Source organism: Nocardioides sp. NBC_00850, from assembly GCF_045207335.1.
Classification (GTDB): Bacteria; Actinomycetota; Actinomycetes; order Propionibacteriales; family Nocardioidaceae; genus Nocardioides.
The window spans coordinates 2760307-2816611 of the sequence record NZ_CP108845.1; the positions used below are offsets into that span (position 1 = coordinate 2760307).

The following is a 56305-nucleotide window of genomic DNA, read 5'->3' on the forward strand; positions in this document are numbered from 1 at the left end:
TGCCGATCGCTTCTGCGATCTGGCCGTCGTTGATCGGCGCCCCCGGGCGGATGTCGAGCATGACCAGGCGCTCGCGGATGTATCGGTAGGCCTGATCGGCGAGCGAGGTGGCGGGGGGCTGCTCCGTTGCTGCCAGAATCTCGTCAACTGTCATTGAGCTCGAGCCCCACTCGTTTGTTCCGATATGTTCGCTTTTTACCATCCTAGTCTGATACATCAGTCACAGGCCAATGGCCGTGCCGAACACCCGCAGCAGTCTCTCGGCCTTCCAGCCCGTCTCGGCGTACTCATCCTGCGCGGTCGATCGGACTGTGATCCCGCCTCCGGTGCCGAGCTCCCAGGTGCCGTTGCCAGGGGTCGTGAGGCTTCTGATCACGACGCCGAGATCCGCCCGGCCGTCAGGTGCGATCCATCCGAAGGCACCGGAGTACACGCCGCGCGGGGTGGTCTCCACGCGTCGGATGATCTCCATGGTCCGCAGCTTCGGGGCACCCGTCATCGAGCCGGCCGGAAAGAGGGCGCGCAGCGCCTCGATGCCGGTGACGTCGTCACGCAGCCGGCCGCGCACGGTCGTCACGAGCTGGTGCACCGAGGCGTAGGACTCGACCGCCATCAACGACGGAACCGTCACCGAGCCGGGGTTGCACACCATCGCCAGGTCGTTGCGGAGGAGGTCGACGATCATGAGGTTCTCGGCGCGGAACCTGGGGTTCGACGCCAGGTCCCGGCGCAGCTCCTCGTCCTCGTCGGCGCACGTTCCGCGCGGGGTGGTTCCCTTGATCGGCCGGGTCTCGATCCACCGGTTCCGGTCGATCGTGGCGTAGCGCTCGGGTGATGAGCTGAGCAGCCGGAACCCGTGATGCTGGATGAAGCCGGCGTACGGAGCCGGGTTGAGCTCGCGAAGCCGCAGGTACGCAACGGCCGGGTCGATGGCGTCCTGCACCTCGATCCGGTGCGTCAGATTCACCTCGTACGTGTTGCCGGCCCGCAGCTCCCGCTGCACCTCGTCGAAGGCCCGCGTGTAGGCGGTCGGGGCGATGCTCACGGACTGGGCCGGGAGGGCTCGTGCGGTGGGGCAGGCCGGGTGTGCGGGCGGCTGGTCGAGGATCATCGTGTTGCGGGTGCGCATCCAGATCGCGTCAGCCATCGCGGGCTCGCCCGCGCGCCGCGTCCTGGCCGGCAGGTCCGGACGACATGCATAGCCGAAGTAGCCGACCCAGATCTCGTCCCGGGGCGTGCGGGCGAGCTCGTCCCCGAGGACGGTGAAGATGTCCGAGCCGACCAGGCTGACATCTCCGCCGCGGTGTCGAAGCACCTCACCTCGCCCGGCGTCGTAGGTGAGGGAGATGTCGTCGTCGCGCAAGGCCCCCATGATCGACCGGGAGGCCTGCCCGGGCCCTGCGTCCAGCCAGAAGCAACGGGGCCGCGTGTTCGCCATCTCGGCGAACCGCTCCTCGGCGGTCATCTCGTGGCCGAGAGGAAGTTCGCGATCAGCGCGGCTCCGTGCTCGCTCAGGATCGACTCGGGATGGAACTGCACACCGAAGTGCGGAAGTGACCGGTGGCGTACGGCCATCACCACCGGGTCAACTCCATCGACTTGCGTCTCGGCGATGACCCGGAGCTCCGGCGGGATGCTCGTCGCAGCGAGGGAGTGATAGCGCACGGCGGCGAATGAGGAGGGAACGCCGGTGAATAGCTGGTCGCCCCGGTGCCGGACCCGCGCCACGCCGCCGTGTGCGGGTGGAAGCCGGTCGACCCGCCCTCCGTAGGTGGTCACGACGCCCTGCATGCCGAGGCACACACCTAGCACGGGAACCGTGCCTGCGCGGAGCACTTCGCCGCCGACGGCGAAGTCACCGGGATTCGCCGGGTGCCCCGGGCCGGGGGAGAGGACGGCGTAGTCGAACCCGAGCACGTAGTCGGCAGTGGTCGTGTCGTGCTGGACCACTGCCGGGAGTGCTCCCGTGACACCGGCGATCAGGTGGACGAGATTCCAGGTGTAGGAGTCGTAGTGGTCGACGACGACGACCCGCGGGGCAATGTCGTGCATGTGCGCCAGCTCTCTAAAATTCACACTAACGACAACTAGTATATCAGTGATAGTGTCAGAGTATGACGGATCGTTCGGGCCGGGTGCTGCGGCTGCTGAGCCCTCGTGGGTCCAGTGCGGCTGCGTCGGGGCAGGACGTGGTGCTGGCCGCGCTCGGCCTGTCCGTTCGTGAGGTCGCGCCCGTCGTGGCTCCCGTTCCCGCGGTGCGCGCGGGAACGCTCGTCTTCACATCGGGGCAGCTGCCGATCCGGGAGGGCGAGCTGCTCGCCACGGGCAGGGTCGGTGACGCTCTCGGCGTCGCCGACGGCCAGACCTGTGCGCAATGGTGCGTGCTCAACGCGCTCGCCGCGATCAAGTCGGAGATCGGTGATCTCGGGCAGGTGAAGCGAATCGTCAAGGTCGTCGTGTACGTCGCCTCCGGCACCCTCTTCGCGGAGCAGGCCGTGGTCGCCAACGGTGCCTCGGAGCTTCTCGGCAGGGTGTTCGGCGATTCGGGGCGCCACGCGCGCTCCGTGATCGGGGTCTCGGCTCTGCCTCTGGATGCCCCGGTGGAGGTCGAGCTCGTCGTCGAGATCGACCCTTGCCTTGTGTGATGCATCACATATAAGGTAACTAGTATATCAGCGTCTGGCCGCGTAGCGCCCCACTGTCGTGCCGCCACCCGGAGCCTCTATGGCACCGACAGATGCTGCTCATCCCAAGAGCTCTTTGATCGGAGTGCGTCATGAGATCCTCGGCACGTAGCGGAGACCTTTCCCCGGTAGCTCCGCGCCACAAATCTGTCGGCCAGAACGGAGGCCCGACCCATCCGGCCCTCGACTGTCCTCCTGAGGAGCCCGCCAAGGATGCCGGCGGTCTTGATCGCGTCGTCTTCGGGGTGACCGCGGTCATCGCGATCGGCTTCCTGGTCTGGGGATTCGTCAGCACGGAGTCGCTGGCGTCGGTCTCAGGGAAGTCGTTGTCCTGGGTGATGGCCAACCTGGGCTGGCTCTTCGTCACCGCGGCATCGACCTTCGTCGGCTTCGTGCTGTGGCTCGCCTTCGGCAAGTTCGGGAACATCCCGCTCGGCAGGGACGGCGAGGAGCCCGAGTTCCGTACGGTCTCGTGGATCACGATGATGTTCAGCGCCGGAATGGGGATCGGCCTGATCTTCTACGGTGTCAGCGAGCCGGTCAGCCACTTCGTCGCACCTCCGCCGGGCGCTGTCGGCGATGGTCAGTCCGAGAAGATCCAGACGGCCATGGCCACGACCCTCTTCCACTGGGGAATCCACCCGTGGGCGATCTACGCCCTGGTGGGGCTGGCGATCGCCTACAGCGTCTTCCGAAAGGGCCGCGGTCTGCTCATCAGTTCTGTGTTCGAGCCCATTCTCGGGCGCCACGCCCATGGCGCCGGTGGCAAGGTCATCGACATGCTCGCGATCTTCGCGACGCTCTTCGGGTCGGCCGCGTCGCTCGGCCTGGGCGCGCTCCAGATCCGCAGCGGTCTCGAGATCGTCGGCGGGCTGGGCAAGACGGGCAACGGGGTCCTGGTCGCCATCATCGCCGTCCTCACGGTCGGGTTCGTCTTCTCCGCAGTCTCAGGCGTCGCGAAGGGGATCCAGTGGCTCTCGAACATCAACATGGTGCTCGCCGTCGGGCTCGCCCTGTTCGTCTTCGTGGCCGGTCCCACCGTGTTCATCCTCAGCCTGGTCCCGACGACTGTCGGAAGCTACTTCCAAGATGTTGCGATGATGTCGGCGCGGACCTCGGCCGAAGGGTCTGCGACCGCCACCTGGCTCTCGGGCTGGACTGTCTTCTACTGGGCCTGGTGGCTCTCTTGGACGCCGTTCGTCGGGATGTTCATCGCCCGGATCTCGCGCGGCCGCACCATTCGTCAGTTCGTGACCGGTGTTCTCCTCGTTCCGTCGCTGGTCAGCCTGGCCTGGTTCGCGATCTTCGGCGGAGCAGCTCTCGACCTCCAGTTGGGTGGCGTGGACATCGCAGGCGCGGGCGGCGTCGAGACCCAGCTGTTCACGACCCTCGAGTCGTTCCCGTTCGCGACGGTGGCAAGCGTCGTGGTCATGATCCTGGTCGCGCTCTTCTTCATCTCGGGGGCCGATGCCGCATCGATCGTCATGGCCACGCTCTCCGAGCGCGGTTCCATCGAACCGGGGCGGCCGACGGTGATCTTCTGGGGAGTCGCCACGGGCGCGGTCGCTGCCGTGATGCTGCTGGTCGGCGGTTCCGACGCGTTGAGCGGCCTGCAGACCATCACCATCGTCGCGGCCGTCCCGTTCGTCGTCGTCATGGTCGGGCTGTGCGTATCGCTGGTGAAGGACCTTCGGGAGGACCCACTCGTGGTGCGCGCCCAGTACGCCTCCAAGGCCGTCGAGCAGGCCGTTGTCTACGGGGTCTCGGAGCACGGTGACGACTTCGTCATCCGGGTCTCCCGTGATCCCGATGCGCCTGCCGACGAATCGGCCGATGAACTGGCTGATGAATTGGCCGATGACGAGGAGGCCGAGCTGCCCAGGTCGGCCAGCTAGCTCGAGTCGCGAAGGGAACGGGTGTGGTGAAGCGAGACGCGGACGGCGCGTACTCCGTGGAAGAGCCGGTGGAGGCACTCAGTGTCACCGAGCCGAAGACCTGGGCCGCCGGCGTGCCGGCGGTGCGGAAGGCGATCGAGTATTCGCTGACGCAGACATCGGTGCGGCGTACGGCATTGACGCTGTTGAACCTCAACCAGGCCGACGGGATGGACTGCCCTGGGTGTGCGTGGCCCGAGCCGGGTCACCGGCACCGGAACGAGTACTGCGAGAACGGTGCGAAGCACATCGCCGACGAGGCGACGTCGCGCCGGGTGACGCGCGAGTTCTTCGCGCGTCACCCGGTCTCGGCGCTGGACGGCAAGTCGGACTACTGGCTCAACCAGCAGGGCCGGCTGACGGAGCCGATGGTCAAGCGGCCAGGTGCGACGCACTATGAGCCGATCACCTGGGAGGACGCGTTCCACACCGTCGCTCAGGAGCTCAACGGCCTGGACTCTCCCGACGAGGCGATGTTCTACGTCTCGGGGCGGCTCAACAACGAGGCCGCGTTCCTGCTCCAGCTCTTCGCCCGCGCGTTCGGCACCAACAACCTGCCTGACTGTTCGAACATGTGTCATGAGTCGAGCGGCTCGGCGCTCAGCGAGACGCTGGGGATCGGCAAAGGCAGTGTCCAGCTCGAGGACATCTACAACGCGGACCTGGTGTTCGTGGTCGGCCAGAACCCGGGCACGAACCATCCGCGGATGCTCTCTGCGCTGGAGGAGACCAAACAGCGGGGCGGCAAGGTGATCGCGGTCAACACCCTTCCCGAGGCGGGACTGATGCGGTTCAAGAACCCGCAGAAGGCCCGTGGAGTGGTGGGCAGGGGCACCCAGATCGCGGATCAGTTCCTGCAGATCCGCCCGGGCGGCGACCTCGCGCTGTTCCAGATGCTCAACCGTCGTCTGCTCGAGACCGACCGGGCCGAGGGTGGCGGCGTGCTGGACTGGGAGTACATCGCGGAGTACACGACCGGGTTCTACGCCTTCGCCGAGCAGGCCCGCACGATCACCTGGGAGGCTGCGCTCGAGGCCACCGGTCTGACCCGCGAGGAGATCGAGGCGGTCCACGAGCAGGTGCTGGCCAGCCGCTCGGTCATCGTCTGCTGGGCGATGGGGCTGACCCAGCACAAGCACGGCGTGCCGACGATCCGCGAGGTGGTCAACTTCCTCATGCTGCGGGGCAACATCGGCAAGCCCGGGGCCGGGGTCTGCCCGGTCCGCGGTCACTCCAACGTGCAGGGCGACCGGACGATGGGCATCTGGGAGAAGATGCCCGACTCCTTCCTGGACGCACTGGGTGCCGAGTTCAGGTTCGACCCACCACGCAGGCACGGGTACGACTCGGTGGACGGTGTCCGGGCGATGCGAGACGGGAAGGCGAAGGTCTTCGTGGGCGTCGCCGGCAACTTCGTCCGGGCGATCTCGGACAGCGACGTCGCCGAGGCCGCGTTGAGGAACTGCCGCTTGACGGTCCAGGTCTCCACCAAGCTGAACCGCTCGCACACGGTGGTCGGGGAGACCGCGCTGATCCTGCCCACGCTGGGCCGCAGCGACATCGATGTCCAGTCCAGTGGTGAGCAGTTCGTCACCGTCGAGGACTCGATGAGCTCCGTGCACGCCACCCGCGGCAGGCTCCAGCCCGCCTCGGAGCATCTCCTCAGCGAGGTCGCGATCATCTCGCGCCTGGCACAGTCCACGATCGGCGGCCGGTACGGCATCCGCTGGGCGGACTTCGAGGCGGACTACGGCCGGATCCGCGATCGGATCGCACGAGTGGTGCCGGGGTTCGAGGACTTCAACGAGCGGATCAAGAATCCGACCGGGTTCGTTCTCCCGAACCCGGTCAACTCCGGTGTCTATCGCACGCCGAGCGGCAAGGCCGTCTTCACGCGCAACGACCTGACGTGGTTGCAGGCCCCGCCGGGTCATCTGATCCTGCAGACGCTGCGCTCGCACGATCAGTGGAACACCATCCCGTACGCGATGGACGACCGTTACCGCGGCATCCACAACGCCCGCCGCATCGTGATGGTCAACCCGGCCGACATCGCCGAGCTGGGTCTGGCCGACGGCGACCGCGTCGACATCGTCGGGATCTGGGAGGACGGTGTCGAGCGGCGCGCCCCTGGGTTCACCCTGGTCGCCTATCCGGCGAGCCGGGGTTCGGCGGCTGCGTACTATCCGGAGGCCAACGTGCTCGTGCCACTCGACAGCGTTGCCGACGGCAGCAACACCCCGACCTCGAAGGGCGTCGTGGTGCGCTTGGAGATCGCCGCATCGGCAGAGGGGGCGAACCGCCTGCGGTAGGAGGTGGGCGTCGTCGCGAAAGCCGTGGCGAAGTTCTGCCGGAACGTCACGGCGCTGCTGAACCCGCACGCCTCGGCGATGCGGGTGATGGGCCAGGTCGTGGTCTCGAGAAGACGGCGCGCTTCGTCGAGGCGGCGAGTCAGGACCCATCGGGCGGGCGTGGTGCCGGTGACCTCGGCGAAGCGGCGGGTGAAGTTGCGCCGGCTCATCCGGGCGTGGGCTGCCAGGTCGTCGACGTGGAGTCGTTCATCGAGGTGGGCGAGGGCCCAGTCGATCGTCGGCCCGAGGTCGCCCACGCCTCCTGACTCGGGCATGGGGCGGTCGACGTACTGGGCCTGGTCGCCTTCGCGGTGGGGTGCGACCACGAGGTGGCGGGCCACGGTGGCTGCCGCGGTGGAGCCGAGGTGGGTGCGTACGATCGACAGGCAGGCGTCGATGGCCGATGCCGTGCCGGCTGAGGTGAGTACGTCGCCGTGGTCGCGGTAGAGCGCAGCCGGAGTGACGGTGACGGCCGGCCGCCGGCGGGCCAGCTCGTCGACCGCGCCCCAGTGGGTGACGGCATCTCGGCCATCGAGGACCCCGCTGTCGACGACGGGGAACGCGCCCAGACACAGGCCTGCGATGCGACTGCCCCGTGCCTGCGCGGCGCGGATCCTGCCGGTCAGCGCGGCGCCGGCCGGCGGGAGGTCGCTCGGCCACGACGGCAGGACCACGAGATCCGCGTCCTCGACGACATCGGGGCCCGCGACGTCGTCGACTCGCAGTCCCTCGGCCGTTCGTACGCCGTGTCCGTCCTCGGTCCACACCACGGGATCCCATCCCTCGGCCAGGCCCAGGCGGCCGATCTCGCCGAAGACCATCAAGGGTGCGGCGAGGTGGAACATGGTGATGCCGTCGAAGGCGTGTACGGCGATGCGCATCCTGGCCCGATCTCATCGTAAGTCGTCATTTGTGCCACTCACGGTAGCGCTTCGCAGCGACCAGAGTGAAGGGGAACGCCAACGCCACCCGAACAGAGGAATCCAGTCATGACCACGCCCCGCCGCGCCCTGATCGTCGTCGACGTCCAGCAGGAGTACTTCGACGGGATCCTGCAGATCCAGTCCCCAGACCGGGAGCAGGCGCTCGCCAACATCGTAGCCGCGCTCGACGTCGCCGATCGCGAGGATCTTCCCGTGGTCGTGGTCCGGCACGAGCTGCCCGAGGACTCTCCGGTCTTCGCTGTCGGAAGCCACAGCTGGACCCTGCACCCCGAGATCGAGCGGCGCGTCAAGCCGTCCTGGAAGCGCGTGACCAAGGACAAGAGCAGCGTCTTCGCGGGCACCGACGTCGCCCCGTGGCTGGCCGAGCAGGGCGTCGACACCATCACCATCGTCGGCTTCATGACCAACAACTGCGACATCGCCACGGCGGTGAGTGCCGAGGAGCTCGGCCTGGCCGCCGAGATCCTCTCCGACGCGAGCGGCGCCATTCACCTGGCCAACGAGGCCGGCAAGGTCTCGGCCGACCAACTCCACCAGACCCTGCTCGTCCTCCTGCACTCCAACTTCGCCGCGGTCGCCACCACCGCGGCCTGGACGGAAGCGGTCACTACCCAGGAGCCGCTCGCCAAGAGCGACCTCGGCACCTCCGCCATGCAGGGCCGCGCGGCCTTCGCCGGCTGAGGACTCGGCGGCGGACGTGCCGTTGTGGGGTCACGGTGTCCTCTCGGCTGACGTGGGTGTGGCCGAGGTCGGCAGGGTGTGCGTGTGTGCCGCTGCCGCAGCGCCCGCGTCGGCCAGGGTGCCCTGGGCGACCCGGTGACGCCCCATGATCACGGCCATCGCGACGCCGGCGAGACTGAACACCGCCATCACCCAGGACGCGGCGGCAAGGCCGGAGGACAGGGCATCGACGTTGGACCGGCCGTCTGCGGTCTGGCTGGCGATGACGTTGCCATAGATCGTCGCAGCCAGGGCAGTGGCCACGGCCGCGCCGACGTAGCGTGCCATGTTGGAGACACCCGAGGCCGCCCCGACCTGAGTTGCCGAGACGCACGCTGTCGAGGCTGACGTCGCGGGTCCGTTGGACAGGCCCATCCCGACCGCCGCCGCGACGAGCGGCAGCACGAACGCGCCGTACGCCCACGAGCCCTGGACGAAGCCGATCCAGCCGAAGCCGATCGCCGTGATCGCAAAGCCGGCTCCGACCACTGGGCGGCCGCCGAACCGCGCCGCTACCCGTGGCACCAGGGGAGCGACCGCGACGAGGCCGACGGTGGCCGGAAGTGTCGCCAGGCCTGCTTGCAGCGAGCTGAGCCCGAGCGTGCTCGGGTCTTGGAAGTAGAGGCTCACCAGGTACATCAGCGCGTTGATGGTGCCGGCGCCGATGAGGATGGCGATCGTGGATGCGACCAGGACCCTGTTGCGAAGCAGGGCCAGGTCGAGCATGGGGACGGCGACCCGCTTCTCCACCGCGACGAAGGCGAATCCCGACACCACGGCCACTGCCAGGCACCCGAGCGTGGCCAACGACGTCCACCCCCAGTCACTGCCCTCACTGAGCGCCAGGATGATCGGGGTGAGGGTGGCGGCGACCAGCACGCTGCCAGCGACGTCGATCGAACGCGGCCGGTCCTCGTCGCGGGACTCGGTCACCATGCGTGCGGTCATCGCCATGCACACTGCCGCGACGCCGGCGTCGAGCCAGAACAGTCCCTGCCAGCTAGTCAGCTCGACCAGGACACCGCCGAGCAGCGGCCCGGCCGCAGCACCCACGCCTGCCGCCGCGCCCCAGAGCGAGACCGCCCGCAGCTTGCCTTCTTCAGGTGTGCCGACCGTCAGCAGGCTGAGGCCACAGGCCAGGATCGTCGCGCCGGATGCGCCCTGGATGCACCGCCCGGCGATGACGGCTGCACCCGAGTTGGAGATGGCGATCAGCACACACGAAGCGATGAACAGCAGCAGACCGAGCTGGAAGATGCGCTTCCTGCCGAACACGTCGCCCAGCGAGCCGGAGGTCACGATGGTCGCGGCGCCCACCAGCGAGTAGCCCGTGACGGCCCACTGCAGCGTGGTGACATCCATGCCGGTATCTGCGCTGATGGCGGGGAGCAGGATGCTCACCGCCGACGTGTTGGCGTTGACCACCAGAGTCGACAGACAGGTGACGAGGAGGACACCACCTGCTCGGTTTGCGACCTCGGTGCTGCTCATCGGAACCCCTCACCTTCGTCAGGACGACTACGGGACGCCATGCGTCAACCACAGGAACCACGGTGGCCGCCTCGGTGGGCCGTGTCCTCCCCCTGTAGGGATGATCCCGACCCGCCCGCTCACAGACCTGACCCGTCGGGCTCATCTCCGGGCGGGATCGACGCGTGCCATGACCAGGCCATCGGGGAGCGGCGTGAGCCCGATCAGCATCCCGATCCCGGCCAGCACCATCGGAGCCGAGATCGCCCACCGGTTGAGGAGGTCGGGAAGCACGATGGCCAGCAGCAGGCTGGCACCGATCACCACGTAGGCAAGGTCGGCAGTCATGGCTACGTCGCCCCGATTCGTCGCATTGCAGGTCCAGCACGGCCAGCCTCCCCGAACCAGGTTACGTACGAACCAACCGACTCGCGGAGCATGCGAGGTGGCGTCGGGGGTTACCGGTCGAGTCATGAGTGAAGAGCAGCTTCAGCCGGAGGACACCCTCGACGACCGCGGTGTCGACGATGTCCTGGACGAGGGCTATTCGCCGCCCGAGCGGCCGCGGGGTGTCACCGCCAAGGGTGTGACGCCGCGAGAGGAGATCGAGGGGGAGACCATCGACGAACGGCGCGCTCAGGAGGAGCCGGAGGTCTGGGAGGAGGCCGAGGCCGAGGCTGACGCGGACATCTTGGACGGCCCGGTGACCGGGGAGGTGGGCGAGGCCCGCGCCGGTCGGCTCACCAGTCCCGACGAGGGCGTGCGTGAAGACGACGAGGGGAAGCTCATCGGGCACGACGAAGGCATCGACGGTGCCGGCGCCTCCGCTGAGGAAGCGGCCGTGCACATCGTCGACGAGCCTCCCGACTGAGGCTGAGTCTGCGCCTTCGGGGGTACCGGTGAGTGGCCGGATCCCTTTCAGCGCAGAGGAGAGTTGCCGTGTCCGAAGATGTGACCGACCTGATCATGCAGGACCACCGCGAGGTGGAGAGCCTGTTCGAGAAGCTTCAGCGAGAACCGGACGTACGAGCCGGGCTGACCCCGATCTTGGTGACACTTCTCGCCGCACACAGCCGCGCCGAGGAGGCCGAGGTCTACCCGGTCGCCCGGGACGAGGCGGGTGAGGCCGAGGACGTCGCGCACAGCCAGGAGGAGCACCTGCTGGCGGACCGCCTCCTCGCCGAGCTCAGCGAGTGTGACCCCTACTCAGCGGAGTACGGCGACAAGCTGGCGGAGGTGGTCGAGGCGGTCTCCCATCACGTCGAGGAGGAGGAGAGCACCGTGCTGCCGGGCATTCGCGACCGTCTCGACGACGCCCGTCGCGCCGAGCTGGGCAAGGCCTTCCTGAAGAGCCGGCAGGAGCACCTCGGCGACATGCCCCAGGACATCACCCGCGACGAGCTGCGCCGCCAGGCCGCCAACGCCGACATCCCCGTCGGGGACAAGGGCAAGGAGGACCTGCGGCGTACGCTCGATCAGCACGCCGACAGCTGACCCGCAACCGCCGAAGCCGTCAGCTCCCCGCCATGATCAGGCACGTCGCGACCGCGTGACCGATGACGCGGCCCGTCTTGTCGGTGATCTCGGCCTCGGCCGTCGCGGCGCGGCGGCCGATGGTCACGACGCGGCCCTCGCACGTGAGGGTGCCGCTGTCGAGGGTGGCTGCGCGGGTGAACTTGATGGTCAGGTCGAGCGATGTGTAGCCGGTGCCCGCCTTCAGCTTGGTGTGGACCGCACACCCGAGAGCCGAGTCGGCGAGGGTCGCCAGGATGCCGCCGTGCACGGTGCCGATCGGGTTGTAGTGCCATTCCTCGGGCGTGAGCTCGAAGACGGCCCGGCCGTCGCTGACCTCGACCAGGGCCATGCCGAGGGTCGCGTTGATCGGTGGCGGCGGGAGGTCGCTGTCTCCCAGCTGCTTGAAGAAGTCGAGCCCGTCGAGCTCCCGGGCGGCGGTGGCGAAGACCTGTGGGTCGGCCCATGAGTAGGTGCGTTCGCGTACCGCTCGGGTCTGCTCGGAGGTCGTGCTCTGGGTCGTGTTCTGGGGCATGGGAGGCTCAGATCCGCTCGATGATCGTGGCGTTCGCCAGACCGCCGGCCTCGCACATGACCTGCAGTCCGTAGCGGCCGCCGGTCTGCTCGAGGTTGTTCAGCAACGTGGTCATCAGCCGGGCGCCGGACCCGCCCAGCGGGTGCCCGATGGCGATGGCGCCGCCGTTGATGTTGACCTTGGCGAGGTCGGCACCGGTCTCCTTCTGCCAGGCGAGTACGACGGAGGCGAATGCCTCGTTGACCTCGAAGGCGTCGATGTCGTCGATGGAGAGTCCGGCGCGGGCCAGCACCTTCTGGGTCGCGGGGATGATGCCGGTGAGCATGAAGATCGGGTCGTCGCCGGCGACCGCGAAGGAGTGGACCCGCGCCCTCGGGGTCAGGCCGAGGCGCGCGGTGGCCTCCTCGGATGCGACCAGGAGTGCGGCGGAGCCGTCGTTGATGGGGGAGCTGTTGCCGGCCGTGACTCGCCAGTCGATGTCGGGGAACCTGGCCACGGAGTCCTCGTCCTTGAAGGCCAGTCGAAGGCCTGCGAGCGAGTCGGCCGTGGATGAGGGGCGGATCGTCTCGTCGACGCGCAGGTCGTTCACGTAGGTGACCTGCGAGTCGAAGTGCCCGTTCTTCCATGCCGCCGCGGCCCGCTGGTGCGACTCCGCCGCGAACTCGTCCAGCTCGGTGCGGGTGAGGTCCCACTTGTTGGCGATCAGCTCGGCCGAGATGCCCTGGAGGACCAGACCACCGTCGTAGCGGGCGTTCACCTTGCTGCCGTAGAAGTCCTTGCCCAGGAACTGCGACCCCATCGGAACGCGGCTCATCGACTCCACGCCGGAGGCGATCGCCACGTCGTACGCGCCCGCGATCACGCCCTGAGCGGCGAAGTGGAGCGCCTGCTGCGAGCTGCCGCACTGCCGGTCGACCGTGACGCCGGGGACCGACTCCGGGAATCCGGCGCCGAGCAGAGCCCAGCGGGCGGTGTTGCCCGACTGCTCGCCGACCTGCCCGACCGCGCCGCTGATCACGTCATCGACGACGGCCGGGTCGATGCCGGTGCGTTCGACGAGTGCGGCGAGCGTGTGCGCATGGAGGTCTACGGCGTGGATCTCGGAGTAGGCGCCGCCGGGCTTGCCCTTGGCTACGGGCGTACGGACGGCGTCGACGATGAAGGCGTTCGGCATGGTGGTCCTCTTTCTCGTTCAAGCGGTGGTTTGCGAGTCGGGTCGGAACAGCGAACGTGCTGGAGCGTGGCTCAGCGGGGCGCGACCATCAGCGGCTGCGCGACCATGGCGAAGGTGCCGTGCTCGTCGGCCATGTCGCCCTGGGCCAGGCCGATACCGTCCGGGCCGATGGTGCTGCGGGCGTCGAGCAGCATCCACTCGGTCGTGGGCGGTCGCTCGATGGTGACGGTCACGGTCGGCGGGATGAAGTACCACGAGGTCATCGGCAGCGAGCCGGAGAGGCCGTTGGTGGAGTCGGCCAGGGTGAGGAGGCGCTGCACCGGCGAGGCCTGCTCGCCGGCGACCAGCGGGACACGCAGGCGCGCCCACACCGTCGCCGGGCCGGGTTCGTAACCCCCGCTGATGAACCGCCAGTCGATGGCACGGCCATAGCCCCAGTCCGGGCTGACCCCGTCGAAGAAGCGCTCGGAGGAGGCCGCCGGGATGGCGGGAACCTTCTCCTCACGCCAGTGCTCGCGGGTCGACCCCGGCGTGGACCGGATCAGCCAGGCGCTCGCCTTGACGGCGAGCCGGTCGCCGGCCCACAGCGAGGCCTCGATGAGCTCGACGCGACGACCCGGCCGGACCACGTTCGCCTCGACGCGCATCGTTCCCTGAGGAATGCCGCCGAGCATGTCGGCCGTGAACCGGGCTATGGACAGGGCCGGGTCGGAGCGTACGGACTCGATCGCCCGGGCCAGCAGGGCAGCGGGAGGTCCGCCATGCTGCAACGAGTGGTCCCAGGGGCTGGCCGTCGCCGGGGTCGACTCGAACGTTCCGTCCTCGCCGGTCGGTAGGTAGAAGGCGTCGAACTCGAGGGTCATCAGCGTCTCCTGTGCGTGGTTCAGCGGGCCAGCTGCGGGTAGAGCGCCTCGATCGGCTGGGCGAGGCCGGCCTTGACGTCGGCGCTGATCTGGTCGGCGAGGATCTCGTACGCGTCGGCCTCGAGGCCGTCGTAGGCACTGCGGACCACGTCGGCCGGGTCGTTCTTCGGCTCGGTGATGCCGACGGTCATCGGGGTGTCGGTGTATCCCAGGTGCAGCGAGGCGACGTGGATGCCGTCGCCCGCCAGCGCGAGGCGCTGGGTGTTGGTCGCCGACCACAGGGCGGCCTTGGTGGCGCTGTAGGCGTCGCCGACGCCGTACCAGCTCAGGACCGAGAGCACGTTGAGGACGACCCCCTTGCTCGCGCGCAGCGACGGCAGGAAGGTGGTCGTGACATCGAGCGCTCCCCAGAAGTTGGTCTCGAAGAGGTCGCGCGCGGCGCGCAGGTCACCGGTCACGCTGGCGCCGTTGGAGCCGCCGGCGTTGTTGATGACGACCGTGACGTCTCCGGCCGCCGCGGCAGCCTCGGCGACCGAGTCGTGGTCGGTTACGTCGAGCCTCAGCGGCACGATGCGCGGGTCGTTCCACTCGCGGGGCTTGCGGGCCGCGGCGTACACCTTGGCGGCGCCGCGCTCGAGCGCTTGGTCGACGAAGTGGGTGCCGAGTCCGCCGTTCGCTCCGGTCACCAGGACGACCGCGTTCGCGAGAGTGGGCATGTGGTTCTCCTGTTCGAGGGCGCGGGCGCCGCTCCGTGATGAGTTGGTTTTTCCAACGTACTCGGGTTGGTTTGGTTTTCCAACTCGATTAGGATCGAAGCATGATGACGCAGGTACGTGAGTGCTCGGTGGCGCGGACGCTCGAGCTCGTCGGCTCCAAATGGACCCTGCTCGTCGTTCGCGAGCTGTTTCTCGGGAGCCGCCGGTTCGAGGAGATCGCCCGGTTCACGGGCGGCCCGCGCGACATCCTCACCGACCGTCTACGCAGGCTCGAGGCCCACGGACTGGTGACCCGGGTCCAGTACGAGCAGCGCCCGCCGAGGTTCGAATACCACCTGACCGACCTCGGGCGGTCGCTCGCGCCGATCATCGCCACGATGCGCGAGTTCGGCGACCGTCACCTGGCAGGCGAGGACGGCCCGCCTGCGAGGTTCGAGCACTCCTGTGGCGCGGAGTTCCACCCCGTGCTGGCCTGCAAGGCGTGCGGTGAGGTCGTACGCAGGGGCGAGGTCGAGATCGCAGACGCCGCGAGCTGACCGGGCCGCGGACCGGGTTGTGCAGGAGCCAGGCGAGCGGGTGATGTTCTACTTCGGCCTCGCTGCAGACGTGCACGCCTGCGAGAGGTACGCATGGAGCAGGGACTTGCGCAGCTGGACCACGTCGAGCGAGATCGCGCTCGGCGCGGGCCCGCCGGCTCCATCGACTCGGTGCACACCACAAGCTGGCGGTGATCAATCGATCCGGTCGGCTCGAGCACTACTGCACAGCGGTCGCGCCGCGAGAGCCCATCACGCTCTCCGGTGTCGAACAGAGTCATTGCGGGGGATCGCCCGCGCCGCCGAGCTTGTGGCGAGCTGAGACGGCGGCGACGTCACGTCGCCGATCACTGTGGACACGGGGAGGAGCCGGTGTGCGGCTCAACCATGCCCGAATATCTGACATCTGGTCGATGCCTCCCAATGTCGGGTCGACACAGAACGTCATGTGACACTTGTCACTCATCATATGTCTTACTACTCTTGCCTCGCACGCATGTTAGCGCTCACAAAGGAGCAGGCATGAACAATCAGAGTGGTGTGAAACGAGCAGTCGGCCGTGGGCGGCTCGCCCTTGCCGTCGGCGTCGCGAGCGTTGTCGCGGCGTCGGCGGCCGCAGGGTCCGGTGCGGCGGCAGTGGATGCGGCCGGCAGCGTTCCGGCCGCCGCTTCTGCGGACCAAAGCGACCGGGGCGGTCGCGCGCTCGATCGCCCGTTCGCCATGCCCGGTTACACCGAGCGGGACGACAACGGCGCACTGTACGTCGGGAAGGGGGAGAGCAGGTTCGCCCTGCGGGTGAACCTGTTGACGTCGGGCAATCGGCTGATCCGGGAGAACCAGGGTCTGCTGGCGCACGTCGCGGATGTCGGTCCCGTGACCACCGACGGCTCGTACTACGAGGTGCGGATCAGCAGCGATGACCGGACGATCACGCCGGAACGGCTCGGCGCGCTGCGGGAGATCCTCGCCGACCCTGATGCCTGGTCGCCGGACCAGGTGCGGGAGGCCCGGGACCTCCTGCCTGGCCTGGAGGCGAAGTACGAGCAGGTCCGCCGGGACGAGCAGACGATCGTCATCAGGTTCGCGCGCACGGCACCCAACACCCTGGTGGGGTCGGTCACCGCGCTCGAGGACGACACGACCGTGTTCCTCGAGACGGCGCCCCCGTGGAGCGAGCCGAGCAGCTACCACGTCGCCGGCGACGGCATCCGCGCCTCGAGCCCGGGCCTCGACGACCCCGATCTGACCGGGCACTTCGCACTGACACCCACGCAGCGTCCCGACGCCGGTGGGGCGTACGCCTCGATGGACGACCTGGTGGCGGCGATGGAGGGCGAGCCGGCGGAGCCGGGCGAGGCTGCCGCGGCACTGCGCTACTCGCTCGACGCGGACGAGACGATCACCTTCACCACATCGGTCTCGGGCGCCCCGCGAGCAACAGCCGCCGCCCCCCGTGGCGAGATCCTCGCGGCGCTCGACCGCGCCGAGGCCCGCGCCGACCGCGGCACGCTCAGCGGCAGCGGGCCTGCCGGCCGGTCCGCGACGGCGATGCGCAGCGGCATCGCGCTCAACGCCAACTACGACGAGACGCACCGCAACAGGTTCCTGGTGTGGGGCTGGGGACGCGGCGGTGCGGAGAACGACAACATCTTCACCGGCTGGGACTCCGCGTGGGACGCGATCATCGCGCTCACCGTCGACCCCGAGCTGGCCCGGCAGCACGAGAAGGACATCTTCGACGCCGGCGGCCCGCGCTACGACCAGCTCCACTCCGGACCGATGCACGCCTACGCCGTCAAGCGGATCTACGCAGCGACCGGTGACCGTGAGCTCGTGGAGCAGGCCTACCCCGAGCTGGCCGACTTCATCGCCAGGCTGCCCGAGTGGGACGTCGACGGCGACGGCCTTCTGGAGGCCCCGTACGACCCGGATCCGAGCAAGGTCGGCAACCACCTGGGCCTGGACGACCTGCCGCTCTACGCCGCCGCCGACCGTGTGCCGAAGGACGGCGGCAGCGGCGACGAGCGGGACAACACCGACCTCACCGACGTGGCGCTGACCTCGTACTACGCCCTCATGGCGCAGTCGATGGCCGAACTGGCCGACGCCCTGGACCGCCACGACGACGCGCGCCGCTACCAATCCTTGTTCGACAAGGTGAGGAAGGCCGCCAACAAGACCCTGTGGAACCAGGAACAGGGCATGTACCTCGACCGGCACCTCGACGGCCGCTGGGGCCAGGTCATCACGCCGACGATCTTCTACCCGCTCTTCGGGGGACTGGCGACCGACGGGCGGGCGGAGCGGACCGTGCGGGAGAATCTGCTCGACCCCGAGAAGTTCTGGGGCGAGTACGCCGTGCCGAGCATCAGCCGGAGCGCACCGGAGTATTGCGCGAACGGACTCGACCGACCGAACGCCTCGACCGGCTACCGCTACTACATCGGCTGGGGCCAGGAGAACTCCTGCGAGCAGTGGCGTGGAGCCGTGTGGCCGCCCATGAACGCCACGGTCTATGACGGCCTCAAGCGGTACGGCCTCGACGAGGCGGCCGGTGAGCTCGCTCAGAAGGGCACCACGATGTGGCTGGACAGCTGGGACGAGGACAGCTGGTTCCCTGAGTACTTCGACCCGGAGCCGGGCCAGGCCATCAGCTCGGCCGCCGTCGACAGCGCCTGGCGCTACTACACCTGGTCGAGCGTGATGCCGCTGATGGCGGTGCACGAGTTGGTGGCCGAGGACGCGTGGGGCCTGCCCGGGGCTGTCACGTTCGGATCGCACGCCCTGGAGGGCCGCAACACGGTCGACGACGTGCGGGTTGCCGGGCATTCGTACGCCGCGATGGTGAGCCCGGCGCGCACCGAGCTGCGGCAGGACGGCCGCAAGGTCTTCCAGGCCGCCGGCGGGCGGGTCGTGGTGCGCGACTTCGTGCCCTCCGCACGGCGCGCCTGCTTCGAGGTGAACGCGGACGCTTCGACAAGCCTGCAGGTGTTCGGGGGCGGCGGCGCCCCGCGCAGAACCACGGTGGGCGCGGGCCGTACCGAGGTGTGCCTCTAGCCAGGTCTCGCCGCGAACGATCCACGACCAGGCCATCGCCTGAAAGCATGAGATGCAAGGAGCAACCACGATGCGAGTCACCCATGCCCCGGAGCCCTCCGGGCCACGAGAACGAAGGCAGAACCGTCGACGCCTACTCCCGATGGCGTCGGTCATGGCCGCGGCGCTCCTGGTCGGGACCGCCCTGGTCGGTGGGACCGCGGCGGCCGCCCCGGTCGCCGCCACGGCGAGCTCGGCCGAGCACGTCACCATCACCGTCGACGGCGGGAGCGCGGGACGTACCTATGACGGCGTCGGGGCGACCTCCGGCGGCGGGGCGACATCCCGCCTGCTGCTCGACTACCCGCGCGAGGAGCGTGCTGAGATCCTCGACTACCTCTTCAAGCCCGGCTACGGCGCCTCGCTGGAGATGCTCAAGGTCGAGATCGGCGGCGACACCAACACGACCGACGGCTCCGAGTCGAGCCATGAGCACGTACGCGGTGAGGTCAGCTGTCACGCCGGCTACTCGTGGTGGCTCATGCGCGAGGCGGTCAAGCGCAACCCGAAGATCAAGCTCGGCGGTCTCGCCTGGGGCGCCCCGGGATGGCTCGGCGACGGCGAGTACTACTCGCAGGACACGATCGACTACTTCATCGACTGGCTCGACTGCGCCCGTGAGCACGACCTGACCATCGACAACGTCGGCGTACGCAACGAGCGCGAGTACGAGGTCCAGTGGATCAAGGACTACCGCGCCGCCCTCGACGCGGCCGGCTACGCGGACGTGCGGATAATCGCCTCCGACGAGGCTGCACGCAAGGGCGAGTGGCCGATCGCCGTCGACATGACCGACGACCCCGAGCTCTTCGACGCGGTCGGCCTGCTCGGCAACCACTACTCGCGCGGTCCCAGCTCGGCGACCGCCCAGGCGTTGGGCAAGCCACTGTGGATCTCCGAGGGTGGACCCTGGTCGGCCGAGTGGGGCGCGGGCGGATCGTCCGCCTCGGTCCCGTCGCTGATCAACCACGCCTACATCGACGGTCGCATCACCGGGGTCAACTTCTGGAACCTGATCACGTCCTACTACGAGGGCCTGAGCATCTCCGACGCCGGCCTGATGCGGGCGAACACCCCGTGGTCGGGCGCCTACCAGGTGCAGTCGGCGATCTGGGCGGTCGCGCAGACGACGAGGTTCGCCGAGCCCGGATGGCAGTATCTCGACACCTCCTCGGGCTACCTCGCGGCAGCCGACACGGCACAGGGCAGCTTCGTCACGCGCAAGGCACCGTCGGGCGGTGACTGGAGCACCGTGATCGAGACCATCGGTGCTGCCGCGCCCCGCACGGTCACGCTCTCGGTCGAGGGCGGACTGAAGGCGCGTGACCTGCACGTCTGGCGGTCGACTGCAGAGGACCGGTTGGTCCGCCAGCCCGACCTGCGCAGGAACCAGGACGGCACGTACGCCGTGACCGTGCCGGCGAACGCGGTCGTCACCGTCACGACCACGACGGCTAAGGGCTTCGGCGCCGCCGAGGGACGGCACGAGTCCGCCTTCCCGTTCCCGTACCGCAACACCCTCGCGGCCGGCGGAACGAGCGGTCAGACGCCCTACTTCTCCCAGATGGAGGGCGCCTACGAGGAGCGGCCTTGCCAGGGCGGGCGCAAGGGAACGTGCCTGACCCAGGTCTCCCCGCAGCCCGCGATCTCCTGGGCCGCCTGGAAGCAGCCGGCCGGGATCCTCGGCGACCTGAACTGGTCCGACTACACGGCCTCGGTCGAGGCGTACGTGCCCGAAGGAGGTACGGCCCAGGTGCTCGGCCGCGTCTCGAACGACGCGATGGCGCCGGTGCCGAACGGCTACGGGCTGAGCCTGGACGCCGACGGGACATGGACACTGGGCCGTGGCGTACCTGGTGGGAAGTCGTGGTTGGAGCTGACCAGCGGATCGACCGGTGCCACCGGCGCGGACTGGCACGACCTCGAGTTGTCGTTCGCCGACGAGGTGATCACCGCGTCGATCGACGGCACCCGGGTCAGCGAGGTCACCGACGACACCTGGACCTCCGGCATGATCGGGCTCTCGGGCAACTACTCGGCGGTGCAGTTCGCCGACCTCGCGGTCGACCCGCTGCAGCCGATCCAGACCATCGATGTCAGCCGTCACCGCGGATCCTTCACGGTCGAGTTCGAGGGAACCCAGGCCACGCTCGCTGGTCTGTCCGGTGCCCGTCCCGGCAGCGCGAGGGTATCGATCGACGAGAACGAGACCGTGGTGCTGCCCTATGGCGGCAACCGTGAGGTCGAGTGGCGGACCCCTGTGTTGGTGGACGGGGCGCACACCCTCCGCTTCGAGGTCCCCTCCGGCTCTCGAAGCGTGGGCGGCGGAGTCTCGGTCGACCGTGTCGAGGTGGTTCGTGGGAACGGAGGACCGAGCTCGGTGGACGACCAGAGCGAGGGCACCGGCCAAGGCCGCTTCGACTATCAGGGCGAGGGCTGGTTGAGCTGCCCCGGCTGCATCAACCGGACCGGCCTCTACCACTCCTCGGTGACCTCGACGACGGCCGCAGGTGACTCGGTCGACTTCAGGTTCACCGGCTCGTCCGTCGAGGTGTACGGGATGCGAGCCTCGAACCAGGGCATCGCCACCGTGCTCGTCGACGGGGTCGAGGTCGGCACCGCCGACTTCTACGGCCGCACCCGCATCGGCAACCAGCTGATCTGGTCCAGCCCCGCCCTCGGAGCCGGTGAACACACGCTGACCCTCGTGGCGACAGGCAAGGGCAACGACTCGGACTCGGGTCGGGGGATCAGCATCGACCGGATGCTCGTACATCCCTAGGTGGGTGGGTCCGGCCCTGTGAACGATTCACACGGCCGGACCCGCTGTCATAGCGGAGTGACGCCTTCGGTCAGCCGACCGGCGGCCCGGCGATGAGGGCGACAACGGTCAGCGCGGCGACGCTCGCGAGGCCGGCGGCCAGGCCGCGCACCGGGTTGCGGAGTAGCCACGCGAGCGGACGCTCGAGGGGGCGGGTGGGGGACTCGTCGATCAGCCGCCAGGTCGGGGCGAGCAGGCCGCGGCGCTCGGCGTAGCGCTCGAACCAGAGGGTGAGGAGCGGCGGGATCGAGGAGGCGAGACCGGCGACGAGGCGGCCGAAGGACCAGCGCTGGTCGACCGCGATCGCGACGGTGGTCACGCAGTAGGTGATGAACACGATCCCGTGCAGCATCCCGAAGATGCTGACTCCCAGTTCGGTCGTCTCGGTGACGTACTTCAGGAACATGCCGCCGAGCAGCCCGGTCCAGGTCACCGCCTCGGCAGTGGCGACGATCCGGAAGACACGAGACGGCGAGCGGAGAAGTGCGGACACGCGGTCGAGTTTATTCGCACCCGCGTACTGGTATGAATCGGGCGGCTACGGGTACCGATCGCGGCATGACTACTGAGACGCTGCACTACATGATCCCGGGGCTGGACGAGGGCGCTGCGCGCAAGACCATCGACCTGCTGCAGTCGCGCCTCCACGCTACGAACGACCTCCAGCTCACCCTCAAGCACGTGCACTGGAACGTGGTCGGACCCCACTTCATCGCGGTCCACCAGATGATCGACCCGCAGGTCGACGCGGTGCGCGCGATGGCCGATGCCCTCGCCGAGCGCATCGCGACCCTGGGCGGTGCCCCGCGAGGCACCCCGGGCGCGCTGGTCGAGGAGCGGGAGTGGAACGACTACAGCATCGGCCGGGCCACCACCCAGGAGCACCTCGCGGCGCTCGACGTGACCTATCAGGGCGTGATCGGCTCCTACCGCGAGGCGATCAAGACCCTCGACGACATCGACCTGGTCACCCAGGACATCCTGATCGGCCAGACCGAGCAGCTCGAGCTCTTCCACTGGTTCGTACGCGCCCACCTGGAGGACCAGGGCGGTCAGCTGCAGACCAGCGGTGAGGCCACGGAGGCGGGAGCGGCACGAGCCGCCCACGACTGAGGGGTTCGCATGCGGTGGTGGTTCACAGCGTTGGCGCTGCTCCTCCCGATGATCCTCACCGGATGCGGCTCAGGGCAGGACGAGGCCGTGCGCGACAGGGCCGCCGCCTTCCAGGACGCGGTCGCCGCCCAGGACTGGGGCGAGGCATGCGCGCTGCTTGCTCCGGAGACGCGATCCGAGCTGGAGTCTGCCGCCGAGAAGCCCTGCGACGGCGCCCTGGCCGAGGAGGATCTCCCCGCTCCGGGCGCCCCCGACGGCGTGGACGTCTTCGGGACGATGGCCGAGGTGCGCTACCGGGGCGAGACCGTGTTCCTGACCCGGTTCGCCGACGGCTGGCTGTTGCACGCGGCCGGTTGCACGCCGCAGCCGCCCAAGCCCTACGACTGCGCCCTGCACGGAGGCTGAGATGCGGGTCATGTACGTCACCTACCTGGCAGTCATCGGCATCGGACTGCTCTACACGTTCGTGCTTGCACTGAGGCACGGGTGAGGAGCCCCGATGCGCCGGTTCCTCAGGGAGAACTCACTGAGCCTCGCTTTCGGGGCACTCTTCCTGGCCAGCCTCGTCGGCCAGGCGTTCGCCGGCTGGCACCAGCTGAACGACGAGCTGTTCGCCGACGGTCTCCACCAGATCACGCTGGGCGGCTATCTCACCTCGGCGAACTTCGCCGTGGACGTGACGGAGAACTGGCAGAGCGAGTATCTCCAGTTCCTGCTCTACGTCGTGTTGACCGTCTGGTTGGTGCAACGGGGCTCCCCGGAGTCCAAGCCACTCAAGGACGCCGGTCAGGAGTCCGACGAGGTGCAGAAGGTCGGAGCGTACGCCCGTCCTGACTCGCCCAAGCTGGCCAGGGCCGGTGGCCTGCGGACGTTGTTCTACTCCCGCTCCCTCGGCATCGTCATGGGAACCATCTTCCTGCTCTCCTGGCTGGTCCAGTCGGTGGCGGGGTGGGCGACGTACAACGAGTCCAGGCTGCGCCAGCTCCGCGACCCAATCCCGTGGGTCTCCTATCTGACGAACTCGGACTTCTGGGCGCGCACCCTCCAGAACTGGCAGTCGGAGTTCCTGGCGGTCGGCTCCATGGCCGTCCTCTCGATCTACCTCAGACAACGCGGATCCCCGGAGAGCAAGCCGGTGGGTGCGTCCCACGAGGCCACCGGGATCGAGGGCTGATGCCTCAGCGGTCGTCCTGCGTCAGCAGGCGCAGGACGGCGCGCTCGGCCGCGGCCTGGCGCGCCTGCGGGTTCGTGCCCACGCCGATGCGTACGCGGATCGTGCGGCCCTGCTCGTGCAGCTCGAGCACGCGGGGGTCGACGTAGGAGCTGCGGGCGATCGCCGGTGTGTTCCCGAGGTACTCCGCGACATCTTTGATCGCGGCGACCTGCTGCTTGCGGCGGGATCTGGCGGTCGGGGTCGAGCGGCCCGCGGCGTGCGGGTCCTCGGCCAGCGCGAGCGCCGCGAGCACGGTCGCGTGCCAGGTCCGGAAGTCCTTCGCCGACACCTCCAGGCCGCTCAGCTCGCGCATGTAGTCGTTGACCATGGCGGGCGTCAGCCGTTGCCACCGCCGCTCCTGACGGTAGGCGAGAAGCTCCTCGAAGCCGGCGCGGCGGCGACGCAGCTGCGCGATCGCCTCCACCGAGAGCGGGTCGTCGATGCGGATGGAGTGGTGGACGCCGGACTTCCCGGTGAAGTCGAAGACGTAGGCCTCGCCCCGCTTGCGTACGTGGCGACGCTCCAGCGTCGTCAGGCCGAAGCCACCGTTCTCGTCGGCGTAGGCGTCGCTGCCGATCCGGAAGCACCCCAGGTCCAGCAGCCGCACCGCGAGTGCTGATGCCCGGGCCGCGCTCATCCCGGTCGTGGTGAGATCCCGCTCCGTCCGCTCGCGTACGCGGGGCAGGACTGCCCCGAGCTCCAGCACCCGCTCGAACTTCTGCTGGTCGCGCTTCGCCCGCCAGTCGGGGTGGTAGAGGTACTGGCGGCGGCCGGCCGCATCGGTCCCGACCGCCTGGAGATGCCCGTTCTCACGGGGGCAGATCCAGACGTCCTCCCAGGCAGGAGGGATGGCCAGGGAGCGGATCCGCTCGATGGCGTCGTCCGGCAACCGGTCACCGGAGTCGTCGATGTACACGAAGCCGCGACCCGCGCGACGGCGGTTCCACCCCGGCTCCTCCGTCGAGACCCGACGAAGTCGAACCATCAGGGGCCCCTCTCACCCGCTGGTGTCGTCGCTGTCGCGCCCTCGCGCGGCCAGCAGCCGATGCGTACCGTCGCACCAGGGCTTGATCGCGGACCCGCCGCACATGCACACCGCGCTGACCGGGCGAACCGTGTGGTGGATCTTCCCATCGGGGTCCTGGATCTCGTGCTTCCCGCGAAGCAGCATCGGCCCGGCGGGGCACAGCACGATCGTGGCGTGCTCGAAGTCCGTCATGAGGCACCCCACTGGGTGAGCATCAGCCGAGCGTAGCGAGCCTCCAGGTCGAGGCAGGTGAAGGCGCCCAGGAGCACCTGGTCGCGCTCGCTCGGGTTCTCCTCCACGAATGCGCCGCACACGTCGCGTACGGCCACCTGCTCGTGGACGGAGTCGGCCTCGACGTGCTCGTCGTAGTAGGTCGCCATCTCCTCGGGGAAGTCCAGGCGACGCAGCCCCTGGGCGAGCTGCCGCGACGGCACCGAGCTGGTCGACTCGAACGCGGCGAAGTGGCCGAGCGCCGCTCCGCGGAGCCGGCGGTGGAGCCCGAACAGCGACAGCGCGTTGTTCATCTCGAGGATCTCGGCCGGCGCCTCGTCGACGTAGCAGGCGTGGTCGGTACGCAGCCCGGCCGCTTCGATCCCACGGCGGAACAGATGGTGATGCAGCCGGTTCGGGTCACCGTCGCCGTACTCGTCGAAGAGGATCTCCATCAGCGCGGCCTTGGGCCGGGTGTCGAGCCGAGGGACGACCCAGCTGGTCGGGTCGGCCTCCTTGAGGTGGTAGAGCGAGCGGTGCTTGAGGATCTCGAGCACCTGCTCCCGGTCGGCCCGGCGCTGTACGAACCGTGCCAGCGACGGGCCGTCGTGGCCGGCGACCAGACCGGACAGGTCCAGGTGGCGATCCTCCTGGAAGCCGCTGTGCTCCCATCGCCGCCGCAGCTCGGCCTCGAACGACCTCTCCAGACCGCGGCGCAGGCGCAGCAGGTCCGCGTCCCACTCGAGGTCGGGATCGACCTCGTCGAAGCCCCGGTAGTGGAGCTCGTAGAGCGCCCACAGAGCGACCTGGGCGTCCTCGGCTGACTCCGGAGTCGGCTCCAGATCAGCGGTGGCGCCGCTCTGCAGCGCGGTGAACACAGCGGCACTCAGGGTGCCACGCGACTTCGGCAGCATCTAGGCCCACCTTTCCCTCACGCCGTCCGGTACCCGACAGCCGAGTCCGACATGCTCGGCCGCGGTGCCCGGGCCATGTGCACGAGCACCCCTTCGCCCGGCGAGCCGCGGACCTCCTCGATCGTCAGGTCGCTGCCCTCGACCAGCTCCAGCAGGCGATCGGACTGCCTGGTCGTGCCGAGCTGGAGGACGGCGGTGCCGCCGGGGGAGAGGTGCCGGGCGGTCGTAGCCAGGCACATCTCGGCGACCAGCATCCCGTCGGCGCCGCCGTCGATGGCCGTCCGTGGGTCCTCGGGATACCGCTCGACCTGGGCCGTGGGCACCCACGGCGGGTCCGCGATCACCAGCCAGTAGCGCTCGTCCGGGTCCAGGGCCCGCTCCATGCTGCCCTCGCGTACCTCGACCAGGTGCGCCAGCCCGGCGCGCTCGGCGTTGGCCCGGGCGAACGCACAGGCGACCGGATCGGCGTCGACGCAGACCAGGCGGCGGCCGGTCAGGGCGGCGGCGAGCAGGCCGATCTGGCCGGCGCCGGAGCACAGCTCGAGGATCGGCCCGTCCGGCAGCTCCGCCGCCAGCTTGGCTGCCCACTCGGACTGACGGACGGTCCAGGTACGCGGGCTGAGCACGCGGTCGTCGAAGTCGATGTCGAGATGACCGAAGCGGATCATGAAAGCAGGTGCCTCCTGTTCAGGGGTGGGAAACTCAGGTGAGCTCGGCCAGCCGGACCACTGCGCGGTCCAGACGACCCTCCTCGTCGTGGATCCGGCGCTGGGTCGTGGATCCGGTGCCGACGGTGAAGATCCGGCCGATGCCCTTCTCGACGCGCACCAGGTCTCCGGTGTCACGCAACGCCGGGCCGACGTGTTCGAGCAGGCGTTCCACCACCTCACGAGCCGGCCTCGGTCGATGGGTCCGCGGGTCGAGCAGATCGCCGGTGATCCCGTGCCGTCCCGCCTGCCACATGGCGAGCCGCAGCACGGCCACCGACACCGGGTCGGGCGGCCGGCCCTCGGCCCACTCCCGGGCTCCGGTCTCGACCAGCCCCCGCGCCAGCGCGGCGACGAGCACGGTGTCGCGGGGGTCGAGGCAGACGTCGGCGACGCGAATCTCGAGCGTCGGGTAGTTGCGGGACGGCCGGGCGTCGAAGTACGCCATGCCCTCATCGAGCGGCACCCCCGTCTCGAGGAGCAGGCGCAGATTATCGGCGTACGCCTGCGCGCTGCCGAAGATCTCGGTCGGACCGTTCGTGGGCCACCGGGTCATCGCCTGGGACCGGTAGCTCGCGTAGCCGGAGTCGCCGCCTTGCCAGAAGGGCGAGTTGGCGCTCACCGCGAGCAGCACCGGCAGCCAGGTGCGGATCCGGTCGAGCGCCCCGACGGCCTCGTCGTCGGAGTGGACGGAGACGTGCACGTGGCAGCCGCAGGTGAGCTGCTCGGTGGCGGTCAGCCCGAACTGCTCGGTCATCGCCGCGTAGCGCTCGTCGTCGAAGGTCCGGGGACGCACCGGCAACGGGGTGGTGCCGCTGGCCAGGATCAGCGCGCCCGCCTCGGAGGCGGCCGCGCGAGCCTTGTCGCGCCACCGCCTCAGATCCTGCTCGAGGAGCCCGAGGTACTCCTCCGCCGGAGTATCGGTCTCGACCTGCTGCTCCTGCATCTCCGGCCCCACCGAGCCACCGGCCTCACCGGCTTCGACCTCGGTGTCGCCGTGCTGCCGCGCCACCCGTAGCACCTCGCTGGCCACCGATCGCGGTACGCCCGTCTGGGCGTCGACGAGGAGGAGCTCCTCCTCGACGCCGACTGTCCTGAGGTGGTGATGGGTACTGCTCGAATAGTGGCTCTTCACTGCTCACACCTGCCTCTGGAAGGAGCAACTCGACAATGTGTCGCCTGTTCGGATATGTGACCGAGTCCCCGTGTGCCGTGGCCGACCTTCTCGGGGAGGAGGGGCTGGCCGCGTTCACCTCGCTCACGTCCGTGCACTCCGACGGCTGGGGCATGTCCTGGCACGCGCCCGAGGGCACCTGCACGACGACCTCGCCGCGTTCGGCTGACATCGACGACACCTATCGCCGGCTCGTCGAGGCCCCGCTCTCCCATGCCGGGTTCGTGCATCTTCGCTGGGCGACGGGTGGTCTCGACGTACGTCCGGAGAACACGCACCCGTTCCTGACCGACGGTGCCGCGTTCGCGCACAACGGCCACATCTCGCCGATCACCGATCTCGAGGCGCTGCTGACCCCGGAGTCGCGTACGCGGCTGCGCGGCGACACCGACAGCGAGCGCTACTTCCACTTCGTGCACCAGAACGTCGAGAGGTACGGCGACGAGGCCGAGGGCGTCACCCGCGCGCTGGCCACGCTGGTCCAGAAGTTCCCGCGATGCAGCCTGAACGCGCTGATGCTCACCCGGACGCACATGTTCGCGATCCACATCAACTCGCGTGCCGACTCGCCTCTGCGCGCGCTGCGCGAGCTCTTCGACGACGAGGGCGACATCCCGCCGCGGCACACCACGGAGTACTTCGCGATGGACTACCGAAGGACCGACTATGGCCTCGAGATCGTCTCCAGCGGTCTGGGGCAGCCGGGCTGGACCCCGGTGCCCGCCGATACCGCGGTGATGGTCGATCTGGCCACCCGGGAGGTCACCAGGCTGGATCCGATCGCTCAGCTCCGCGCCGACGCGTTGCGCGCCCGCGACTGATGACGGGGTACCGCCGACCTGCTGTGGGGTGCGTTCGGGCATGCCCAGAGGTACCCCATCCGGTGTTGCTTCATTCCGGGCCGCGCTGACATTCCCAGCCAGTCCGTGCCTTCCTCACAGGAAGCCCACAGCGGGCGGGCGGAATCTTGAGGCATCAACCGCCTCAAGGAGGACCCGATGTCCCGCTCGCGCCGTATTCGTCACTCTCTCCTCGCCGTCCTGGCGATCCCGCTCGTCGCGATCCCGATCGCCACCCCAGCCCTCGCGGTGGCTGCGGTCGGCGCCACCAAGACGTACGCAGCCGAGTCCGGTCCCGGATACGGCTACGGCGGTTCCGTCGAGAGCTACGGCGGTGCCTATGGCGGGTCCTTTGGCGGGGTCTATGGCGGCGGGATCGTGGACCCCTACCGGCAGAGCCTCGGCACCTCGGCCGCGACCGTCGACTCCGAGCCCGCGACCGAGGCCGAGTCGACCGGCGTCGTGCTGATCAACACCACGGTCGGCTACGGCACCGGGCAGGGCGCGGGCACGGGGCTCACGATCACCGGCGACGGGATCGTGGTGACCAACCACCACGTCGTCGAGGGCGCGACCTCGATCACTGTGACGGACCCGAGCACGGGGGAGACGTACGCCGCGACGGTCCTCGGCTACGACGACGTCCATGACGTCGCGGTGCTGCAGCTCGAGGACGCCTCGGCGCTCTCGACGGTCGCGACCGACCGGGATGTCGCGGCCCAGGGCGAGGAGGTCACCGCAGTCGGCAACGCCGAGGGCCAGGGCTCGCTCTCGGCCGCCGACGGTACGGTCACCGACCCGAGCACGGCGATCACCGTCAACGACGAGGACGGCACCGCCGCCGAGCTCAGCGACCTGATCCAGACCGACGCCGATGTCGTCTCCGGCGACTCCGGCGGCGCGCTGCTCGACGAGGACGGCGAGGTCATCGGGATGAACGTCGCCGCGACCTCGGGCTCGGCCGAGATCTCCGGCTACGCCATCCCGATCGACACCGTGGTCGACATCGCCGCCCAGATCCTCGCCGGGGAGGAGTCGGGCGACGTCGAGATCGGTGGCTCGGCCGCCGCGCTCGGGGTTCAGGTCGACACGACCAGGTCGACGCTGGTCGTCGGCGTGGTCGAGGACGGTGCCGCCGAGGCCGGCGGGATCACCGAGGGCAGCACGATCACCTCGGTCGACGGGACCGCCGTGGCGAGCATCGACGACATCACCTCGGTGCTCGGCGACCACGAGCCCGGCGACGAGATCTCGGTCAGCTGGACCGACGCCGCAGGCGGGGCCCACACCGCGACCGTGACGCTCGGCGAGGGCCCGGTCGCCTGACCACCAGGGTCAGCTGCTCGGGCCGTCGTCGTCGCCGGGCCCGCCCGTCGCCTCGTCGGAGATCGGACGCTCCGCCCTGATCGGGATCGCGCCGGTGTAGCCCTCGCGCTCGAGGGCGATCTGCTGGACGCGGTCGCGGACGAGCCGCCAGCCGATCATCAGCGCCGGGATGATGATGACCAGGGTCGCGACCGTCCAGGTGCCGATCGGGTAGTCGAAGCCCATCAGGACCAGCACGGTCGCGAGGAACACGAGGGTGGCGTAGCCGGTCCACGGTGATCCCCACAGCCGGAAGTCGGGCCGGTACATCAGGCCCTTCTTCCAGCGCCGGTAGAGCTGGATCTGGCAGATCACGATGGTCGCCCAGGAGGCGATGATGCCGAGCGCCGACATGTTCAGCACGATCTCGAACGCCTGGCCCGGCACGATCGCGTTGAGGCCGACGCCGAGGAGCGTGATGCAGCCGGTGAGCAGGATCCCGCCGAACGGCACCCCGTTCCTCGACATCCGCGCGGTGAAGCTCGGCGCGCTCCCGCTCATCGCCATGGAGCGCAGGATGCGCCCGGTCGAGTAGAGGCCGGCGTTGAGCGAGGAGAGCGCCGCGGTCAGCACCACGAGGTTCATGATGGTGCCGGAGTTCGCGATCCCGAGCTGGTCGAAGAAGGTCACGAACGGGCTCTCGTCCGCCCGGTAGGTCGTGTAGGGCAGCAGCAGCGCGAGCAGCACCAGCGAGCCAACGTAGAAGACCGCGATCCGGGCGATGACGGAGTTGATCGCCCGGGGCATGATCTTGGCCGGCTCGGCGGTCTCGCCGGCCGCGGTGCCGACGAGCTCGACCGCTGCGTACGCGAAGACGACGCCGGAGATGACGATGACGAGCGGAAGGACACCGACCGGGAACAGCCCGCCGTTGTCGATGACCATGCCGATCCCGGTCTCCTGGCCGTTGAGCTCCTCGCCTCCGGCGAGCACGATCATCCCGAGCACGAGGAAGCCCAGCAGCGCGACCACCTTGATGAGCGCCGCCCAGAACTCCAGCTCGCCGAAGAGCTTCACCGAGATCAGGTTCATGGAGAGCACGACCGCGAGCGCGACGAGCGCGATCACCCATTGCGGGACGACCTCGAACGTGCCCCAGAAGTGCATGTACGTCGCGATCGCCGTGACGTCGACGATGGAGGTCATCGCCCAGTTCAGGAAGTACATCCAGCCGGCGGCGAACGCGGCCGGCTCACCCAGGAACTCCCGGGCGTAGGAGACGAACGACCCCGACGAGGGTCGGTGCAGCACGAGCTCGCCGAGCGCGCGCAGGATGAGGAAGACGAACACGCCGCAGAAGGCGTAGACGAGGAACAGGCCCGGTCCGGCCTCGTGGAGGCGGCCGCCCGCTCCCAGGAACAGTCCGGTGCCGATGGCGCCGCCGATCGCGATCATCTGCAGCTGCCGCGGGCTGAGGCTCTTGTGGTAGCCCTCGTCCTCGTCGGTCAGGCCGCTGACCTGGCCGCTGGTCTGGTCTTCGGTGTCTGTCATCGGCTCGCTCCCGGTCCGGAGTGCGGTGGCTCGGGCACGTCCTTGAACAGGAGCCACCCGCCGACCACGGCGACGACCGCCGCCACGGCGTAGCCGATCAGCGACCACCAGCCGAGATGCAGGTACGCCGTCACCCCGACGATCGCCAATGCGAGGAACACCATCGTCATGCCGATGATCGGCGTCCGTGGCCTGTATGGATCCCGTGCCAATGCGATCACCTCACCTGCAGGGCCCCCGATGGCCCCGCTCCGGGGACCAATTAGAGCGCATCGAGCGGGTTCTCGCGGTGACCGGACGTCGCCCGGCGTTTCCGTTCCGCAGGACGGCAAATAACAGTAAGGTCGCCTTACAGTTGACCCCCATGAAGGAGCGTTCGATGCGTAGCTCGAGGATCCGCACCATCCGCACCACACTCACGGCGACCGCCGCTCTGGCTCTCGTCCTGGTCGCCCCGCTCGCCGCGCCGGCCGCCGTGCCCGGCCCCGACGCGGGCAGCGCAGCAAGCCGCACCGGAGACGTCGAGGCGGCCGCCCTGACCTGGTCCGACGAGTTCGACGGGCCTGCCGGCAGCGCCCCCAACGGCGCCAACTGGAACTTCGAGACCGGAGGCGGGGGCTGGGGCAACAACGAGCTGCAGACCTACACCGACTCTCGCGACAACTCCGCCCTCGACGGCAACGGCAACCTGGTCATCACCGCTCGCCAGAGCGGGAGCGGCTACACCTCGGCCCGACTCACCACCAAGGGCAAGGTCCAGCCGAAGTTCGGCCGCCTGGAGGCGCGGATCCAGATCCCGCGCGGCCAGGGGATCTGGCCGGCCTTCTGGATGCTGGGCGGCCAGTTCCCGAACACGCCGTGGCCGAACGCCGGCGAGATCGACATCATGGAGAACGTCGGCTACGAGCCTCACCTGGTCCACGGCACCCTGCACGGCCCGGGATACTCCGGCGGCAACGGCATCACCGGTCAGTACATGCACCCGCAGGGCTGGTCCTTCGCCGACACCTTCCACACCTTCGCCATCGACTGGCAGCCCGGCTCGATCACCTGGTCCGTCGACGGGGTCGCCTACCAGACCTTCACCACGGCCAACACCGGCGCCAACCCCTGGGTCTTCGACCAGCCGTTCTTCTTCATCCTCAACGTCGCCGTCGGCGGCAACTGGCCCGGCAACCCCGACGGCACGACCCAGTTCCCGCAGAGCATGGTCGTGGACTACGTACGCGTCTACGACTCCCAGCTCTGAGTGACCTCAGTCGTTGGACCAGTTCAGTGACAGGACGGCCTGCCCTCCGGAGGCGTCGAGAACCTTCGCGGTCATGCCCTTGAGGTAGTAGGTCTTGCCGTCCCCGACGGGAAGGATCGTGGCCATTCCGCCCGTGCTCGAGGCGTCCGCTGCGGAGAGCGTCAAGCCGACCTCGGTGTCGCTGAGGTCCGTGATGGTGGCCAGCTGCCAGCTGCTCGCTCCCAGACCTGGGGTGGCTTCCCACTCCAGGTCTGGGTCGAGCTCGATCTCGGTGCCCTTCTCGACGAGGACCTCGCAGGTCGCGTCGAAGCATTCGTCGTACGCCGTCGCGTCCGCCGCGCTGAGCTCGTCGCCGCCCGCGGGGCTGCCGCCGGTGTCGCGGTCGCCACTGCCGTCACCGCACGCGACGGCCAGAAGGGCGAGGGCGACGATCCCTGCCGTGATGCCGAGTCTCTTCACGGGTTCCTCCGTCCGGAGGCTCAAGCGTAGCGGTCCTTCGTCACGCCGGGCCGAGGAAGCGGATGACGACGCCGTCGTCGTGGTGGACCCGGGCCCGTACGCCGTAGACCTCGGCGATGAGGGTCTCGGTGAGGACCTGCGCGGGCGGTCCGCCGGCCACGACGCGGCCCTCGGACAGCACGAAGACCTGGTCGCAGTAGGCGGCGGCGAGGTTCAGATCGTGCAGGGCGACGAGGCAGGTCGTGGGCATCCGGCGGACCAGTGAGAGTAGGGCGAGCTGGTGGCGTACGTCGAGGTGGTTCGTCGGCTCGTCCAGGAGCAGGATCTCCGGCTCCTGGGCGAGGGCGCGAGCGATCTGCGTACGTTGCCGCTCACCGCCCGACAGGGTCGAGAAGCGCTGGTCGAGGCGGTCGGCGATGCCGGCGTGGGTGGCGGCCTCCTCGACGACGGCGCGGTCGTGGGCGCCGTCGGGGGCCCAGGACGGGCGGTGGGGGATCCGGCCGAGCGCGACGACGTCGCGTACGCGGAGATCCTGGCTGGTCGCCGGCTCCTGCTCGACGACCGCGAGCCGGCGGGCCAGCCGGCGCCGGGACATGCCGGCGAGCGGGCTGCCGTCGAGCAGGACGTCACCGGAGTCCGGCGGCCGGAGCCCGGCCAGGATCCGGATCAGCGAGGACTTCCCGGACCCGTTGGGACCCAGCAGTCCGACGGTGGTGCCGTCCTCGACCTGCAGGGACACCTCGTCGACGACGAGCCGGCCACGGGGAGCCCAGTGGACCCGGCCAGCCTCCAGCGCGGTCATCGGCGCGCCCTCAGCAGCACCAGCGCGAAGGCCGGCACCCCGACCAGCGCGGTCGCCACCCCGACCGGCAGCTCCTCGGGATCGATCACCGTCCGGGCCGCGGTGTCGACCCAGATCAGGAAGATCGCGCCGAGCAGCGCGGTGGCCGGGAGCAGCAGCCGGTGCCCGACCCCGACCAGCGCGCGGGCGAGGTGGGGCAGGACCAGCCCGACGAAGCCGATCGCCCCGGACGTGGAGACGATGACGGCCGTCATCAGCGCCGTGAGCACGAGGAGCGCGGCCCGGATGCGCGTGACGTCGACGCCGAGCGAGGCCGCCGCATCGTTGCCGAACGCGAACGCGTCCAGCCACCCGGCGCCCGCGACACAGCAGAGCAGCCCGCCGAGCACGATCACCCCACAGACGAGTACGTCGGTCCAGCTCGCCGAGGAGAGCGACCCGAGCAGCCAGAAGAGCACCCCACGCGTCTGTTCGGCGTCGGCCGAGGTGAACACGATGAAGGACGTGAGTGCCGAGAAGAGCTGGGTGGCGGCGATGCCAGCCAGCACGAGCCGGTCGGTGGTGCCGCCGGCGAGCGAGGCCAGCAGCAGCACGAGCGCGAACGAGACGAGCGCGCCCGCGAACGCCCCGGTGGAGAGACCGATCGCGCCCGACCCGATGCCCAGCACGACGACCGCGACCGCCCCGGTGGAGGCTCCCGAGGAGATGCCGAGCACGAACGGGTCGGCGAGCGGGTTGCGCAGCAGCGACTGCAGGATCACTCCGCAGATCGCCAGTCCGGCCCCGCAGATCCCCGCCAGCAACGTACGCGGCAGCCGCAGGTCCCACACGATGCTCTGCTGGAGCAGGGTCAGGTCGGAGAGCCCGAGCCCGGCCCGGTCGGCCACGACGCCGTAGACGTCGGCGACGCTCAGGTCGGAGGGCCCGACGGTGATGGCGCCGGCGACCGAGGCCAGCACCACCAGCGGCGCCACCAGCAGGACGCCGGCGCGGGGGAGGCGTACGGGCATCAGCGGAGGTCTAGATCGGCCAGCTGGTCCGCGACGTTCTCGACCGCGTAGACGGTGCGGATCGAGGGATTGAGCTCGGCTCCGGAGAGCGTCACGAAGCGATCGTTCCGGACCGCCTCCATCCGCGCGGTGACCGGGTTGCTCTTCAGATAGTCGATCTTGGCGCGGGCGGTCTCGGCGGTCTGGCTCTTGCGGGTCAGGTCACCGACGACGATGACATCGGGGTCGCGCTCGGCGACGGTCTCCCAGTTGATCTGCGGCCACTCATCGGTGGTGTCGTCGAAGACGTTCTCGACGCCGAGGGTGCGGCCGATGATCCCCGGGCCGCCGCAGCAGCCGGCCAGATAGGGCGACTCGGAGTTGGCGAACCAGTACATCGCGCTCACCTCGCCCGCCGGTGCCTCGGTCCGGGCGGTCGCCAGCCGCTTCGTCAGGTCGGCGACGAGCTCCTCGCCCCGCTCGGGGACGCCGAAGATCCGCGCCAGATCGGTGATCTCCTGGAAGATCGTGTCGATCTCGAGGGGGTCGTGGCGGGTGCCGTCGTCATCGCCCTCGTTGTCTTTGAGGCACTCGGCGGGGGAGAGATACGAGCCCACGCCGAGCTTCCCCAGGTCCTCGGGTGTGGTCACCCCGCCCTCACCCAGGGTGCTGATGAAGGAGGCCGTGACGAAGTCCGGCTCGGCCTCCAGGACGCGCTCGTAGGAGGGCGCGTTCTCGGCCAGCCGGGGCACCTGCTCGTTGTCCGCGGCCAGCGAGCCGAGCACCGGGTCGGTCCAGGTCGCGGTGCCGGCCATCCGGTCGGCGAGACCGAGCGAGAGCAGGATCTCGGTGGAGCCCTGGTTGAGCGAGACGACGCGCTCGGGCGGTGCCTCGAGGGTGATCTCGCGCCCGCAGTTGGTCAGGGTGAGCGGGAAGCCTGCGGTGTCCGCGGCCGCCTGCTGTGCGCCGGAGGACTGGTCGGCGGCGCAGCCGGCCAGCGCGGAGCAGAGCACCAGGACGGTGCTCGCGGTGAACGTTCGGATGGTGCGGGAGGGGTGCACGTCGGTCCTCGAGCGGGTCGCGGGCTGGTGCGCGTCGCCCGTCCTGACCGGCAGCGGTCTGCTGCAGGGCCAGCAGGTCTTCGGACTCGGGATCGACCGGCGCGAGACGCCTTCCCAGGCCCGAGGGCCCAGTGGCACAGTGTCCCGTCCGTCACCCACACCGCTGCGCGTCAGTCCCGGACTCTCACCGGGTTCCCGTGCCGGGACTACGTCCCGAGCGGCTGGCTCCAAGACCGTAGCAGGCGGCTCCGCCCCTAGGGGGCACGACCTCAGCCCTCGCGATGGGCGCTCAGCCCGTCCTTCCCGGGCGCGACCGAGTCGTGGAGCCTGATCGTGTGGTCGTAGTGCTCCTCGGCCATCGGCCGGTAGTCGATCCGCGGCTCCGTCATCACGCCCTCGAGACGTACGCTCAGGTCGGACTCGATCCGGGCCATCACCTGGGCGTCGATGGTGTCGGTGTCGGTGATCAGGTGCGGGCGCAGCGGGTCCATCCCGGTGTACCAGAACGTGCCGTGCAGCAACGGCCACAGGACGTCCTCGATGTCGCCGCTGATCCCGCGCGGACCCAGGGTCGCGGACCGGTCACCGGCGGTGACGATCGTCAGCGCGCGCTTGCCGACCAGTCCGCCCTTGCCGTACTTGAGCGGCTTGCCGGTCTCCGGATCCGGTACGTCGAAGGCGAACCCCGACTCGAAGACCCGGTCGATCCAGCCCTTGAGGATGGCCGGCACCGAATACCACCACAGCGGAAACTGCACGACGAGCAGATCGGCCTCCCGCAGCCGGTCCTGGTGGCGGCGTACGTCGGCCTCGCCCCGCTCCACCAGAAGTGGATTGAAACCTTCTCGATAGAGGTCGATCTCGTCGACGCTCCAGCCGGCCGCGCCGAGCGCCTTCATGCCGACCTCGCGCAGCCGTCCGTTGAGTGATGACGCGTGCGGATGTGCCCATACCCAGAGTGCGTGCATGGAGCTTTGAACGCCGTCTGACGCGGCGGGATTCCCGGCTGGATGTGGGCGGGCGCCGACGCGGTCTGATGACAAAGTCCGGATCTCGCTCAAATTAGCGGCCTCAGAGTGTTGACGTATGTGATTGCCATCACTAGCGTAAACCAGGCTTGAAACCTTTCAATTCGAGGAGCTGCCCATGCCGGACACACCCGCCGCACTGGAGCTGCGGGACGTGGCCAAGTCGTTCGGCCCCGTACGCGCCCTCCGGTCCGGAAGCCTCCGGGTCGAGGCCGGATCCATCCACGCGCTCGTGGGGGAGAACGGTGCCGGGAAGTCGACCCTGGTCAAGATCGTCGCCGGGCTCTACCGCCGCGACGCCGGCGACTACCTGCTCTCCGGGGAACAGGTCGACTTCCGCAACACCGCCGACGCCAAGCAGGCCGGGGTCGCGGTCATCTACCAGGAGCCGACCCTCTTCCCCGACCTCTCGGTCACCGAGAACATCTTCATGGGACGCCAGCCGACCAACCGCTGGGGCAAGATCGACCGCGCCGCGATGCGCACCGAGGTCGTCGAGCTCTTCGCCAGGCTGGGTGTCCCGATCGAGCCCGACCGTCCGACCGAGGGTCTCTCGATCGCCGACCAGCAGCTGATCGAGATCGCCAAGGCGCTCTCGCTCGACGCCAAGGTCCTGATCATGGACGAGCCGACCGCCGCCCTGTCGGGCAACGAGGTCGAGCGGCTGATGAGTGTGGCACGCACGCTGCGCGACCAGGGCTGCGCCGTCGTCTTCATCTCGCACCGCTTCGATGAGGTGTTCGCGCTCTGCGACACGATCACGGTGATGCGCGACGGCGCCTACATCTCCACCGACCCCATCTCGGCGGTCACCGAGGACGAGATCGTCCAGCGGCTCGTCGGGCGCGAGGTCTCCGACCTCTACCCGAAGCTCGAGGCCACCGTCGGCAAGCCCCTGCTCGAGGTCAAGGGCCTCACCCGCACCGGCCTGTTCCAGGACATCAGCCTCACCGTCCGCGAGGGCGAGATCGTCGGCCTGGCCGGCCTCGTCGGAGCCGGGCGCAGCGAGGTCGCGCAGGCGATCTTCGGCGTCGACCCCTACGAGAGCGGCGAGGTCACCCTCGAGGGCCGGCCGGTCCCGCCGGGTGACCCGAGACGAGCGATCGAGATGGGGCTGGCGTTCGTCCCCGAGGACCGCCGCCAGCACGGTCTCGTCCTGGACGCACCGATCTCGCGCAACATCACTCTCCCGACGAGCGGCCGGCTCGCCCGCACCGGGCTGATCAGCACCGGCATCGAGAACCGCTCGGCCGCCGACTGGGCCGCCCGGCTGGAGGTCAAGGCCGCGACGCTCGACACCTTGGCCGGCACGCTCTCGGGCGGCAATCAGCAGAAGGTCGTCCTGGCCAAGTGGCTCTCGACCCGGCCCAAGGTGCTGATCATCGACGAGCCCACCCGAGGCATCGACGTCGGCACCAAGTCCGAGGTCCACCGCCTGCTCTCGACCCTCGCCCAGGAGGGTCTCGGGATCCTGATGATCTCCTCCGAGCTCCCCGAGGTGCTCGGTATGGCCGACCGCGTGATCGTCCTCAGCGAGGGCCACCAGACGGCCGAGCTGAGCCGCGCGGAGGCGACCCCCGAGGCCGTCATGCGCGCGGCGACGGCCCACCACTCCACCACCCTGAACGTCAGCGAGGCATCATGACCACCACGCTCGACGCGCCTGCCCCGGCCGCGCCGCAGCCACGCCACCGAGCAGCCAACCGGCTGACCTGGCTCCTGAAGCAGCGCGAGACCGGCATCGCCGTCGCCTTCGTCGCGCTGCTCGTGGTGACCACGGCGGTGAACCCCAACTTCCTGTTCAGCACGGACGGTTGGCGCGACCTCACCCTGACCCCCGCGATCCTCGTGTGCCTGGCGATCGGCCAGGCGATGGTGATCGTCACCCGCAACGTCGACCTCAGCGTCGGCTCGACCCTCGGGCTCACGGCGTACCTCGCAGGGCGGCTCTTCCTCGACACCGGGCTCCCGGTGATCGTGGTCGTCCTGATCGCCGTCGCCGCGGGCGCCGTACTCGGCCTGATCAACGGGGCGCTGGTCGCCTTCGCCAAGGTGCCGGCGCTGGTCATCACCCTCGGCACGCTCTACGTCTACCGCGGGATCATGCTCGAGTGGGCCGGTAGCGACCGGATCAACGCCTCCGACATCCCGCCCGGGCTGCTCGACTTCGGCACCGGATCGTTCCTGTTCATCCCCAACCTCGCCTGGATCTCGTTCGCGCTGCTGGCCGTCGCCATCTACCTGATGCGCTCGACCCGCGTCGGCCGTGAGTTCTACGCGATCGGCTCCGACCCCGACGCCGCCACCCTCTACGGGCTGCGCGACAAGCGCCGGGTCCTGCAGGCGTTCGCCACCTCTGGGGCGCTCGCCGGCCTCGCCGGGATCCTGTACGTCTCCCGCTACGGCACCATCAGCTCCGGTGTCGGCCAGGGCATCGAGCTCGAGGCAGTCGGCGCCGCGGTCGTCGGTGGCGTGGCCATCTTCGGCGGCAGCGGCACCGTCCTCGGGGCAGCCCTGGGGGCGTACCTCCTCACCACCATCAACCGGGCGCTCCCGGTCCTGGGCATCCCTGACTTCTGGCAGCAGGCCGTCGTCGGTGCGCTGATCATCGGCGCGATCGTCCTGGACCGCTACTTCGCCCGCCGTCAGCACGACAAGCTCCTCGCAGAGAGGGAAGATTCATGAGCCTCCTTGCCGAGAAGGCACCGACGAGGACGTACGCCGCCCACGCGAAGCCGTGGTGGCAGCGCACCCTGATGACCAGGGACTCGGCGATCATCGCCCTGCTCGTGGTCGTGTGGCTGTACGCCTCGATCGCGATCCTCAACTTCTCCGACCCGATCACGGTCTACTTCCTGGTCCTCGACATCGCGCCGATCCTGCTGATCGCGCTGCCGATGACGCTGATCATCATCACCGGCGAGATCGACCTGTCGGTCGCGAGCGTCGTCGGGCTCTCCAGCGTGCTGTTCGGGGTGCTGCACCGTGAGGGCCTCCCGATGGTCGCTGCGATGGTGATCGCCCTGCTCGCCTGCGCGGTCGCGGGAGCCCTCAACGGGGTACTCGTCACCCGCTTCGGACTGCCGTCGCTGGCCGTCACGATCGGCACCATGGCCCTCTTCCGCGGCATCGCGGTCGGCGCGCTCGGCACCACCGCGATCACCGACTGGCCCGACGCCTGGGGTGACGCCGTCCAGGCCCGGATCGGCGGCTCCCAGATCCCGCTGATGACGATCCCGCTGGTCGTCCTGATCCTGATCTTCGCCGTCATCCTGCACTTCACGCCCTTCGGGCGCGGCATCTTCGCGGCCGGTCTCAGCAAGGACGCGGCCCGCTTCTCCGGCGTCAACGTCGACCGTACGAAGCTGATCCTGTTCACCCTCAGCGGGCTGGTCTCGGGGCTGGCGGGCATCTACTTCACACTGCGCTACGGCAGCGCCCGTGGCGACAACGCCACCGGCCTGGAGCTCCAGGTCGTGGCGGCGGTGCTGCTCGGCGGGGTCTCCATCTTCGGCGGCCGCGGTGCCATCCCCGGGGTCATCGCCGGAGTCGTCCTGATCGGGACGATCGGCAGCGCGCTGCGCCTGGACGGACTCAGCGCCAACATCATCCAGATCATCACCGGCGTACTTCTCATCGCAGCGGTCATCGCGGCCAGCGTCCTCGGTTGGACCGGTCGCATCGTCGGCACCTATCGCCGGCAACACAGCTCGGACGAACCATCCTCAATGCAGTCTCCTCAAAGAAAACGGAGTGAGTGACATGACCAGCAAGTTCCGACGCGCAGGCAGTGCCGTCGCCATCGTTGCGGCCCTCGGCCTCGCCCTGTCCGCCTGCGGCGGCGGGAGCGACAGCGGCAGCGATGGAGAGGGTGGCGGCGACACCAGCAGCATCACCTTCATCCCGAAGAACCTCGGCAACCCCTACTTCGACGCCTCCGACACGGGCGGCAAGAAGGCCGCCGACGAGATCGGCACCAAGTGGTCGCAGGTGGGCCCGACCGAGTCGACCCCCGACTCCCAGGTCAGCTTCATCAACACCGCGACCCAGCAGCGTGCCGGTGCGCTCGTCGTCTCGGCCAACGACCCGACCGCCATCGGTGACGCCCTCGACGAGGCCCGCAAGGCCGGCACCAAGGTCGTCACGATGGACTCCGACACCGAGCCGCAGTTCCGCGACGCCTTCGTCAGCCAGGCCGACGCCGCCGGCATCGCCAAGAGCCAGGTCGACCTGATCGCCGAGCAGATCGGCGACAAGGGCGAGGTCGCGATCCTCTCCGCGGCGGCCAACGCCACCAACCAGAACGAGTGGATCAAGCTGATGGAGGAGGAGCTGGCCGCGAACCACCCGAACATCAAGCTCGTCCAGACCGTCTACGGTGACGACGACGACCAGAAGTCGTTCGACAAGACCGCCGGCCTGCTGCAGTCCCACCCGAACCTCAAGGGCATCATCAGCCCGACGACGGTCGGCATCGCCGCGGCCGCGCGCTACCTGTCCGACTCGGAGTACAAGGGCAAGGTCGCGCTGACCGGTCTCGGCACCCCGAACCAGATGCGGGAGTACGTCAAGGACGGCACCGTCAAGGCCTTCGCGCTGTGGGACCCCGAGCAGCTCGGCTACCTGGCCGCGTACACCGCCGACGCGCTCGCCTCCGGTGACATCGAGGGCAAGGAGGGGGACACCTTCGAGGCCGGTGACCTGGGTGAATACACCGTAGGCGCGGACGGCGTAGTCGTCCTCGGTGAGCCGACAGTCTTCGACGAGTCGAACATCGACGACTTCGACTTCTGAGCCTCCCGCCCCGTGTAACACGCTGTTCGTAGGACTACTCGCCCTATGGGAACGACCGGATAGTCCGACGAACGACGTGTTACCCGAGTTCGCCGCCGAGCTGTGAGAGCAGCTCGGCGGCGTTCGTCATGCAGCGCTCGGGGTCGGGCTCGAGGTCGGTGAGGGCGTGGACGGCGGTGGCGCCGGCACGCTCGGCCTCGGCGGGGGAGAGGGTGGTGCGGCCGCAGACGACGACGGCTGGGACGCCGTGCTTGTACGCGGCCTCGAGTACACCGAGCGGCGCCTTCCCGGACAGGGTCTGGTGGTCGAAGGAGCCTTCGCCGGTGACCACAAGGTCGGCGCCGGCGAGCGCCTCGGCGAAGCCCACGAGGCCGAGCAGCAGCTCGACGCCGCGCTCGACCCGCCCGCCCAGCACCGCGAGGGCGGCGAACCCGACGCCGCCGGCCGCGCCCGCGCCGGGCGCCTCGACGATCTCGGCGGGATCGCGTCCGGTGGTATCGGCGACGGCGGCTGCGTACGTCGTCAGGGCTGCCTCGAGAAGCTCCTGGTCCGCGGGGCCGGCGCCCTTCTGCGCGGAGAAGGTGGCGACCGCGCCGCGGGGGCCGAGCAGCGGGTTGTCGACGTCGCAGGCGACCACGATCTCGGTCTCCCGGAGCCGAGGGTCGAGGCGCGAGAGGTCGATCTCCGCGAGGCTTCGGAGCGAGCCGCCGCCCTCGGCGATCTCTGCGCCGGAAGCGTCGACGAGCCGCGCGCCGAGGGCGCGGAGCATTCCGGCGCCGCCGTCGTTGCTGGCACTACCGCCGAGGCCGATGACGACCGTGCGAGCACCACCTTCGATGGCGGCGAGCACGGCCTCACCGAGACCGCGGGAGGATGCGGTGAGCGGGGCGAGCCGGCCACCGGGCAGCCGCAGCAGCCCGCAGGTGTCGGCGAGCTCGACGACCGCCAGGTCGCCGCGTACGGCGTAGTGTGCCGCCACCGGCTCGAGGGTCGGGCCGGCGACCTCGACCGGCACCAGGTCGAAGCCGGCGCCGGCCAGCGCTGCCACCGTGCCGTCGCCGCCGTCGGCGATCGGCACGATGCGTACCTCTGTCTCGGGGTTCGCCGCGAGGATCCCGGCGGCCACCGCCTCGTCGACCTCGCGCGCGGTCAGGGAGCCCTTGAACTTGTCGCAGGCGATGACGACCCGACCAGCCGGCATCACAGGTGGGGGAGGACGAGGTCGCGGTAGCGCTGCGCCATGGTGGCGAGCACCTCGTCGGGGTCGCTGGCCCAGACCGCCTCGTTGAAGATCTCGACCTCGACGTCGCCGGTGTAGCCGGTCGCGGCGACCATCCGCGTGATCGACGCGAAGTCGATGACCCCGTCGCCCATCATCCCGCGCGCCAGCAGCGCGTCGGAGGGGATCGGCAGGTTGAAGTCGCAGACCTGGTACGCCGCGATCCGGCGCTCCGCGCCTGCCCGCTCGATCTGGGCCGCGATGTCCGGGTCCCAGAAGACGTGGAACGTGTCCACGACGACCGCGACCGCGTCGACCGGGTGCGGCGTGGCCAGATCGAGCGCCTGGCCGAGGGTCGAGATGACCGCGCGGTCGGCGACGTACATCGGGTGCAGCGGTTCCAGGACGAGCTTCACGCCGTGGTCACCTGCGTACGGTGCCAGCTCGCCGAGCCGCTCGGCGACCCGCTCCCGGGCACCGGCCAGGTCCACATCGCCCTCGGGGAGGCCACCGACGACCATCACCAGCGCGTCGGTGCCGAGCGTCGCGGCCTCGTCGATCGCCCGCTTGTTGTCCTCGAGGGCGCTGGCGATCCCGGCCTCGTCGGAGGCCGTCAGGAAGCCGCCGCGGCAGAGCGAGGAGACGCGCAGACCGGCGTCGCGTACGAGCTTGGCGGCCTTCTCCAGCCCGGCCTCGTGCACGCGGTCGCGCCACAGTCCGAGGGCGGGGATGCCGGCGCGAGCTGCACCGTCGACGGCCTCGGCGAGGGTCCAGGAGTTGGTGGTCTTGGTGTTGAGCGAGAGGCGTTCCAGCCCGGTGCTGCTGTCGGTCACTGGTCGACTCCTTGCACGGTGAGGAAGGCGCGCATGCGTGCGGCCGCGAGGTCGGGGCTGGTCAGCAGGCCGGCCGCGTCGGCCAACCTGAACACCTCGGCCAGATGGGGCACCGAGCGACCGGCGTGCAGGCCTCCGGCCATCGAGAAGCCGGGCTGGTGGCCGTTGAGCCAGGAGAGGAACGCGATCCCGGTCTTGTAGTAGTAGGTCGGTGCCTCGAAGATCTTGCGGCCGAGCGCCTGGGTGCTCTCCAGCAGGTGCTTGGCCGTCTCGGGATCACCGGCGTCGAGCGCCTGCAGCGCGGCCGAGGCGGCTGGGTAGATCGCGGCGAAGATGCCGAGCAGCGCGTGCGAGAACTCGCCCTCCCCGGTGCCCCCGCCGACGATCAGCTCGGGGTAGTTGAAGTCGTCCCCCGTGTAGAGCCGTACGCCGCCGGGCAGCGCCCGGCGCAGCCCGACCTCGTGCTCGGCGTCGAGGAGCGAGACCTTGACCCCGTCGACCTTGCCGGGACGGGCCCGGATGACGTCGAGGAAGGTCTCGGTCGCCTCCTCGACCGAGGAGGAGCCCCAGTAGCCCGCCAGCGCCGGGTCGAACATGTCGCCCAGCCAGTGCAGGATCACCGGGCTCTCGGCCTCGTCGAGAATGGTCGCGTAGACCTCGGCGTAGTCCTCCGCGCTCCGGGCGACCCGGGCGAGCGCGCGCGAGGCCATCACGATCGTGGTCGCGCCGGTGTCGGCGACGACCTTCATCTGCTCGCGGTAGGCGTCGACGACGGTGGCCAGGCCGGCCCTGCCCTCGGGTACGGCGTCGAGGGTGAGCTGGTCCGTGCCGGCACCGCAGGCGATCGACCCGCCCACGGTGGCCGCCTCGGCGGCCGAGCGGCGGATCAGCTCTGCCGCGGCGGCCCAGTTGACGCCCATGCCGCGCTGCGCGGTGTCCATCGCCTCGGCGACGCCGAGACCGTAGGACCACAGCTCGTGCCGGTAGGCCAGGGTGCGGTCCCAGTCGATGTCCGCGGGGGCGCCGGGCACGTTCTCGGCGAGCGTGCGGGGGACGACGTGGGCGGCGGCGTACGCGGTGCGGGAGGTGAACGGCGCACTCGGCTTCGTCCACTTCCTGGGGACCGCGAGCGTGTGGAGCTCGGTGCCGCCGTCGGGCAGCGGGAGGCGTACTGAGGTCACAGCTGGATCTCTCCGAGCTCGATCCGACGGCCCTCGGTCGAGGACGCGAGTCCGGCCTCGGCGAGCCTGACGCCGCGGACCCCCGCCATGAAGTCGTAGGGGTGGTCGCCGTCGCCCTCGACGTAGCGGATGAACTGCTCCCACTGGGCCTTGAAGCCGTTGTCGAAGGGCTGGTTGTCGGGCACCTCGCTCCACAGCTCGCGGAACCGGATGCTCTCGACCAGGTCGGGGTTCCAGACCGGCTTCGGGGTCAGGTTGCGGTCCTGGGCGACGCAGTGGTGCAGGCCGGCGACGGCGGAGCCGTGGGTGCCGTCGACGTGGAACTCGACCAGCTCGCCGCGGTTGACCCGCGTGGCCCACGAGGAGTTGATCTGCGCGACGATGCCGCCCTCGAGCTCGAAGATGCCATAGGCGGAGTCGTCGGCGGTGGCGGCGTAGGCGTTGCCCTTCTCGTCCCAGCGCTCGGGGATGTGGGTGACGACCTTGGCGGTGACGGCCTCGACCTTCCCGAAGAGGTTCTCCAGGACGTAGTTCCAGTGGGGGAACATGTCGGTGGTGATGCCGCCGCCGTCCTCCTTGCGGTAGTTCCAGCTCGGCCGCTGGGCGGGCTGCAGATCGCCCTCGAAGACCCAGTAGCCGAACTCGCCGCGCACGCTGAGGATGCGGCCGAAGAAGCCGGAGTCGACGAGCCGCTTCAGCTTGAGGAGGCCGGGCAGGTAGAGCTTGTCGTGGACGACGCCGCTCTTCACGCCCGCGTCGGCCGCCAGACGCGCCAGGCGCAGCGAGCCCTCGACGTCGTCGGCGATCGGCTTCTCGGTGTAGATGTGCTTGCCGGCCGCGACCGCCTTGGTGATGGCGGTCTCGCGGACGTTGGTCAGCTGGGAGTCGAAGTAGACGGTGTCCTCGGCGTCGGCGAGGGCCTCGTCGAGGTCGGTGGTCCAACGGTCCAGGCCATGTTCCTTGGCGATGTCCTGGAGCTTCTCGGCATTGCGTCCGACCAGGATCGGGTCGGGCAGGATCCGGGTGCCGTCGGAGAGCTCGACACCGCCCTGCTCCTGGATCGCCAGGATGCTGCGCACCAGGTGCTGGCGGTAGCCCATGCGTCCGGTGACGCCGTTCATGATGATGCCGAGCCGTCGTGTGGCCATGTGAGGGTTCCTCGTCTGCTGGAATCGCGGGAAAGCGATGGGGGAAAGCGCTTTCCAATACGGTATGGCAAATGTGATGGCCGTCGCAAGAGGGTGTTCCGTCAGGCCGGACTCAGGAACGCGGTGGAGTGCTCTCCCGCAGCACGACCTCGCCGTGGACGGACCGCTTGCGAAGCTCCGCCGACGGCTTGCCGAGGACGAGCTCGAGCGCGAGCCGGCCGATGTCGGCCAGGGGGAGACGTACGGTGGTCAGCCCGGGCGTCACGTCGCGCAGTGTGGCGATGTCGTCGAAGCCGGCGACGGCCAGATCGGGCCCGACCTCGACGCCGGCCTGCCGGCAGGCGGCCAGGGCGCCGACCGCCATCAGGTCGTTGACCGCGAAGACGCAGTCCACCTTCGGGCCGTCATCGAGCAGCCGGGTCATCGCCCGGCGTCCGCCGTCGCGGCTGAACTCGTCGGAGACGTACGCCGGCTCCGAGCCGGTCGCCTCCAGCCATCCCTCCGCGAAGCCGGCGTGACGCTCGGCCGAGACCAGCAGGTTCTCGGGGCCGGTGAGCACCGCGGCACGGCGGTAGCCGAGGCCGACCAGCCGCTCGGCCAGCGCCTTGGCGCCGCCGTGGTTGTCGATCACGACGGTGTCGACGGGCAGGCGCGGCTGGCTGATCGCGGCCGCCCGGCCGCCGCCGTCCAGGTAGGACGTCAGCAGGTCGGCGACCTCGCTGGTGTGGCGTACGTCGGCCGTGTCGCTTCCCGCCAGCACGATCGCCCGGCTGCGCTGGCGCCGCAGCGCGGCCAGGAACTTCTGCTCGCGCTCGGGCTGGCCGCCGGTGTTGCACAGCATCACCAGCAGGCCGTGCTTCTCGGCCTCGTCGGCCAGGCCGCCGGCGATGGTGGAGAAGTAGGGGTCGGAGATGTCCTTCACCAGGAGCCCGACCGTCTCGGTCGAGCCGCGCGCCATCGCCTGGGCGTTGGCGTTGGGCGTGTAGCCGAGCTTGTTCGCCGCGGCCAGGACCCGCTCCTGGAGCTCGGGGCGCACCACCCGGTCGCTCCCGTTCAACGCGCGCGACGCGGTGGCCAGCGAGACCCCTGCCTCGCGGGCGACATCGCTCAGCGTCGCTGCGCGCTCTCCGGTCAACTGACTCTCCTTCGGCTTCCGATCCTGGAGCCTAAGGCATCCGATGAAGACGTACGCCCGCTCCTGCTTCGGCCGACTCGACGGTCAGGGGCGTCCGAGGGTGGAGGCGCGGGCGACGAGCTCGGGGGTGAAGACGACCTGCTCGTGCTGGTGAGCGGGGTCGCCGACCTCGTCGAGGAGCAATTCGGCGGCGCGGCGGCCGAGGTCCTGACGTGGCTGGCGTACGGAGGTGAGCGGAACGGCCGCGGCGGCGGCGAACTCGATGTCGTCGTAGCCGACGATCGCGAGGTCGCCGGGTACGGTCCGGCCGCTGGAGATCGTCTGCTGGAGCAGTCCGAGCGCGAGCAGGTCGTTGGCGCAGAACGCGGCGGTCGGGCGTCGCCGGGCGGACAGCCCGACGAGCCGCTCGCCGGCGGCGCGGCCACAGGCGACGGTCGGCGCCTCGCAGGAGAGCACCACCAGGTCCTCGGGCGGCAGCCCGGCCTCGGCCCAGGCCTGCCGGGCGCCCTCGCCACGGTCGCGGACCTGTCCGATCGACTCCGGCCCACCGACGTACGCCACCCGCTTGTGGCCGGCGTCGATGAGGTGCTCGACGGCCAGCCGCCCGCCCAGGACGTCGTCGACGGCGACGGAGCAGAACGACGACCCGGCCCGGGTGCGGTCAACGATGACGACCGGGGTGCCCCGCTCGATCAGCTGGTCGAGCTGTGGGTCGTCGGGGTCGACCGGGGTGATCAGGATGCCCTGGACCCGCTGCTGCTGCAGGTGGGCCAGGTGGGCACCCTCGCGGGCCGAGCGGCCGTCGCTGTTGCACAGGAACAGCGAGAGCCCGGCCGCCTCGGCGGCCAGCTCGATGCCGCGGGCCACGTCGGTGAAGAACGGGTTGCCGGCGTCGAGCATGACGTAGGCCAGCGACTGGGTGCTGCCGGTGCGCAGGGAGCGCGCCGACTCGTTGCGTACGAAGCCGAGGTCGGCCATCGCGCGCTCGACCCGCTCGCGTGTCGTCCGGCTGACCCGGTCGGGGCGGTTGAGCACGTTGGACACCGTGCCGAGGGAGACGCCTGCGGTGGCCGCGACGTCCTTGACCGAGGCGCTACGCGGTGTACCCGCACCTGGGGTGATCGCCACCTGGGCTCCTTCCTGAAACGTTCAATCGCAGCATAGGCCGTGGACGGCGCTGTGACGAGGAAGGACGCTACCGGGATTGACCGATGTCGGACATGCTCATTAGCGTCCGTGTCTAAATCGTTTCATCGGAGGTTGTCATGGAGCGCGTCTGCTTCCAGCTGCAGGTCAAGCCCGAGCGCATCGAGGAGTACAAGCGGCGCCATGCCGCCGTCTGGCCCGACATGCTCCGGGCACTCGCGGAGACCGGATGGCACAACTACTCCCTGTTCCTCCGCCCCGACGGCCTGCTCATCGGTTACGTCGAGACCCCCTCCATCGAGGCTGCTCAGGCCGGGATGGCGGCCACCGAGGTCAACGCCCGCTGGCAGGCGGAGATGGCGGAGTTCTTCGAGGACCTCGACGGCGTCGCGCCCGACGAGGGCTTCCTCCGCCTCGAGGAGGTCTTCCACCTCGAGGACCAGCTCGGTCGCGACTGAATCCCTCGCCGGGTCGGCGCGTTCTAACGCGCCGACTCGGCGACGGTTGTGGTCAGGACGCGCCGACTCGGCGAGGACCGGAGCAAACTGAAACGCAACGAAACCCAGCCTCCTCTTGACGCAAGTGACGTGCGCCACTAACGTCGGATGCGCGCTTTGAAACCTTTCAACCGCACACAGAGAGGCTCTCCGATGACGACGTTCGACCAGATCTCGGGCGACCTGGCCGCCCTCGAGATCGAGGTCCCCTCGTGGGCCTACGGAAACTCGGGGACCCGGTTCAAGGTCTTCGGCACCCCGGGCACACCGCGCACCCCCGAGGAGAAGGTCGCCGACGCGGCCACCGTCCACCGCTTCACCGGCCTGGCGCCGAGTGTCGCGCTGCACATCCCGTGGGACAGGGTCGAGGACTACGCGGCGCTGCGCGGCTTCGCCGAGGACCAGGGGATCGCGCTCGGCACGATCAACTCCAACACCTTCCAGGAGGACGACTACAAGCTCGGCGCGCTCACCCACACCGACGCGAAGATCCGGCAGAAGGCGATCGACCACCACTTCGAGTGCATCGAGGTGATGCACGCGACCGGCTCGCGTGACCTGAAGATCTGGCTCGCCGAGGGGTCCAACTACCCCGGCCAGGCCGACATGCGCGGCCGCCAGGACCGGCTCGCCGAGTCGCTCGCGACCATCTACGAGCGCCTCGGTGAGGAGCAGCGCCTGGTGCTCGAGTACAAGTTCTTCGAGCCGGCGTTCTACCACACCGACGTCCCCGACTGGGGCACCTCGTTCGCCCAGGTCAGCGCCCTCGGCGACCGGGCCGTCGTGTGCCTCGACACCGGCCACCACGCGCCCGGCACCAACATCGAGTTCATCGTGATGCAGCTGCTGCGGCTGGGGAAGCTCGGCTCCTTCGACTTCAACAGCCGCTTCTACGCCGACGACGACCTGATCGTCGGTGCGGCCGACCCGTTCCAGCTCTTCCGGATCCTCGTCGAGGTGGTCCGTGGCGGCGGGTTCAAGCCCGTGGCCGAGGGTGGGGTCGCCTTCATGCTCGACCAGTGCCACAACATCGAGAAGAAGATCCCGGGCCAGATCCGGTCCGTGCTCAACGTCCAGGAGATGTCCGCACGGGCGCTCCTCCTCGACACCGATGCTCTCGCCCAGGCTCAGGAGGACGGCGACGTACTCCTGGCCAACGAGATCTTCATGGACGCCTTCTACACCGACGTACGCGCCGACCTCGGCGGGTGGCGTGAGGACCGTGGCCTGGCCGCGGACCCGATGCGCGCCTACCTCGCCAGCGGCTACCAGGAACAGATCGAAGCCGCTCGTGTCGGCGGCACCCAGGCCGGATGGCTGTGAACCAGATGGACGAGAAACAGATGACCACTGCAGAAGACCTGATCGCGCGCTCGAACCGACTCGGCGCGGATCCCAAGAACACCAACTACGCCGGCGGCAACACCTCCGCCAAGGGCACCGCGACCGACCCGGTGACGGGCCAGGACGTCGAGCTGCTCTGGGTGAAGGGCTCCGGCGGTGACCTCGGCACCCTCAAGGAGAGTGGCCTCGCCGTGCTCCGGCTCGACCGGATGCGCGCGCTCGTCGACGTCTACCCGGGCGTCGACCGCGAGGACGAGATGGTCGCCGCGTTCGACTACTGCCTGCACGGCAAGGGCGGTGCGGCGCCGTCGATCGACACCGCGATGCACGGTCTCGTGGACGCCGCCCACGTCGACCACCTCCACCCCGACTCCGGCATCGCGATCGCGACCGCGGCCGACGGTGAGGCGCTGACGACCTCGATCTTCGGCGACCAGGTCGTCTGGGTGCCGTGGCGCCGTCCCGGCTTCCAGCTCGGTCTCGACATCGCCGAGATCAAGGCGAAGAACCCGCAGGCGGTCGGCTGCGTCCTGGGTGGTCACGGCATCACCGCGTGGGGCGACACGTCGGAGGAGGCCGAGAAGAACTCGCTGTGGATCATCGACACGGCGGCTGCCTACATCGAGGAGCACAGCAAGGCGGAGCCGTTCGGTCCCGCGCTCGAGGGCTACGCGGCCCTGCCGGAGGAGGAGCGCCGTACGAAGGCGGCTGCTCTGGCCCCCACGATCCGTGGCATCGCCTCGGCGGACCAGCCGATGGTCGGTCACTTCAACGACTCCGAGGTGGTCCTCGACTTCCTCGCCCACGAGGCCCACCCGCGCCTGGCCGAGCTCGGCACGTCGTGCCCCGACCACTTCCTGCGCACCAAGGTCAAGCCGCTGGTCCTCGACCTCCCGGCGAACGCGACCGTCGAGGAGTCGATCGCTCGCCTCAAGGAGCTCGCGGTCGGCTACCGCGCGGACTACCAGGCCTACTACGACCGGCACGCCGACCAGAACAGCCCCGCCATCCGCGGCAAGGACCCGCTCATCGTCCTGGTCCCCGGCGTCGGCATGTTCTCCTTCGGCAAGAACAAGCAGACCGCCCGGGTGGCGGGGGAGTTCTACGTCAACGCGATCAACGTGATGCGCGGTGCCGAGGGGCTCTCGACGTACGCCCCGATCGACGAGTCGGAGAAGTTCCGGATCGAGTACTGGGCGCTCGAGGAGGCCAAGCTCCAGCGGATGCCCGCCCCCAAGCCCCTCGCGACCAGGGTCGCCCTGGTCACCGGCGCCGCCTCCGGCATCGGTAAGGCCACCGCGAAGCGGCTCGCCGCCGAGGGTGCCTGCGTCGTGATCGCCGACCTCGACCTCGCCAAGGCCGAGACCGCGGCCGCCGAGATCGGTGGCCCTGACGTCGCCGTCGGCCTCGCCGCCGACGTCTCCGACGAGGCCGCCGTGCAGGCGATGTTCGACGCCGCGGTGCTCGCCTTCGGCGGTGTCGACCTGGTCGTCAACAACGCCGGCCTGTCGCTGTCGAAGTCGCTGCTGGAGACCACCGAGCGCGACTGGGACCTCCAGCACGACGTGATGGCCAAGGGCTCGTTCCTGGTCTCCAAGGCTGCCGCGAAGGTGCTGATCGAGCAGGAGATGGGCGGCGACATCGTCTACATCTCCTCGAAGAACTCGCTCTTCGCGGGGCCCAACAACGTCGCGTACGGCGCGGCCAAGGCCGACCAGGCCCACCAGGTCCGGCTGCTGGCAGCCGAGCTCGGTGAGCACGGCATCAAGGTCAACGGCATCAACCCCGACGGTGTGGTCCAGGGCTCCGGCATCTTCGCCGGTGGCTGGGGCGCCAAGCGCGCCGAGGTCTACGGGGTCAAGGAGGAGGAGCTCGGCAAGTTCTACGCCCAGCGCACCCTGCTCAAGCGCGAGGTGCTGCCCGAGAACATCGCCAACGCCGTCTTCGTGCTCTGCGGCCCCGACCTGACCCACACCACCGGACTGCACGTGCCGGTCGACGCCGGCGTCGCCGCCGCCTTCTTGCGATGAGCCCTCATCTCCGGGTCGCGGCGGTCGACCTGGGCGCCACCTCCGGCCGGGTCATGTCCGGCCGGATCGGTGGCGACCGGGTCGAGATCGACCAGCTGCACCGCTTCCCGAACGGGGCGGTACGTGTCCGCGGCTCGCTCTTCTGGGACGTGCTCGGCATCCATCGCGAGGTGCTCACCGGCATCCGCGAGGTGGCCCGGACCGGACCGCTGCACGGCATCGGCATCGACTCCTGGGCCATCGACCACGGGCTGCTGGACCACGACGGCCAGCTCCTCGGCCAGGTCTTCAGCCACCGCGACGCCCGCGTCGAGGGGATCGCGGAGAAGGTCGTCGCCCAGATCGGCGCGGCGACGCTCTACGGCACCACAGGCATCCAGCAGCTCCCGTTCAACACGATCTACCAGCTGGTGGCGGCCCGCGGCACCACCGCCTTCGACTCCGCGGAGACGATGCTGCTGCTGCCCGACCTGCTCGGCTACTGGCTCACCGGTGCGATCGGCGCGGAGCGCACCAACGCCTCGACCACCCAGCTCTACGACGTACGTCAGGGCGCCTGGGCGGTCGACCTGTGCCGGGAGCTCGGGATTCCCGAACGGGTCCTCCCGCCCCTTCGGGACCCGGGCTCTCTCCTCGGCACGCTGCTGCCCGACGTCGCTGACGAGCTGGGTGTCACCACCGACGTACCCGTGGTCGCGGTGGGCTCGCACGACACCGCCTCGGCGGTCGTCGGCGTCCCGGCGGAGGTCGGCGACTTCGCCTACATCTCCTCGGGCACCTGGTCGCTGGTCGGTCTCGAGCTCGACCAGCCGGTGCTGACCGAGGAGGCCCGGCTCGCCGACTTCACCAACGAGGTCGGCGTCGACGGCACGATCCGCTTCCTCAAGAACGTGATGGGCCTGTGGGTCCTGTCGGAGTCGCTGCGCTCGTGGAGCGAGCGGCGCTACCAGGGCGCCGAGCTTCGCTCGCTGCTCGCGGCCGCGGCGGAGCTCGAGCCGCTGCGTACGGTGGTCGACATCAACGACCCGCGGCTGCTCTTCCCGAGCACGTCGGCCGACCCGATGCCGGAGCGGATCGCCGCGCTGGCCGCGGAGTCCGACGAGGCGATCCCGCGCTCGCCGGCCGCGATCACCCGCTGCATCCTCGACAGCCTCGCTGTCGCCTACCGTCGCCATGTCCGCACCGCCGCCGCCCTCGCGGGCACCTCGCCCGAGGTCGTCCACGTCGTCGGCGGCGGCTCTCAGAACGAGCTGCTCTGCCAGCTCACCGCGGACGCCTGCGGCCTGCCGGTTCTCGCCGGTCCGGTCGAGGCGGCCGCACTCGGAAACGTCCTGGTCCAGGGCAGGGCTCTCGGGGCCGACCTGCCTGACCTCCCCGCGATGCGGGACCTGGTCCGCCGCTCCTACGACGTACGCCGCTTCGAGCCGCGCGACGGCCTGGACTGGGCCGCCGCAGAGGCCCGCATCTCCTGATCCTGCTCCCCGAAGGCACCCTCATGACCGACTTCCTCTCCAACGCCCGGCTCAGCCGCCGCGCGCTCTTCGGCACCGCGGCCGCCACCATCGGCACCGCTGCCGCCGGCGTTACCGCGACCGCAGCCGTGCCCCCCGCCGGGGCCATGACCGCGACCGGCACCGCCGGGCTCCCGGACGCCTTCGTCAAGGCCTTCCGCAAGCCGGGGACCGCCACAGCCGCGGGCTTCCGCTGGTGGTGGCCGCACGGCCTCGTCGACCCTGTCGAGGTCGCGCGGGAGGTCGACCAGGTCGCCGACGCCGGCTTCGGCGTGCTCGAGGTCGCCGACGTCACCCACAGCCTGCGTGCCCGCAACATCGACATCGACGTCGCGACGCACGGGTGGGGGACGGCGCCATGGGTGGCCGGCGTCAAGGCCGCGCTCGCGCAGGCGGCGAAGCGGGACGTACGGGTGGACCTGACGGTCGGACCTTCCTGGCCTGCGGCCGTCCCGACGATCACGCCCGACGACGACGCGGCCTGCACCGAGCTCGTGCACGGACAGGCGGTCGTCAGTGCCGGTTCGTCCTACGACGCAGCGCTTCCTGAGCCCGTCGTGGAGCCGGCGTCGTCGGTGACCCGCGCAGAGCTGGTGACCGTGCAGGCGCACCGCGTCACCGGCTACGTACGCGACCGCAACAACAACATCACCAGCACGATCCTCGACCCGGCCTCCTACCTCGACCTCAGTGAGAGCGTCGAGGACGAGCACCTCACCTGGACCGCGCCGGCCGAGCCGGCCGGCGCCACCTGGGTCGTGCTCGCGACCTGGCAGCGGGGCTCGGGCCAGGAGCCCGAGGCCGGCCCGCACACCTCGCCGCGTGCCTACGTGGTCGACCACTTCAACCGTCGCGGCGCCCAGAAGGTCATCGACCTGTGGCAGGACCGGGTGCTCGACGGCGAGCTGCGTACGCTGCTGCGGGCCGCGGGCGGCTACCTCTTCGAGGACTCCCTCGAGATCGAGACCGAGGCGACGATCTGGACCCGCGACCTCCTCGACGAGTTCGAGGCGAAGCACGGCTACGACCTGCGGCCGTGGCTGCCGTTCGTGCTGGAGAAGGACGAGAAGTACCAGTTCTCGATCGCGGCCGCCGACCCGGCCACCGCCGACAACCTGCGCACCAACGAGATCCGCGACGACTACAACATCGTGCTCTCCGACCTCTACCGCGACCACCACCTGCGCCCGATGCAGGAGTTCGCGAAGACGCTCGGCATGGGCATCCGGATCCAGCCCTACGGCCTGGAGACCGACACCATGCAGCACGCGGCCGTGGTCGACGTACCGGAGACCGAGTCCCTGGGGTTCAAGAACCTGGACGACTACCGGGTGATGGCCGCCGGCCGCGACCTCGCCGGCCACAAGGTCCTCTCCTGCGAGGCGATCTGCTACAACGGCGCGGCCTACAACACGACCTGGGGCGCCAACAGCACCAGCCCGACCGCCCAGAACCAGGCGCTGTTCACGATCAACAGCATCTTCGTCGCCGGCGTGAACCAGCTGATGATCCACGGCTTCCCCTACGCGAAGGCGCCCGACGTCACCTGGCCGGGCTTCGCGGCCTTTTCGCCGTACTACAACAACGCGATCGGCTTCGGGGAGGCCTGGGGACCGCGAACCCCGCAGTGGCAGCACATCCCCGGCATCGCCGCCTACCTCGCCCGCACCCAGCTGGTGCTGCAGACCGGCGCCCCGAAGTACGACGTCGCGTTCTGGCGCCACAAGGGCTGGGCCTCGACCGGCATCGGCCCACAGTGGATCACCAACAACGGCACCAAGCTCGGCTGGTCGCACTCCTTCGTCAGCGCCTCGCTGCTCGCGCTCGACGGCGTCGACGTCGCGAACGGCCGCCTGGCGCCCGAGGGTCCGGCCTACAAGGCCGTCGTCGTCGGTCCCGACTCGCTGCGCAGCAACGCGTTCACGATGGAGATCGACGGCGCTAAGCGGCTGCTCGCGCTCGGCCGCAAGGGCCTACCGATCGTGCTCATCGGCGACTGGTCGCAGGTGACCGTCGCCGGGCGTGACAGCGAGGCGGCCACCGCGGAGGTGCGTTCGCTGATGGCCCAGGTCGGCGCCCTGCCGACCACCCGCACCGTCCCCGAGGCCGAGGTCGGCAACGCGCTGGCCGCGCTCGGTGTCGTACGCGACGTCGAGCACGCCGACTCGACGGTGATGCACGTCCGGCGCGTCACCGGGAAGGTCGACCTCTACTACCTCGCCAACGCCCGGCACGCCGAGAACCGGCGGCTCAACCCAGTGCAGCAGGACGTCTGGCTGACCGCCACCGACCGCGCCGCCGTGCCGTGGCTGCTGGACGCGTGGACCGGTGAGGTCACCCGGATCGCCGCCTACGAGCGTGCCGGTGACCGGGTCCGGGTGCGGGTCGATCTCGTTCCTGGCCAGTCCACCGTGGTCGCTCTCGCGGCCCCGGGCGCGGGCGTCGCCCGCTCTGTTCTCCCCGTCGCCAC

The 56305-nt window shown here is 69.7% G+C and carries 52 protein-coding genes, 1 pseudogene and 1 riboswitch (2 of these 54 running past the window's edge); of the genes and pseudogenes, 24 read left to right on the plus strand and 29 right to left on the minus strand.

Annotation, left to right across the window (positions count from 1 at the left end):
• The 3 genes from OH802_RS13510 to OH802_RS13520 all read right to left on the minus strand — a co-directional run.
• On the minus strand, positions 1 to 154 hold the 5' end (the start) of the coding sequence (locus tag OH802_RS13510) for a GntR family transcriptional regulator (protein ID WP_406028704.1). Its footprint begins 521 nt before the window's first position; 154 of the gene's 675 nt are visible here — the first part of the coding sequence; it begins with the start codon at positions 152 to 154; its stop codon lies off the left edge, out of view.
• A 66-nt stretch (positions 155 to 220) separates the two neighbouring features.
• Positions 221 to 1372: an anthranilate synthase component I family protein gene (locus OH802_RS13515; RefSeq protein ID WP_406029287.1), complete on the minus strand. Its 1152-nt coding sequence runs from the start codon at positions 1370 to 1372 to the stop codon at positions 221 to 223.
• Positions 1373 to 1461: 89 nt separating this feature from the next.
• Positions 1462 to 2052: an anthranilate synthase component II gene (locus OH802_RS13520; protein WP_406028706.1), complete on the minus strand. Its 591-nt coding sequence runs from the start codon at positions 2050 to 2052 to the stop codon at positions 1462 to 1464.
• Positions 2053 to 2114: 62 nt separating this feature from the next.
• On the opposite strand from OH802_RS13520, the gene OH802_RS13525 reads away from it, so the two are divergent.
• The 3 genes from OH802_RS13525 (at position 2115) to OH802_RS13535 (ending at position 6930) form a co-directional block, all read left to right on the plus strand.
• The gene (locus OH802_RS13525) at positions 2115 to 2645 is read left to right on the plus strand and encodes a RidA family protein (RefSeq protein ID WP_406028708.1); all 531 of its coding nucleotides are present in this window, start codon (positions 2115 to 2117) and stop codon (positions 2643 to 2645) included.
• Between the two features lie 131 nt (positions 2646 to 2776).
• Positions 2777 to 4579 carry a BCCT family transporter gene (locus OH802_RS13530; protein WP_406028710.1) on the plus strand — a complete coding sequence of 601 codons (1803 nt, stop codon included), beginning with the start codon at positions 2777 to 2779 and terminating at the stop codon, positions 4577 to 4579.
• 68 nt (positions 4580 to 4647) lie between these two features.
• Positions 4648 to 6930: an FdhF/YdeP family oxidoreductase gene (locus tag OH802_RS13535; RefSeq protein ID WP_406028712.1), complete on the plus strand. Its 2283-nt coding sequence runs from the start codon at positions 4648 to 4650 to the stop codon at positions 6928 to 6930.
• 47 nt (positions 6931 to 6977) lie between these two features.
• Here the strand turns inward: OH802_RS13535 and OH802_RS13540 are convergent.
• Positions 6978 to 7850: pseudogene (locus OH802_RS13540) on the minus strand (GlxA family transcriptional regulator); the annotation flags it as partial.
• A 108-nt stretch (positions 7851 to 7958) separates the two neighbouring features.
• Between OH802_RS13540 and OH802_RS13545 the strand changes: the two are divergent.
• Positions 7959 to 8594 carry an isochorismatase family protein gene (locus OH802_RS13545; protein ID WP_406028714.1) on the plus strand — a complete coding sequence of 212 codons (636 nt, stop codon included), beginning with the start codon at positions 7959 to 7961 and terminating at the stop codon, positions 8592 to 8594.
• Between the two features lie 30 nt (positions 8595 to 8624).
• Here the strand turns inward: OH802_RS13545 and OH802_RS13550 are convergent, their stop codons facing one another.
• A complete protein-coding gene (locus OH802_RS13550; protein WP_406028716.1) occupies positions 8625 to 10124 on the minus strand; it encodes an MFS transporter in 1500 nt (499 codons plus the stop codon).
• Positions 10125 to 10265: 141 nt separating this feature from the next.
• On the minus strand, positions 10266 to 10451 hold the full coding sequence (locus OH802_RS13555) for a hypothetical protein (protein WP_406028718.1): 186 nt from the start codon (positions 10449 to 10451) through the stop codon (positions 10266 to 10268).
• 124 nt (positions 10452 to 10575) lie between these two features.
• Between OH802_RS13555 and OH802_RS13560 the strand changes: the two genes are divergently transcribed.
• Positions 10576 to 10974 carry a DUF5709 domain-containing protein gene (locus OH802_RS13560; protein ID WP_355230437.1) on the plus strand — a complete coding sequence of 133 codons (399 nt, stop codon included), beginning with the start codon at positions 10576 to 10578 and terminating at the stop codon, positions 10972 to 10974.
• A gap of 68 nt (positions 10975 to 11042) precedes the next feature.
• Positions 11043 to 11597, plus strand: a complete 555-nt coding sequence (locus OH802_RS13565; RefSeq protein ID WP_406028720.1) for a hemerythrin domain-containing protein — start codon at positions 11043 to 11045, stop codon at positions 11595 to 11597.
• Between the two features lie 19 nt (positions 11598 to 11616).
• Here the strand turns inward: OH802_RS13565 and OH802_RS13570 are convergent, their stop codons facing one another.
• The 4 genes from OH802_RS13570 to OH802_RS13585 all read right to left on the minus strand — a co-directional run bounded on the left by OH802_RS13570 (position 11617) and on the right by OH802_RS13585 (position 14903).
• Positions 11617 to 12150, minus strand: a complete 534-nt coding sequence (locus OH802_RS13570) for a PaaI family thioesterase (RefSeq protein ID WP_406028722.1) — start codon at positions 12148 to 12150, stop codon at positions 11617 to 11619.
• A 7-nt stretch (positions 12151 to 12157) separates the two neighbouring features.
• Complete coding sequence (locus tag OH802_RS13575; protein WP_406028724.1) at positions 12158 to 13324, minus strand: acetyl-CoA C-acyltransferase; 1167 nt, start codon at positions 13322 to 13324, stop codon at positions 12158 to 12160.
• A gap of 71 nt (positions 13325 to 13395) precedes the next feature.
• Positions 13396 to 14187: a thioesterase family protein gene (locus OH802_RS13580; RefSeq protein ID WP_406028726.1), complete on the minus strand. Its 792-nt coding sequence runs from the start codon at positions 14185 to 14187 to the stop codon at positions 13396 to 13398.
• A gap of 20 nt (positions 14188 to 14207) precedes the next feature.
• Positions 14208 to 14903, minus strand: coding sequence for an SDR family oxidoreductase (locus OH802_RS13585; RefSeq protein WP_406028728.1), 696 nt, complete (start codon positions 14901 to 14903; stop codon positions 14208 to 14210).
• A gap of 101 nt (positions 14904 to 15004) precedes the next feature.
• Between OH802_RS13585 and OH802_RS13590 the strand changes: the two genes are divergently transcribed.
• The 3 genes from OH802_RS13590 (at position 15005) to OH802_RS13600 (ending at position 21317) form a co-directional block, all read left to right on the plus strand.
• Entirely contained in the window at positions 15005 to 15439 is a 435-nt protein-coding gene (locus tag OH802_RS13590) for a winged helix-turn-helix transcriptional regulator (protein WP_406028730.1), read from the plus strand.
• 522 nt (positions 15440 to 15961) lie between these two features.
• Positions 15962 to 18496 carry an amylo-alpha-1,6-glucosidase gene (locus OH802_RS13595; RefSeq protein ID WP_406028732.1) on the plus strand — a complete coding sequence of 845 codons (2535 nt, stop codon included), beginning with the start codon at positions 15962 to 15964 and terminating at the stop codon, positions 18494 to 18496.
• 154 nt (positions 18497 to 18650) lie between these two features.
• Positions 18651 to 21317: a hypothetical protein gene (locus OH802_RS13600; RefSeq protein WP_406028734.1), complete on the plus strand. Its 2667-nt coding sequence runs from the start codon at positions 18651 to 18653 to the stop codon at positions 21315 to 21317.
• Between the two features lie 70 nt (positions 21318 to 21387).
• On the opposite strand, the gene OH802_RS13605 is transcribed toward OH802_RS13600, so the two are convergent.
• Positions 21388 to 21849, minus strand: coding sequence for a DUF3817 domain-containing protein (locus tag OH802_RS13605; protein WP_406028736.1), 462 nt, complete (start codon positions 21847 to 21849; stop codon positions 21388 to 21390).
• A gap of 65 nt (positions 21850 to 21914) precedes the next feature.
• Between OH802_RS13605 and OH802_RS13610 the strand changes: the two genes are divergently transcribed.
• The 3 genes from OH802_RS13610 to OH802_RS13620 all read left to right on the plus strand — a co-directional run bounded on the left by OH802_RS13610 (position 21915) and on the right by OH802_RS13620 (position 23643).
• Positions 21915 to 22469: a Dps family protein gene (locus OH802_RS13610; RefSeq protein ID WP_406028738.1), complete on the plus strand. Its 555-nt coding sequence runs from the start codon at positions 21915 to 21917 to the stop codon at positions 22467 to 22469.
• A 9-nt stretch (positions 22470 to 22478) separates the two neighbouring features.
• On the plus strand, positions 22479 to 22874 hold the full coding sequence (locus tag OH802_RS13615; RefSeq protein WP_406028740.1) for a hypothetical protein: 396 nt from the start codon (positions 22479 to 22481) through the stop codon (positions 22872 to 22874).
• A 94-nt stretch (positions 22875 to 22968) separates the two neighbouring features.
• Positions 22969 to 23643 (plus strand): DUF6766 family protein, encoded by a 675-nt coding sequence (locus OH802_RS13620; protein WP_406028741.1) that lies wholly within the window; start codon positions 22969 to 22971, stop codon positions 23641 to 23643.
• A gap of 4 nt (positions 23644 to 23647) precedes the next feature.
• Here the strand turns inward: OH802_RS13620 and OH802_RS13625 are convergent, their stop codons facing one another.
• From OH802_RS13625 to OH802_RS13645, 5 genes are read right to left on the minus strand one after another with little or no spacing between them, the layout of a single operon-like run.
• Positions 23648 to 24667: a DNA topoisomerase IB gene (locus tag OH802_RS13625; RefSeq protein ID WP_406028743.1), complete on the minus strand. Its 1020-nt coding sequence runs from the start codon at positions 24665 to 24667 to the stop codon at positions 23648 to 23650.
• A gap of 12 nt (positions 24668 to 24679) precedes the next feature.
• Positions 24680 to 24901, minus strand: a complete 222-nt coding sequence (locus OH802_RS13630) for a CDGSH iron-sulfur domain-containing protein (RefSeq protein WP_406028745.1) — start codon at positions 24899 to 24901, stop codon at positions 24680 to 24682.
• A complete protein-coding gene (locus OH802_RS13635) occupies positions 24898 to 25833 on the minus strand; it encodes an iron-containing redox enzyme family protein (protein ID WP_406028747.1) in 936 nt (311 codons plus the stop codon). The genes OH802_RS13630 and OH802_RS13635 overlap by 4 nt, the downstream gene beginning before the upstream one ends.
• Positions 25834 to 25850: 17 nt before the next feature.
• On the minus strand, positions 25851 to 26501 hold the full coding sequence (locus OH802_RS13640; protein ID WP_406028749.1) for a methyltransferase: 651 nt from the start codon (positions 26499 to 26501) through the stop codon (positions 25851 to 25853).
• Between the two features lie 34 nt (positions 26502 to 26535).
• Positions 26536 to 27675 (minus strand): glutamate--cysteine ligase, encoded by a 1140-nt coding sequence (locus OH802_RS13645; RefSeq protein WP_406028751.1) that lies wholly within the window; start codon positions 27673 to 27675, stop codon positions 26536 to 26538.
• Between the two features lie 56 nt (positions 27676 to 27731).
• Between OH802_RS13645 and OH802_RS13650 the strand changes: the two genes are divergently transcribed.
• Together OH802_RS13650 and OH802_RS13655 are read left to right on the plus strand one after the other, a co-directional pair.
• On the plus strand, positions 27732 to 28535 hold the full coding sequence (locus tag OH802_RS13650) for a class II glutamine amidotransferase (RefSeq protein ID WP_406028753.1): 804 nt from the start codon (positions 27732 to 27734) through the stop codon (positions 28533 to 28535).
• Between the two features lie 177 nt (positions 28536 to 28712).
• Positions 28713 to 29879: a S1C family serine protease gene (locus OH802_RS13655; protein ID WP_406028755.1), complete on the plus strand. Its 1167-nt coding sequence runs from the start codon at positions 28713 to 28715 to the stop codon at positions 29877 to 29879.
• Positions 29880 to 29888: 9 nt separating this feature from the next.
• Here the strand turns inward: OH802_RS13655 and OH802_RS13660 are convergent, their stop codons facing one another.
• Positions 29889 to 31409: an amino acid permease gene (locus OH802_RS13660; protein WP_406028757.1), complete on the minus strand. Its 1521-nt coding sequence runs from the start codon at positions 31407 to 31409 to the stop codon at positions 29889 to 29891.
• Positions 31406 to 31579, minus strand: a complete 174-nt coding sequence (locus OH802_RS13665) for a hypothetical protein (RefSeq protein ID WP_091048707.1) — start codon at positions 31577 to 31579, stop codon at positions 31406 to 31408. The genes OH802_RS13660 and OH802_RS13665 overlap by 4 nt, the downstream gene beginning before the upstream one ends.
• Before the next feature lie 209 nt (positions 31580 to 31788).
• On the opposite strand from OH802_RS13665, the gene OH802_RS13670 reads away from it, so the two are divergent.
• Entirely contained in the window at positions 31789 to 32658 is an 870-nt protein-coding gene (locus OH802_RS13670) for a family 16 glycosylhydrolase (RefSeq protein ID WP_406028759.1), read from the plus strand.
• Positions 32659 to 32664: 6 nt separating this feature from the next.
• Here OH802_RS13670 and OH802_RS13675 read toward each other — a convergent pair whose 3' ends face one another.
• From OH802_RS13675 to OH802_RS13695, 5 genes are all read right to left on the minus strand, one after another.
• Entirely contained in the window at positions 32665 to 33117 is a 453-nt protein-coding gene (locus tag OH802_RS13675) for a hypothetical protein (protein WP_406028761.1), read from the minus strand.
• A gap of 40 nt (positions 33118 to 33157) precedes the next feature.
• On the minus strand, positions 33158 to 33919 hold the full coding sequence (locus tag OH802_RS13680; protein ID WP_406028763.1) for an ABC transporter ATP-binding protein: 762 nt from the start codon (positions 33917 to 33919) through the stop codon (positions 33158 to 33160).
• Complete coding sequence (locus OH802_RS13685; protein WP_406028765.1) at positions 33916 to 34929, minus strand: FecCD family ABC transporter permease; 1014 nt, start codon at positions 34927 to 34929, stop codon at positions 33916 to 33918. Before OH802_RS13685 ends, OH802_RS13680 begins: the two co-directional genes overlap by 4 nt.
• Positions 34929 to 35969, minus strand: coding sequence for an ABC transporter substrate-binding protein (locus OH802_RS13690; protein WP_406028767.1), 1041 nt, complete (start codon positions 35967 to 35969; stop codon positions 34929 to 34931). Before OH802_RS13690 ends, OH802_RS13685 begins: the two co-directional genes overlap by 1 nt.
• Positions 35970 to 36022: 53 nt before the next feature.
• A riboswitch (cobalamin riboswitch) is annotated at positions 36023 to 36210 on the minus strand.
• 28 nt (positions 36211 to 36238) lie between these two features.
• The gene (locus OH802_RS13695; RefSeq protein WP_406028769.1) at positions 36239 to 36937 is read right to left on the minus strand and encodes an NAD(P)H-dependent oxidoreductase; all 699 of its coding nucleotides are present in this window, start codon (positions 36935 to 36937) and stop codon (positions 36239 to 36241) included.
• Positions 36938 to 37115: 178 nt separating this feature from the next.
• On the opposite strand from OH802_RS13695, the gene OH802_RS13700 reads away from it, so the two are divergent.
• From OH802_RS13700 to rhaS, 4 genes are read left to right on the plus strand one after another with little or no spacing between them, the layout of a single operon-like run.
• Positions 37116 to 38642: a sugar ABC transporter ATP-binding protein gene (locus OH802_RS13700; protein ID WP_355230477.1), complete on the plus strand. Its 1527-nt coding sequence runs from the start codon at positions 37116 to 37118 to the stop codon at positions 38640 to 38642.
• Positions 38639 to 39682, plus strand: a complete 1044-nt coding sequence (locus tag OH802_RS13705) for an ABC transporter permease (protein ID WP_406028772.1) — start codon at positions 38639 to 38641, stop codon at positions 39680 to 39682. The genes OH802_RS13700 and OH802_RS13705 overlap by 4 nt, the downstream gene beginning before the upstream one ends.
• On the plus strand, positions 39679 to 40758 hold the full coding sequence (locus OH802_RS13710) for an ABC transporter permease (RefSeq protein WP_406028774.1): 1080 nt from the start codon (positions 39679 to 39681) through the stop codon (positions 40756 to 40758). The genes OH802_RS13705 and OH802_RS13710 overlap by 4 nt, the downstream gene beginning before the upstream one ends.
• Before the next feature lies 1 nt (position 40759).
• On the plus strand, positions 40760 to 41791 hold the full coding sequence (gene rhaS / locus OH802_RS13715) for a rhamnose ABC transporter substrate-binding protein (protein ID WP_406028776.1): 1032 nt from the start codon (positions 40760 to 40762) through the stop codon (positions 41789 to 41791).
• A gap of 79 nt (positions 41792 to 41870) precedes the next feature.
• Here rhaS and OH802_RS13720 read toward each other — a convergent pair whose 3' ends face one another.
• From OH802_RS13720 to OH802_RS13745, 6 genes are all read right to left on the minus strand, one after another.
• Positions 41871 to 42992 (minus strand): glycerate kinase, encoded by a 1122-nt coding sequence (locus OH802_RS13720; protein WP_406028778.1) that lies wholly within the window; start codon positions 42990 to 42992, stop codon positions 41871 to 41873.
• Positions 42992 to 43843, minus strand: coding sequence for a sugar phosphate isomerase/epimerase family protein (locus OH802_RS13725; protein ID WP_406028780.1), 852 nt, complete (start codon positions 43841 to 43843; stop codon positions 42992 to 42994). The genes OH802_RS13720 and OH802_RS13725 overlap by 1 nt, the downstream gene beginning before the upstream one ends.
• The gene (locus OH802_RS13730; protein ID WP_406028782.1) at positions 43840 to 45024 is read right to left on the minus strand and encodes a dihydrodipicolinate synthase family protein; all 1185 of its coding nucleotides are present in this window, start codon (positions 45022 to 45024) and stop codon (positions 43840 to 43842) included. Before OH802_RS13730 ends, OH802_RS13725 begins: the two co-directional genes overlap by 4 nt.
• Complete coding sequence (locus OH802_RS13735) at positions 45021 to 46172, minus strand: Gfo/Idh/MocA family protein (protein ID WP_406028784.1); 1152 nt, start codon at positions 46170 to 46172, stop codon at positions 45021 to 45023. The genes OH802_RS13730 and OH802_RS13735 overlap by 4 nt, the downstream gene beginning before the upstream one ends.
• 112 nt (positions 46173 to 46284) lie before the next feature.
• The gene (locus OH802_RS13740; protein WP_406028786.1) at positions 46285 to 47307 is read right to left on the minus strand and encodes a LacI family DNA-binding transcriptional regulator; all 1023 of its coding nucleotides are present in this window, start codon (positions 47305 to 47307) and stop codon (positions 46285 to 46287) included.
• 84 nt (positions 47308 to 47391) lie between these two features.
• On the minus strand, positions 47392 to 48435 hold the full coding sequence (locus tag OH802_RS13745; RefSeq protein WP_406028788.1) for a LacI family DNA-binding transcriptional regulator: 1044 nt from the start codon (positions 48433 to 48435) through the stop codon (positions 47392 to 47394).
• A gap of 137 nt (positions 48436 to 48572) precedes the next feature.
• Between OH802_RS13745 and OH802_RS13750 the strand changes: the two genes are divergently transcribed.
• From OH802_RS13750 to OH802_RS13770, 5 genes are all read left to right on the plus strand, one after another.
• On the plus strand, positions 48573 to 48911 hold the full coding sequence (locus OH802_RS13750) for an L-rhamnose mutarotase (protein WP_091048743.1): 339 nt from the start codon (positions 48573 to 48575) through the stop codon (positions 48909 to 48911).
• Between the two features lie 192 nt (positions 48912 to 49103).
• Complete coding sequence (gene rhaI, locus OH802_RS13755; RefSeq protein ID WP_406028790.1) at positions 49104 to 50273, plus strand: L-rhamnose isomerase; 1170 nt, start codon at positions 49104 to 49106, stop codon at positions 50271 to 50273.
• 20 nt (positions 50274 to 50293) lie between these two features.
• Positions 50294 to 52324, plus strand: coding sequence for a bifunctional aldolase/short-chain dehydrogenase (locus tag OH802_RS13760; protein ID WP_406028792.1), 2031 nt, complete (start codon positions 50294 to 50296; stop codon positions 52322 to 52324).
• Positions 52321 to 53796, plus strand: a complete 1476-nt coding sequence (locus OH802_RS13765; RefSeq protein ID WP_406028794.1) for a rhamnulokinase family protein — start codon at positions 52321 to 52323, stop codon at positions 53794 to 53796. The genes OH802_RS13760 and OH802_RS13765 overlap by 4 nt, the downstream gene beginning before the upstream one ends.
• A gap of 23 nt (positions 53797 to 53819) precedes the next feature.
• Positions 53820 to 56305 carry the 5' portion of a glycosyl hydrolase gene (locus tag OH802_RS13770; protein ID WP_406028796.1) on the plus strand. The gene runs 613 nt beyond the window's last position, so the window shows 2486 of its 3099 coding nt (coding positions 1-2486); it begins with the start codon at positions 53820 to 53822; its stop codon lies beyond the right edge, outside the window.

What these genes read in the sequence shown, in the direction of transcription:
- OH802_RS13700 (WP_355230477.1), top strand. Translation starts at nt 37,116, where the DNA reads ATGCCGGACACACCCGCCGCACTGGAGCTGCGGGACGTGGCCAAGTCG.
- OH802_RS13530 (WP_406028710.1), top strand. Translation starts at nt 2,777, where the DNA reads ATGAGATCCTCGGCACGTAGCGGAGACCTTTCCCCGGTAGCTCCGCGC.
- OH802_RS13765 (WP_406028794.1), top strand. Translation starts at nt 52,321, where the DNA reads ATGAGCCCTCATCTCCGGGTCGCGGCGGTCGACCTGGGCGCCACCTCC.
- OH802_RS13625 (WP_406028743.1), bottom strand. Translation starts at nt 24,667, where the DNA reads ATGGTTCGACTTCGTCGGGTCTCGACGGAGGAGCCGGGGTGGAACCGC.
- OH802_RS13665 (WP_091048707.1), bottom strand. Translation starts at nt 31,579, where the DNA reads ATGACGATGGTGTTCCTCGCATTGGCGATCGTCGGGGTGACGGCGTAC.
- OH802_RS13660 (WP_406028757.1), bottom strand. Translation starts at nt 31,409, where the DNA reads ATGACAGACACCGAAGACCAGACCAGCGGCCAGGTCAGCGGCCTGACC.
- OH802_RS13735 (WP_406028784.1), bottom strand. Translation starts at nt 46,172, where the DNA reads ATGGCCACACGACGGCTCGGCATCATCATGAACGGCGTCACCGGACGC.
- OH802_RS13610 (WP_406028738.1), top strand. Translation starts at nt 21,915, where the DNA reads ATGACTACTGAGACGCTGCACTACATGATCCCGGGGCTGGACGAGGGC.
- OH802_RS13630 (WP_406028745.1), bottom strand. Translation starts at nt 24,901, where the DNA reads ATGACGGACTTCGAGCACGCCACGATCGTGCTGTGCCCCGCCGGGCCG.
- OH802_RS13710 (WP_406028774.1), top strand. Translation starts at nt 39,679, where the DNA reads ATGAGCCTCCTTGCCGAGAAGGCACCGACGAGGACGTACGCCGCCCAC.
- OH802_RS13620 (WP_406028741.1), top strand. Translation starts at nt 22,969, where the DNA reads ATGCGCCGGTTCCTCAGGGAGAACTCACTGAGCCTCGCTTTCGGGGCA.
- OH802_RS13615 (WP_406028740.1), top strand. Translation starts at nt 22,479, where the DNA reads ATGCGGTGGTGGTTCACAGCGTTGGCGCTGCTCCTCCCGATGATCCTC.
- OH802_RS13720 (WP_406028778.1), bottom strand. Translation starts at nt 42,992, where the DNA reads ATGCCGGCTGGTCGGGTCGTCATCGCCTGCGACAAGTTCAAGGGCTCC.
- OH802_RS13585 (WP_406028728.1), bottom strand. Translation starts at nt 14,903, where the DNA reads ATGCCCACTCTCGCGAACGCGGTCGTCCTGGTGACCGGAGCGAACGGC.
- OH802_RS13520 (WP_406028706.1), bottom strand. Translation starts at nt 2,052, where the DNA reads ATGCACGACATTGCCCCGCGGGTCGTCGTCGTCGACCACTACGACTCC.
- OH802_RS13590 (WP_406028730.1), top strand. Translation starts at nt 15,005, where the DNA reads ATGATGACGCAGGTACGTGAGTGCTCGGTGGCGCGGACGCTCGAGCTC.
- OH802_RS13555 (WP_406028718.1), bottom strand. Translation starts at nt 10,451, where the DNA reads ATGACTGCCGACCTTGCCTACGTGGTGATCGGTGCCAGCCTGCTGCTG.
- rhaS (WP_406028776.1), top strand. Translation starts at nt 40,760, where the DNA reads ATGACCAGCAAGTTCCGACGCGCAGGCAGTGCCGTCGCCATCGTTGCG.
- OH802_RS13680 (WP_406028763.1), bottom strand. Translation starts at nt 33,919, where the DNA reads ATGACCGCGCTGGAGGCTGGCCGGGTCCACTGGGCTCCCCGTGGCCGG.
- OH802_RS13705 (WP_406028772.1), top strand. Translation starts at nt 38,639, where the DNA reads ATGACCACCACGCTCGACGCGCCTGCCCCGGCCGCGCCGCAGCCACGC.
- OH802_RS13560 (WP_355230437.1), top strand. Translation starts at nt 10,576, where the DNA reads ATGAGTGAAGAGCAGCTTCAGCCGGAGGACACCCTCGACGACCGCGGT.
- OH802_RS13515 (WP_406029287.1), bottom strand. Translation starts at nt 1,372, where the DNA reads ATGGGGGCCTTGCGCGACGACGACATCTCCCTCACCTACGACGCCGGG.
- OH802_RS13655 (WP_406028755.1), top strand. Translation starts at nt 28,713, where the DNA reads ATGTCCCGCTCGCGCCGTATTCGTCACTCTCTCCTCGCCGTCCTGGCG.
- OH802_RS13545 (WP_406028714.1), top strand. Translation starts at nt 7,959, where the DNA reads ATGACCACGCCCCGCCGCGCCCTGATCGTCGTCGACGTCCAGCAGGAG.
- OH802_RS13575 (WP_406028724.1), bottom strand. Translation starts at nt 13,324, where the DNA reads ATGCCGAACGCCTTCATCGTCGACGCCGTCCGTACGCCCGTAGCCAAG.
- OH802_RS13760 (WP_406028792.1), top strand. Translation starts at nt 50,294, where the DNA reads ATGACCACTGCAGAAGACCTGATCGCGCGCTCGAACCGACTCGGCGCG.
- OH802_RS13580 (WP_406028726.1), bottom strand. Translation starts at nt 14,187, where the DNA reads ATGACCCTCGAGTTCGACGCCTTCTACCTACCGACCGGCGAGGACGGA.
- OH802_RS13570 (WP_406028722.1), bottom strand. Translation starts at nt 12,150, where the DNA reads ATGCCCCAGAACACGACCCAGAGCACGACCTCCGAGCAGACCCGAGCG.
- OH802_RS13695 (WP_406028769.1), bottom strand. Translation starts at nt 36,937, where the DNA reads ATGCACGCACTCTGGGTATGGGCACATCCGCACGCGTCATCACTCAAC.
- OH802_RS13600 (WP_406028734.1), top strand. Translation starts at nt 18,651, where the DNA reads ATGGCCGCGGCGCTCCTGGTCGGGACCGCCCTGGTCGGTGGGACCGCG.
- OH802_RS13670 (WP_406028759.1), top strand. Translation starts at nt 31,789, where the DNA reads ATGCGTAGCTCGAGGATCCGCACCATCCGCACCACACTCACGGCGACC.
- rhaI (WP_406028790.1), top strand. Translation starts at nt 49,104, where the DNA reads ATGACGACGTTCGACCAGATCTCGGGCGACCTGGCCGCCCTCGAGATC.
- OH802_RS13640 (WP_406028749.1), bottom strand. Translation starts at nt 26,501, where the DNA reads ATGATCCGCTTCGGTCATCTCGACATCGACTTCGACGACCGCGTGCTC.
- OH802_RS13635 (WP_406028747.1), bottom strand. Translation starts at nt 25,833, where the DNA reads ATGCTGCCGAAGTCGCGTGGCACCCTGAGTGCCGCTGTGTTCACCGCG.
- OH802_RS13525 (WP_406028708.1), top strand. Translation starts at nt 2,115, where the DNA reads ATGACGGATCGTTCGGGCCGGGTGCTGCGGCTGCTGAGCCCTCGTGGG.
- OH802_RS13750 (WP_091048743.1), top strand. Translation starts at nt 48,573, where the DNA reads ATGGAGCGCGTCTGCTTCCAGCTGCAGGTCAAGCCCGAGCGCATCGAG.
- OH802_RS13685 (WP_406028765.1), bottom strand. Translation starts at nt 34,929, where the DNA reads ATGCCCGTACGCCTCCCCCGCGCCGGCGTCCTGCTGGTGGCGCCGCTG.
- OH802_RS13550 (WP_406028716.1), bottom strand. Translation starts at nt 10,124, where the DNA reads ATGAGCAGCACCGAGGTCGCAAACCGAGCAGGTGGTGTCCTCCTCGTC.
- OH802_RS13595 (WP_406028732.1), top strand. Translation starts at nt 15,962, where the DNA reads ATGAACAATCAGAGTGGTGTGAAACGAGCAGTCGGCCGTGGGCGGCTC.